Raw genomic sequence first — 57671 nt, 5'->3', positions numbered from 1 at the left:
CTGGCGCCGGTGATCAGCGCGACCCGGCCGGAGAGCGGCGGGAGTTCCGTCATGTCCGTGTCCTTTCCTGTCCTGTCCTGTCCTGTCCTTCCAGAGTCCCGGGGGGCCGCCGGGGTCTCAGTCGAGGGGTCCGCCCGCCACGTACAGGACCTGGCCGGAGACGAAGCCGGCGGCGTCGCCGGTGAAGAAGGCGATGGCGTTGGCGATGTCGTCGGGCTCGCCCACGCGCTGGACCGGGATCATGGTGGCGGCGGCGGCCTTGAAGTCCTCGAAGCCCATGCCGACGCGCTCGGCGGTGGCGGCGGTCATGTCGGTGGCGATGAAGCCGGGGGCGACCGCGTTGGCGGTGATGCCGAACTTGCCCAGTTCCTTGGCGAGCGTCTTGGTGAGGCCCTGGAGACCGGCCTTGGCGGCGGAGTAGTTGACCTGGCCGCGGTTGCCGAGCGCGGAGGACGAGGAGAGGTTGACGATCCGGCCGAACCCGGCGTCGACCATGTGCTTCTGGCAGGCGCGGGACATCAGGAAGGCACCGCGCAGATGGACGTTCATGACGGTGTCCCAGTCGGAGACGCTCATCTTGAACAGCAGGTTGTCGCGGAGCACCCCCGCGTTGTTCACCAGGACCGTGGGCGCGCCCAGTTCTCCGGCGATCCGCGCGACCGCCGCCTCGACCCGTTCCTCGTCGGCGACATCGCAGCCGACCGCGAGCGCGGTGCCGCCCGCCGCGGTGATGCTCTCCACGGTGTCCGCGCAGGCGGCCTCGTCGAGATCGAGCACGGCGACGGCCCGGCCCTCGGCGGCCAGCCGTACGGCGGTGGCGGCACCGATGCCGCGGGCCCCTCCGGTGACGATCGCGACGCGCTGCTCGGTGGTGGACATGGCGGCTACTCCTCGCCCTCGGGGATGCGGCTCCCGCGACCGACCCGACCCTAGAGGTGAGCGACCGCTTAGTACCTTCGGCAGAACGTGACGCTAGAAGCCCGGGCACCTGGTGTCAACGGGGCGCGGGGTGGATGTGATCGACGTGATCCATGTGATCCCTCACCGGGCCGGGGCTGCCCTCCGGGCCGGGGCGCCGGGCCGGGGTGCGCGGGGCCGGGGTGCGCGGGGCCGGGGTGCGCGGGGCCGGGGTGCGCGGGGCCGGGGTGCGCGGACCCTGGGGCTTCCGGACCCGGGGTGCGCGGGACCAGGGGCTTCCGGACCTGAGGTGCGCGGGCCCAAGGGCGGGCCCGGGGTGCGCGGACAGGGGGTGGCCCGGCCCCAGAGGTGCGCGGACCCGGATTCCCGGACACGGGGCTTCCGCACCTGGGCTTCCCAGACCTGGGGTGGCCGCACCCGGGGCGCCCGGACCCAGGGTTGCGCGGACCGGGCTTTCCGGGACACGGGGTGCCTGCACCTGGGTTTCCCGGACCCGGGGTGCGCGGACCCGGGTTTACCGGACCTGGGGGCTCCCGAACCCAGGGCTCCCGAACCTGAAGTGCCCGGCCCCGGGTTTCCCGCACCCGGGTTTCCCGCACCGGATTCCCGGACCCCGGGGTGCCCGGCCCCGGATTCCCGCACCCGGGATGCCCGCACCCCCGCGCCCCTCACTGCACCAGCAGATCCAGCAGCCGCCGTGTCTCCCCCTCCGGGTCCCGGGTCAGGCCCGTGTGCACCGGCCCCGGCTGCACCACCGTCGAACGCGGCGCGACCAGCCAGCGGAAACGGCGGCCGGCGTCGTCGTGGCCCGCCTGGCCCGCGGCCCCGCCGCCCGCGCACACCCCCTCCACCGCGCGGAGCGCGGCCCGCACGCCGGGTACGTCGGCCGCCGGGTCGAGGGCGAGGAGGCGGGCCTCGTCGAGGTGGGTGAGCGCCCCCAGGTACCCCCGCGCCCGGCAGTAGAGCAGGACACCCGCGTTGACGCACTCGCCGCGTTCCAGGCGCGGGACGACCCGCAGCAGGGCGTACTCGTAGACGTCCCGGTCGCCGCCCTGGCCCGCGCGGGTGATGTGACGCTCGGTCATGGCACCGGCCACATTGATCAACTGCCCGCTCACCGCGTGCCCTCCAGTCCGCCGATGCGCTCATGGACGGTCGCGGCGCGGGCCAGCAGAGGCCGGGCGTAGGCGCGGCGCAGGTCGTCCGGGGTGTCGAAGCCGGGTTCGCCGGTCAGCCAGGCGTCCGGGACGGCGGCGGTGACCTCGGAGAGCAGTTCCTCGGTGACGAGCGGCGCGAGCCGCTCCGCGGCGGCCCCGACGTCGGGGGCGAAGGACCGCAGGGCGTGGTCGGCGGCGTCGTAGGGGCGGGCGGCGGAGGCTTCGGCGCCGGGCCAGTTGTGGTGCCAGATCATCGTGGCGCCGTGATCGATGAGCCACAGGTCGCCGCGCCACATCAGGAGGTTGGGGTTGCGCCAGGAGCGGTCGACGTTGTTGACGAGCGCGTCGAACCAGACGACCCGGCCCGCCTCGGCGGCGCTCACCTCGAAGGCGAGCGGATCGAAGCCGACGGCACCGGAGAGGAAGTCCATGCCGAGGTTGGTGCCACCACTGCCCTTGAGCAGTTCCTGCACTTCGGGGTCCGGCTCGCCGAGCCCGAGTACGGCGTCCAGCGCCACGGTCACCAGCCGGGGCACCCGGAGCCCGAGCCTGCGGGCCAGTTCACCGCAGACCACCTCGGCGACCAGCGTCTTGCGGCCCTGCCCGGCGCCGCGGAACTTCAGGACGTAGGTCCCGAAGTCGTCGGCCTCGACCAGACCGGGCAGGGAGCCGCCCTCACGCAGGGGCGTGATGTAGCGGGTGGCGGTGACGTCCTTGAGCATCGCCCCAGGTTACTGGGGCGTTCACGGCCACCCCGGGCCGCCCCGGACCGTCCGCGTCTCGATCGGGTGAAGATCCGTGGGCCGGTGAACTCGTCCCGCGTGCCGTTCGTACTGAGGATTGAGATCGCGGAAACCTCGCGGACCCGGGAAGATCCGAATAGGCCCGAATAGATCCGAATACATCTCCATAGATCCGCATGCGTCTCCACAGAATCAAGTAGATCTGCGCAGATCCGGAAGATCACACAACGCCCCTGGAAAGGAACGTCAGGATGCCCAGCGAATCCCTGCACCGCACCGCACACCGCACCGCCCCTCCCCTCCGGCCCGCCCGCCGTACGGTCATGGCCGCGGCCGGGGCGACCGGGCTCGCCGTGGCGCTGACCGCGTGCGGCTCCGGGGACGACTCCGGGTCGGCGTCCGGCGCGGCGACCGAGGACGCGGCGTCACCGGGCGGCAGCGCCCCGGCCGAGAGCGGCGGCGGGGGCGGTACCCCGCTGGGCCTGACGTCGGAGATCCCCGAGGGCGGCGGCAAGGTCTTCGCCGACCAGGGCGTGGTGGTGACCCAGCCGGCGGCGGGGGAGTTCAAGGCGTTCTCGTCCAAGTGCACCCATCAGGGCTGCGCGGTGAAGGACGTGACGGACGGGGTGATCGTCTGCCCCTGTCATCAGAGCCATTTCTCGGCCGCCGACGGCAGTGTGCGGCAGGGCCCGGCGACCCAGCCGCTGCCGGAGACGCGGATCAGCGTGGAGGGCGACGAGATCCGGCTGGTCTGACACGGGACGGCCCCGGTCAGCGGCGGTGCCCGAGGCGGCTCAGGATCTCGTCGGTGGTCGTGACCGTGGCGACCAGGGCGAGGGTGTGCCGGATCATCGCGGGCACGTAGTCGGCGGGCACCCCGGCGACGGCGTCCGCCGGGGCGACGACGCGATGGCCCCGGTTCACCGCGTCGAACACGGCGTTGGGGATCGCCACATTGGCGGACACCCTGGTGACGATCAGTGTCCGGCAGCCCAGATTCCGCAGCAGCGCGTCCAGTCCGGTGCCCATGGACGGGTGACAGCCCGTGCAGTAGCCGTCGTACGACGATGTCCTCCTCGGTGACCTCGATCGGCGGGGCCTTGCGGTTGGCGGCGGCACGGCCGTCGGGGCGGCGTTCGGCGAGGGCGTGCACGACCTCTGGACGCCGGTCGCGTGCGCGGCGGCGACCAGCCGGGCGATCCGGGTGAGGGCGCCGGAGGCGCGGGCCTGCGCGGCGAGTTCGGGCAGGGCGCTGTCCGGCCCGACCACGGCCCGCTGGCACTCGACGGTGAGGAGCACGGTGGCCGCCGGGTCGGGCGGTTCCGCGCGCCGGTTCCGGTCCTGCGCCTGCGCCGCCATGGCTGCCCCTCTTGGCCGCGTGCCGGGGCGGTGGACTCCGGGCACGGGTACGGGGAGCTGAGCGGGCGGGCGGAGTTCGTGGGCGAGGCGCCCCGGACGGGTGGACCGGCGGGGGCGGAACTCGTCGGCGTGGAGCGGATGTTCGCGGCGGAGCACTTCGGCGGGGACGAGCTGCCGCACGACGGCCGGCACGCGTGGGCGCGTCCGGCGCCGGACGCGATCCGCTCGTGGGACTTCCGGAAACTGGGGCTATGGGGCAGGCGGGGTGCGGGTGGCGCCGGGGGCGGGTGGTGGGGTGACGGACGCGCCGATCTTCTCGCCCGCCGCGCGCAGCGCCCGCACGGCCGCCCGGATCGAGGGACGGCGGTCGGCGTCGGCGCGCCAGACGACGTAGACATGGCGGGTGATCCGCTGTCTGAGCGGGACGGTGACGACGCCGTGCGGCATCGGGTCGCGGCCGAGCAGCGGGGCGATGCAGACGCCGAGGCCGGCGGAGACCAGGCCGAGCTGGGTATGGGTCTCGGCGGCGCGATGGCCGAGGATCGGCTCGACCCCGCGTGAGCGCAGGGTGAAGACCAGCCACTCATGGCAGAACTCTCCCTCCCCCCAGGTGATCCACTCGTCGTCGGGGAACTCGGCGAGGTCCACCTCGTCCCGGTCGGCCAGCGGATGGTCCGCCGGGAGCGCCACGTCCGCCGGGTCGTCCAGGATGGGCGCCTTGACCAGTCCGTCGGGCAGCGGCAGCGGCTTGTTGTACCAGTCGAGGACCACCGCGAGATCGAGGTCACCGCGGACCACAGCGCGGATCCCGCCCTCGGGCTCCAGTTCGCAGGAGCGCAGCCGCAGTCCGGGGTGCTCGGCGCGCAGCGCGGACAGGGCGAGCGGGAACAGCCCGCGCGCGGCGGTCGGGAACGCGGACAGCCGCAGCTCCCCCACCACCTGCCCCCGCTGGGCCTCCAGATCGGACTGGGCGAGCTGCACCTGGGACAGGATGCGGGCCGCGTGCTCGGCGAGCAGCCGCCCGGCGTCCGTGAGCCGGACCCCCCGGCCGTGCTTGGCGAGAAGCTGCTGCCCGACCTCCCGCTCCAGCTTGGCCATCTGCTGGGAGACGGCCGAGGTCGTGATGTGCAACGCTTCGGCGGCGCCGCTGACGGAGCCGTGCCGGGCGAGCGCGTCGAGGGTCCGCAGCCGTTCGAGATTCAGCATGCCTCCAGCCTACGCACAATTAAGCACTGCTACGAGATACAGAGCATGAGATTTCGATTGTGCTACGAGGTTGTCCGGAGCCATCGTGGTCACCATGACCACCGCCGCCCGCACCACCGCCATCCCTGCCGCGAAGGTTCACCCGACCCCGATCTCGACCCCGATCCCGACCCCGACCCCGGCCCGCCGCCGACTGGACTGGCGGCTGCGTTTCGCCGCGCTGTCCCTGGTCTGGGGCTTCAGCTTTCTGCTGATCAAGGTGGGGACGGAGGGCTACGCCCCGTTCCAGGTCACCCTCGGCCGACTGGTGTTCGGTACGGCGGTGCTGGCGGTGGCGATGGCCGTGAAGCGGGAGCGGCTGCCGCGCGGGGCCCGCACCTGGGCGCATCTGACGGTCGCCGCCCTGCTGCTGAACGCCCTGCCGTTCTCGCTCTTCGCGTACGCCGAGCTGACCATCCCGTCCACCCTGGCCGGTATCTGCAACGCCACCTCGCCGCTGTGGGGCATGGCGTTGTCGTTGGTGGCGCTCTCCGAGGACCGGCCGACGCGGGTCCGGGTCGCCGGGCTCGGCATCGGCTTCCTCGGGGTGCTGACCGTGCTCGGGGCGTGGCAGGGCTTCAGCGGGCTGGACGTCACGGGGACGGCGCTGGCGCTGCTGGCCTCGCTGAGCTACGCGGTCGGCTGGATCTACGTCCGGCGCACGCTGGCCGGGTCCGGCGCGTCGCATCTCTCGCTCACCGGGGCCCAGTTGGCGGTGGCGACCGCGCAACTGGCGTTGGTGACGCCGCTGTTCACCTCGGCGCCGGACGGGTTCCATCCGGTGCCGGTGCTGGCGATCGTGGTGCTGGGGGCGATCGGTACGGGGTTCGCGGTGCTGGTGCAGTACGGGCTGGTGGCGGAGGTCGGGCCGACGACGGGTCAGTTGGTCACGTACTTCATCCCGGTCGTCGCGACCGGGGCGGGCGTGCTGGTGCTCGGCGAGTCATTGAGCTGGTCGACGCCGGTGGGGGCGGTGATCGTGATGGCGGGGGCGGCACTGACGCAGATGCGCCCCCGATCCGAACGCCGGGCCGGGACACGCCCCCCGTCCGAGCACTGAGCCGAGACCCGCCCCGCACCCCGACCCCGGCCCCGCACCCCCATCCGAACGCCGGACCGGGACACGCCCCTCAGGGGCGCGGGGAACTGCGCGACCAGCCACAACACACCCGCAGCCGCAATCACTCCCGCATCCCCACCCCCACCCCCATCACACACCCCCCGCCCTACCCCGAATGGCGCCCCACCCCGGGCCTGACCGCAAGGGCGATCACCTCCGCCAGCCCAGGCGCCTCCCCCGGCATCAACGCCGCGACCGTGACCCGCACCCCCGGCGGAGCCGACATCCGGAACCGGGCCCCGGGAGCCACCGCCCACCCCGCGTGCAGCAGCCGCGCCACCACCCCGGTCTCATCGGGCACCGGCACCCAGACATTGAGCCCGCTGCGCCCGTACGCCGGGACGCCGCGCTCGGCGAGAGCGCTGATCAGCGCGTCGCGGCGCTCGGCGTAGACCGCCGCGACCGCCCGGGTGTCCACCGCGCCGCTGCTCCACAGCCGCGCCACCGCCCGCTGGGTGAGCCGGCTGACCCAGCCGGGACCGAGGCGCTGGCGTCCGCGCACCCGGTCGAGGGTGACGGCGTCGCCGGTGAGGACGGCGAGGCGCAGATCGGGGCCGTACGCCTTGGCGGCCGAGCGGACGAACGCCCAGGAGCGGGTGGTCCCGGCCAGCGGGTGGAGCGGCAGGTCGACGATGCGGTGGCCGTGGTCGTCCTCGATCAGCAGGGTCCCGGGGTGGGCCGCGAGGATCTCGCGCAGGGCGCGGGCGCGGTCGGCGGCGAGGGCCGCGCCGGTCGGGTTCTGGGCGCGGTCGGTGACGATCAGGGCGTGGGCCCCGGCGCCGAGGGCGGCGCGTACGTCGTCGGGCAGGGGTCCGTCGTCGTCGACGCCGACCGGGACCGTGCGCAGGCCCAGGGCCGGGATCAGATCGAGGAGGCTGCCCCAGCCGGGGTCCTCGACGGCGACCGTGTCGCCGGGTTTCAGATGGGCGGCGAGGACGCGCTCGATGGCGTCCAGTGAGCCGGAGGCGACGGCGACGGGCCCGGCGGGAACGCCGTCGGCGTCCAGGTCGGCGCGGGCCCGGCGGACCAGGTCGGGTTCCTCGGGGTCGGCGCCGTACAGCACCGGGTCGCGGTCGGCCTGGGCGGCGGCCTCGGCGAAGACCCCGGCGAGGGCGGGCAGCAGGGCGGGGTCGGGGTTGCCCGCGGCCATGTCCCGCACGCCGTCCGGGACGTCCACCCGGATCTGCTCGCGCCCGGTCGTGGCCGGTTTCGCCCGGACCCGGCTGCCGCGCCGCCCGGCGGTCTCGATGACCCCGCGCTCGCGCAGGACCCGGTAGGCGGCGGCGACGGTGTTGGGGTTCACCCCCAGGAGCCCGGCCAGCTCCCGCATCGGCGGCAGCGACTGCCCCGGCCGCAGTTCGCCCGCCGCCACCGCGCGCTCCACGCTCGCGGAAATCTCCGCTGCGCCCCGTCCACTGATCGGATATTCTGCGTACTCTACTAGCACAAACCCTATTATGCACTAGTGCAATGAGGAGCGCCATGTCAGCCGCCATGCCGGCCACGCCGGGAACGAGCACGCAGGGAACGAGCACGCCGGGGACGGCCCCGACCACGCCGGGCACCGCCACCGGCTACACCCCCACCGACCGCACGGTCCCCACCCGCTCCGCCGACCGCGCCCGGTACGACAAGGAGATGGTCCACGCGATCCTCGACGAGGGGTATGTCTGCCATCTCGGCTTCGTCCGCGACGGCGCCCCGGTCGTGCTGCCCACGCTCTACGGCCGGGTCGGCGAGCGGCTCTACGTCCACGGCTCGACCGGTTCGCGTCCGCTGCGCATGACCGGCAAGGCCGACCCGGGGCTCCCGGTCTGTCTCACGGTCACGCATGTCGACGGCCTGGTCCTGGCCCGCTCCGCCTTCCACCACTCCATCAACTACCGCTCGGTGGTGGTGCACGGCATCGCCCATGACGTCACCGACCCCGACGAGAAGCGCGCGGCCCTGGACGCCCTGGTGGACCATGTCGTACCGGGCCGCGCCGCCGACTCCCGGCCCGCCAACCGCAAGGAACTGGCCGCGACCGCCGTCATCCGCCTCGACCTCGACCAGGTCTCCGCCAAGCTCCGCACGGGCGGGGTGAACGACGACCCCGAGGACCTCGACCTCCCCCACTGGGCCGGGGTGGTCCCGGTGCACAAGGGCTACGGCGCCCCGCTCCCGGACGCCGACCTCGCCCCCGGCACGGCCCTGCCGGACTATCTGGCGGCCCCTCGGTGAGACGGGCCCGCCGCCCCGAGCACACCACCCACGCCGCCCCACCCCGTCCGGGGACACCACCCACCCGGGGACACGGCCCACCCTGCCCCGCCCCCGGGTGCGACACCACCGCCCACCCACCCGGGGCACCCCACGCGGCCCCACCCAGGCGCACCGCACACCCCACCCGGGGCACCCCCACTCCGCCCCGCCCAGGCACACCGCCCGCACCACCCGCGCCACCCCCGGGTGCCACACCGTCCACCCCACCCCAGGAGCACCCCGGGACCGCGCCCCCTGCCCGTTCACCCCCTGACCACGGCCCCGCTCCCCCGCGTCTCCGCCCACGCCAGGCCCGCCACCGAGCCCAGCATCAGCAGGGTGCCGGCGACGGTCGCCGCCGTGAGGTGCTCGCCGAGCAGGACGACCGCGAGGAACGCCGCGCTGACCGGCTCCAGCAGCATGACCACCGACACCGTGGCGGACCGGACGACGGCCGCTCCGGCGAAGTACAGCGCGTAGGCGAGGGCGGTCGGGACGGCCGCGATGTAGACGATCAGCCAGACCAGCCGGACCGGGTCGGCGGTCTGCGGGACCAGCCCCTCGACGAGCGCGAACGGCAGCAGCAGCACGGTCGTCACCCCGAACGCCCGGACCGTCGTACGGGAGGAGTCGGTGTCGCCGTGGCGGCCCCACCAGCGGGTGAGCAGGGTCATCGCGCTGTATCCGGCCGCCGACACCAGCGCGAGCGCCACACCCGGGGGCCGTACGGAGGTGTCCCCGCCGCCGAGGACCAGCACCGCGAGTCCGGCGAGCGCCCCGGCGACCGCGACCGCGCCGCCGCGCCCCAGCCGTTCGCCCATGGTCAGCCGGGCCCCGAGCGCCATCAGGACGGGCCCGGCGCCGAGGGTGACGACGGTCGCGACGGCGAGCCCGGTGGCGGATACGGCGGCGAAGTAGGCGGTCTGGAACACCGCGAGGGCGAGGCCGACGGCTCCGGCGCGCAGCACCGCGCGGCGCGGCGGTTCGGGCACGGCGGGCGCCGCCGTCGGCCTGCGGCGAGGGCGCAGCACGCGCACGGCCAGCAGCAGGACCAGTCCGGCGGCACAGCGCCAGAAGGACAGGGCGACGGAGCCCATGTCGCTGGTCCGGTAGATGAGGGAGGCGGCGGCACCGGCGGTGCCCCAGGCCACTCCGGCGACCATCAGCCGGAGCAGCCCGCGCCCGACGGACGGCCGCCCGCCCCGGTGCTCGACGGAACCCGCCGGGGAAACTGAATCGAACCCGGAACCGGACCCGGACCCGGAACCGGAATCAGACCCGGAATGGAATCGGGAGGTGAACCCGGAACGGGAACGGGAAGGGGAACGGGAATCCCCGGCAGGGGAAGGGTGCATGGACACGCGTTCTCTCCGCAGTCGCGCCCGAGGCGCGGAAGTTCGGGAAGGGACCACCGCTGGGGCGGGGTCCGCGGACTTCGTCTGCGGGCAGCACCGTCACGCCCGGCGCATCACGCGGGGCGAGGGTTCCGGAGGGCCCGCCTCAGGCGGCCGGCGGCGGAAGGACGAGTGCGTTCGCATGCATGATCGACACCCTACGTCGCGGTTCCACGGGCCGACAACTCCCGTTCCACGCCCGCACCGGCCACGGGCCGCGCCCCGGACCCCTTGGCCGGAGTGGCGGACTGGGCGATGAACGCGCCGGTCAGCACGATCGCGCCGCCGATGATCTGCGGGGCGGAGAGATGCTCGCCGAGCAGCACCCAGGCCAGTCCGGTGGCGATGACCGCCTCCAGACACGCCACCACCCCGGCGACCTGCGGGGAGAGCCGCCGTACCGAGACCACCCCGGTGATGTACGCGATCACCGTGGCGACCAGCACGATCCAGCCGAGCAGGGCGAGGGCGGGGACGGCGGCGCCGTCCATGGCGGCGGTGCCGGTGAGAACGCCCCAGTCCATGCCCCAGGGGCGGGCGACGACGGTGAGCACGGCGGCGCCGATCAGCAGTCCGTAGGCGATCACCCCGAGCGGGTCGGGGGCGTCGGCGCCGGAATCGCTGCCCTGGTCGGCGAGGACGAAGTAGCCGACCTGGCAGCAGGCGGCGCCGAGCGCGAGCAGCAGCCCCACGGCGTCGAAGCTCAGCCCGGCCCAGACCTCCACCACACAGGCCAGACCGCCGACCGCGAGCACCACCCCGACCGCCGCGGCCCGGGTCACCGCCCGGCCCTGCACGAACCGCACCCAGCCGAGCACCAGCGCGGGCGCGAGGTACTCCACGAGCAGGGCGACGCCGACCGGGATCCGCGAGATGGAGGCGAAGTAGAACGCCTGGACCCCGGCCACGGCGAGCAGTCCGAACCCGGCGAGCAGCGCGGGGCGGCGGCGCAGCAGGGCCCGGTGGCGCACGGCGAGCGGCAGCATCACCAGGGCGGCCCCGGCGACCCGCAGCCACACCACGTGCAGCGGGTCGAGGCCCGCCTCGATCAGCGGCTTGGCCGCGACGCCGGATCCGCCGAAGGCGACGGCGGAACCGAGGGCGAGGCCCAGTCCGACGCCCTTGCCACGGCTGCCGTGGCTGCTCTGTGTCGTGCGCACCGGCACATGATGACAGGGCAGTACATGAGCGTCACCCCCGATGACACCTGTCTCAGCGCGTGGACGGACACCGGGTGCGCACCGGGGGCGGCGAAGTGGGGGAGCCGGGCAGGAACTCCCCCAACGGGACGCCCGGTACGCGCCGGGGAGCGGCTCAGCCGCCCTGGACGGATTCCAGCCGCTGGACGAGCTGGTGATGGTCGATACCCGCGCGGCTGAGGACCTCGACGGCGCGGGCCTCCGGGTCGGCGGTGAGCCCGGCGAGCAGATCGAGCCCGCGGGGCCGGTCCAGACCCCGGCGGGCGGCGCGGTCCCCAGCGTGTTCCAGCGCGGCGGCGGCGAGCGGGGAGTAGCCGTCGGCCACGGTCACCACGGGGAGGGCGCCGGAGTCCTCGACGGTGCCCTGCCAGCGCAGTCCGTAGCCGATGCTCCGCTGCACGAGATAGCCGAACAGCCGGGCGAGCCGGGGGCCGTCGTCGTCGCAGGCCGCGCGGACCTCGGGGTCGGCCTCCAGCAGGGAGTGCAGCAGATGGGCGGTGTCGATCTGGCGGTCCCCGTCGCGGACCGCCCGTCGCCGGGCCCCCGCGAGCACCGCCGTCAACTCCGCGCCGGGCCCGGCCCCATGGACCGCGCGCGGGGCCGCGGCTGAGGCACTGTCCAGGTCGGAGGCGGGTTGACGGGGGATTCGGTGGTGCACATCCCCTACCCCATCAGCCCCTTTGGCGTAAGTCATCCCCGGCGGGAAGCATCTTCGCGTCCCACGCAGAGGGGACATCACCGGGCGGAATCTCCTCCTTACGGATGAGATCACGCCGAATCCGGCACAGGGGCGCACGCACGTGCGTGGTACGCCCCGCCCGCAACCATCACCCGGTGTCGCTCGTCCGACACAGACATGGACGACGATTGCTGGCTGGTGGCGCTGCCGGCGGTCGACGGCAGGGACTATGTCTACCGGGTGTACGCCCCGGTGGACGCCCTGCTGGCCGACCTGTTCTGGGAAGCCTGGCACTGCCACGACGAAGGACCGCACCCGCGCGCGTGGGACCTGTTCGACGCGGCGGAGATCCGCAGGGTGGGCTGATCCCCGCCGTGGCCACGGCGGTGGCCGTGGCCGAAGCCATGACCCAGGCCCAGGCTGAGGCCCAGGCCGAGGCCGACTGCCGGTCCTCCCGCCAGTCCCCCTGTCAGTCCTCGTCGGCGAGGATCAGATACAGCTTCTTGCGCGCGTCGTTGACGATGGCGAGCGCCTTGTCCCGCTGCTCCTTGTTGCCGGTCTTCCAGACCTGGCCGAACGCCTCCAGCAGACCGAACCCGGCCGACCGGATCTCGTTCAGCGTGTCCCAGTCGACCCCGCGCGAGGCCTCCTCCCACGGGGCGTCCGGCCCCTCGTCGGCGGCCTGCCGCCCGGCGTCGGTGAGCGAGAACAGCTTCTTGCCGCCCTCACTGGCGCTGGCGATCAGCCCCTCGTCCTCCAGCAGTTGAAGGGTGGGGTACACCGAACCCGGGCTGGGCTTCCACGCCCCGCCGCTGCGCTCGGCGATCTCCTGGATCATCTCGTAGCCGTGCATCGGCCGGTCCTTCAGCAGGGCCAGGATCGAGGCCCGGACATCGCCGCGCCGCGCCCTTCCCCTGGGGCCGCCGCGACCGCGGCCTCCCCAGGCTCCGGGACCGAAGCCCTGCCCTCCGAAACCCTGTCCGCCGAAGCCATGACCGCCCCCGGGGCCGAAGGGCCCGAAAGCGGCACGCCGGCCGTCGAATCCGCCCTTGCCGCGGCGGCGTCCGTGCTCGTGCTCATATCCATGCGTGTGCATTGCGATCACTCCGTTTTCGTGTGTCGTACATGTCTTCTTCATCGCGGTTGTCGTTACCTCACTGGTCACATCACTGACTCAGTCGCGATGCGTCAACGATATATCGGAAGAGAGGCTATGGCAAGGCCGGTCCTGACAGTCCTGACAGCCGACCCCGCCCGGCACAAATCCGCACAGCCGAGCGAAACACCACTCGTTGGTGATTTCCCCCCGCCCTCCCGACCTCCCCGCCGCGATCCTCGGAGCGGGGCGGCGCACGACCGGTGCCGCCCGGACGCGTACCCGTGGGGGGACGACATGACGGACCGCACCACCTCGCGGCGGCCGGCACTGGACCAGCAGGCGGTTCTGCTGGCCGCCGGGCTCGCCGACCTCGCGCTCAGCACGGCCGGCACGGCCCTCGGCACGTTACGGGGCCTGCTGCGCCGCTCGGACGGAGCGGAACTCGCGGAGCAGGCCGAGCAGGACCTCGTGGCCCGTGGACGGCTGGTCCTGGACCGGTACGCCACCGCACCCCCGGCCCACCTGGAGATCCTCGCCCAGCACTCCCGCCACACCACCGGCACCGCACCCGCACCCGCACCCGCACCCGCACCCGCACCACCGTCGCCGACCGCCTCCGCCACCCCCACCACCCCCACCGTCCCCGCCACCCCCACCACCACCCCCACCGTCCCCGCGTCCCGGCGGCCGGGTGCCCATGCCTGACCGCTGGGACCCCACCGCCTTCCGCGCCCGCGTCGACACGGTGCTGCACGCCTTCACCGCCAAGGAGGCCGACCGGTTCGCCGAGATCGATCCCCTGCTGGCACCGGTCGCCGCCCAGGTCGAGGCGGCCGTCGCGCACGGCAAGCGGCTGCGCGCGGCGTTCTGCTACTGGGGCTGGCGCGCGGTCGGGCAGCCGGACAGCGAGGCACTGCTGCGGGCCGCCGCCGCCATGGAACTCGTACACGCCGCCGCCGTCGTGCACGACGACCTGATCGACGACAGCCCCCTGCGCCGCGGCCTGCCCACCGCCCATCGCGCCCTGCGCGGCGCGGTACGGCGGCGTCCGCGCGCCGACGCCGCCGCCCGTTCGCTGGCGATGCTGGTGGGCGATCTGCTGATGGCGCTGGCCGGGCAGTTGTTCACGGCCAGCGGACTGCCCGCCGCCTATCTGGCGCGGGCCCGCCCGCTGTGGACGGTGATGGCGCGGGAGCTGATCGCGGGCGAGTGCCTGGAGATCCTGCGCACCGGGACCGGCGCGGACACCGAGGCGTCCCTGAAGGTGATCCGGTACAAGACCGCCAAGTACACCGTCGAGCAGCCCCTGCTGATCGGCGGCACGCTGGCCGGGGCGGGCCCCGGGCTCCGCGAGGGCTACTCGGCGTACGCGCTGCCGCTCGGCGAGGCGTTCCAGCTCCGTGACGATCTGCTGGGCCTGTTCGGCGACCCGGCGCACACCGGCAAGGCCAACGCCGACGATCTCTCCGGTCACCGCCCGACCGCCCTGCTCGCCGAGACCCGCCGCCTGGCCGACGCCGCCGAACGCGAGGAACTGGACGCCCTGCTGGGCCGCCGCACCCTGGACGCCGGGGCGCTGGACACCGTCCGCGCGCTGATGGTCCGGCTGGGGGCGCCCGACCGGATCGAGGACATGATCGCCGTCCGCGTCGAGCAGTCGCTGGGCGCCCTGCACGACCTGGACGTCCCGGCGCCCGCCACCGCCGCCCTGACCTCCCTCGCCCGCTCGGCGACGTCCCGCACGTCCTGACCAGCCCCCGACTCCCCCCACCGCCACCGCCCAGGACAAGGAGCCGCCCGATGACCCCGGACTCCCCCGCATCCCCCGGCCCCCGCTACACCGACGCCGCCCTCGACGCCCTGCGCCACCCCGGCGACGAACTCGCCGACGCCACCGTCGCCACCCTCTTCGAACGCGGCGAGGTCGGCACGTTCAACACCCTCATGCGGTACGTCTCCACCACCGGCTCCCCTCTGCCCGACGGGCTGCCGGACGTCGCCCGGGAGTACCTCGCCGCGACCGCCGCCCCGCCGTCCTGGGTGGACTGGGCGGAGATGGAGAAGGCCCGGCTCTTCTTCCTCGACAACAACGTCCACATCTCCACCGCGCTGTCCTTCGCCTCCATGCCCGCCTGTTATGTCGTCCCGCATGTGGCGAAGCTGCTGTCGGCGACGCACGGGCTGAAGTACCCGTCGAAGCGGATGGCGGAGACGGGCCAGTTCACCGTCTATCTGATGCAGCCCGGCGCGTTCGAGGCGGGCAGCCGGTTCATCCCGGCCGCGCAGAAGGTACGGCTGCTGCACGCCTCCATCCGGCACCATCTGCGCCGCGAGGGCGTCTGGGACACCGCCGCGCTCGGCACGCCGATCTGCCAGGAGGACATGATCGGCGGCCAGATGTTCTTCTCGATGCTGGTGCTGGACAGCCTGCACCGGCTCGGCATCCATATGTCCCAGAGCGGCGCGGAGGCGTACTACTACGCCTGGCGGGTCGTCGGCGCGATGCTCGGCGTCGACCAGGACGCGGTCCCCCGGACCCTGGACGAGGCCCGCCAGTTCCTCGACCTCTACATGATCCGCCACATGGGCCCCTCACCCGAGGGCGCCCATCTCACCCGCCAGCTCATCGACCTCTACGAGGAGGTCGTGCCCGGCACCTTCTTCGACCCGATCGTCTCCGCGCTGATCCGCCATCTGGTCGGCGACACCAGCGCCGACTGGCTGGAGGTGCCGCGCACCGCGTGGGACACGGTCGTCAGGGCCGTTCCGCATCTGCTGGGCGTACTGGAGACCATCGAGGACCACTCCCCGTTCGGCGCCTGGGCACTGGACCGGCTCGGCCATCTCACCACGGTGTTCGAACTCTCCTCGCTGACCCGGGGCCGGGTCATGCACTACGCCATCCCGGAACAGCTCCGCAAGGACTACGGCGTCTCGGACGCCCTGCCACCCCACCGCCGCTGGACACCTCCGGCACCGACCGTCACCTGACCACCACCGGCAAGGGGATCAGGTCACCGGCGAGGGGACCACCGGCGAGAGCCCTCCCTCTCTCCAATACTCCATGGATATATGGATAATGGGCTGCGACACCACCCCGGCACGACCCCGACACCACCCAGTCGCACCCCTGGAGGCCGACATCCCCACCCCCGGCACCCCACCCGAGCCCGAGCCCACCGTCGCCCCCACCCCCACCTCCACTCCCCCCGACGGCAAAGCCCGCCTCTACGACGCCTTCGCCGCCGGGGGCAAGGCGCTGGCCAGCGGAAAACGGCTGGAGCTGCTCGATCTGCTGGCCCAGGGCGAGCGGACCGTCGACGCCCTGGCGAAGGCGGCCGGGCTGAACCTCACCACCGCCTCGGCCCATCTCCAGACCCTCAAGCAGGCCGGGTTCGTGGCCACCCGCCGCGAGGGCGTCCGGGTCCACTACCGGCTCGCGGGCGAGGACGTGGCCAGGCTGTTCGCGCTGCTGCGCAAGGTCACCGAGGCACATCAGCCAGCGGTACCGGCGGCGCGGGACGCGTATCTCGGCGCGCACGACCCCGCCGAGATGGGCCATGCGGAGCTGGCGGCGCGGGTGGCGGCCGGGGAGGTGGTGCTGCTGGACGTCCGCCCGGTGGAGGAGTACCGGGCCGGGCACATCCCCGGCGCCCGTTCCCTGCCGGTCGGCCAACTGGCGGAGCGGATCGCCGAACTGCCCGAGGAGACGGAGATCGTCGTGTACTGCCGGGGCGCCTACTGCGTCCTCGCGTACGACGCCGTACGGCTGCTGACCGAGCGGGGGCGGCGGGCGGTGCGGCTGCACGACGGGATGCTGGAATGGCGGCTCGCCGCCCGGCCCGTGGCCGCCGGGGACCCGGCGTGAGCCGGCTGGCCGGGGCCGCGGACAACCCCCTCATACCCGGCACCCCTCTCCTGCCCGACGCCGCCCAGGCCCAGCGGCGCATCCTGCGGGCCCTCGTCGTCTCCCAGATCCTGAGCGGCGCCGGACTCGCCGCGGGCGTCACGGTCGGCGCGCTGCTCGCCCAGGACATGCTGGGCGGTACGAGCCTGGCGGGACTGCCGAGCGCGCTGTTCACCGCCGGTTCGGCGCTCGCGGCCGTGGTCGTCGGCCGGATCTCGCAGGCCCGGGGCCGCCGCCCCGGCCTCACCGCCGGCTATCTCACCGGCGCGCTCGGCAGCGCGGGCGTGATCACCGCCGCCGTCCTCGACCACCCGGTACTGCTGTTCCTGTCGCTGTTCGTGTACGGCGCGGGGACGGCGACCAACCTCCAGGCGCGGTACGCGGGCGCGGATCTCGCGGAGCCGGACCACCGGGCGCGGGCCGTGTCCCGGGTGCTGGTGGCCACCACGCTCGGCGGGGTCGCGGGCCCCAATCTGGCGGCGCCGATGGCGGATCTCGCCGAGGGCCTCGGGGTGCCGGGCCTCGCGGGACCGTTCCTGCTGTCGGGGACGGCGTACGCGCTGGCCGCGCTGGTGCTGGCGGTCCGGCTGCGCCCGGACCCGCTCCTGACCGCCCGCGCGCTGGCGGACGCCGAGCAGCGGACCGCGGCGGCCGGGGGCACGGGCACGGGGCGGGAACCGGAGGGGCGGCGCCCCGGGGTCATGCTCGGCGCCCTGGTCATGATCGTCACGCAGTTGGTGATGGTCGCGGTGATGACGATGACGCCGGTCCACATGGTCGGCCACGGCCATGGCACCGCCGCCTCCGGGCTGGTCATCGCGCTGCACATCGCGGCGATGTATCTGCCGTCGCCGCTCACCGGCTGGCTGGTGGACCGGTACGGACGGATCCGGATCGCCGGGGCGTCCGGGGTCACCCTGCTGGCCGCGGGCGTCCTGGCCGCCGTCGTGCCCGGCGACTCGGTGGCGCTGCTGGCCCTGGCGCTGATCCTGCTCGGCCTCGGCTGGAACCTCGGTCTGATCTCCGGCACGGCGATCATCACGGACGCCCTGCCGCTCGCCACCCGGGCGAGGACCCAGGGCCTGGTGGACGTCGCCATCGCCATCGCCGGGACCACGGGCGGTCTCGCCTCCGGACTGATCATGGCCGCGACCAGCTATCCGATCCTCGCGCTGACCGGCGGGGTGCTGTCCCTGGCGATCCTCCCGGCCATCGCGGCGACGGCGAGCAGGACCGGAGGCCGGGGCGGAGGCCGGGGCGGAGGCCGGGGCGGAGGCCGGGAGGGAGGCCGGGAGGGAGGCCGGGACGGGGGTCGGGGCGAAGGTCGGGGCGAAGGTCAGGGCAGGGGCCGGGACGGAGGCCGGGACAAGGGCTTTGCATGACCATGCGAGATGCTGCATACTCTTCCCATGTCCAAGGTCCTCACCTCCCTCCCCTCCGGCGAGCGCGTCGGCATCGCCTTCTCCGGCGGTCTCGACACCTCGGTCGCCGTCGCCTGGATGCGCGACAAGGGCGCCGTCCCGTGCACCTACACCGCCGACATCGGCCAGTACGACGAGCCCGACATCGCCTCGGTGCCCACCCGCGCGAAGACCTACGGCGCCGAGGTGGCCCGGCTCGTCGACTGCCGGGCGGCGCTGGTGGAGGAGGGCCTCGCGGCGCTCACCTGCGGCGCGTTCCACATCCGCTCGGGCGGGCGGGCGTACTTCAACACCACCCCGCTCGGCCGCGCCGTGACGGGGACGCTGCTGGTCCGGGCGATGCTGGAGGACGACGTCCAGATCTGGGGCGACGGCTCGACCTTCAAGGGCAACGACATCGAGCGGTTCTACCGCTACGGTCTGCTCGCCAACCCCAACCTCCGGATCTACAAGCCGTGGCTGGACGCCGACTTCGTGACCGAGCTGGGCGGTCGCAAGGAGATGTCCGAGTGGCTGGTCGCGCACGCGCTGCCGTACCGGGACAGCACGGAGAAGGCGTACTCCACGGACGCCAACATCTGGGGCGCCACCCATGAGGCGAAGACCCTGGAGCACCTGGACACCGGGGTGGAGACCGTGGAGCCCATCATGGGCGTCCGCTTCTGGGACCCGTCGGTGGAGATCGCCGCCGAGGATGTGACGATCGGCTTCGACCAGGGGCGCCCGGTCACCGTCAACGGCAAGGAGTTCGCCACCGCCGTCGACCTGGTGATGGAGGCCAACGCCATCGGCGGGCGGCACGGCCTCGGGATGTCCGACCAGATCGAGAACCGCATCATCGAGGCCAAGAGCCGCGGCATCTACGAGGCCCCGGGCATGGCCCTGCTGCACGCGGCCTACGAGCGGCTGATCAACGCCATCCACAACGAGGACACCCTCGCCCAGTACCACAACGAGGGCCGCCGCCTGGGTCGGCTGATGTACGAGGGCCGCTGGCTGGACCCGCAGGCGCTGATGATCCGTGAGTCGCTCCAGCGCTGGGTCGGCGCGGCCGTCACCGGTGAGGTGACCCTGCGGCTGCGGCGCGGCGAGGACTACTCGCTCCTCGACACCACCGGCCCGGCGTTCAGCTACCACCCCGACAAGCTCTCCATGGAGCGCACCGAGGACTCGGCGTTCGGCCCCTCGGACCGCATCGGCCAGCTCACCATGCGCAACCTGGACATCGCCGACTCCCGCGCCAAGCTGGAGCAGTACGCCGGGATGGGTCTGATCGGCACGGCCCACCCGGCGATCGGTGCCGCGCAGGCCGCCGCGACCGGTCTCATCGGCGCCATGCCGGAGGGCGGCGCCGAGGCCATCGCCTCACGCGGCGAGGTCTCGGAGGAGGACGAGCTGCTGGACCGCGCGGCGATGGAGTCGGGCACGGACTGACTCCACCGTCCACCCGTCCACCCGCACATCCGTACATCCGCACGAAGGCCGGCCCGGCGCCGAGGACCCCCGGGCCGGCCTTCGGCGTACCCGCCCGCGCCCCCTCCACGCCGTTCAGGTCCAGATCCCCGCGATTGGCCTTTTCCCGCCCCGCCCCCCGCGCCCTACCGTCGGGGCCATGCGGATTCGAATCGTCGACGCCTTCACCGACCGCCCCTTCGCGGGGAACCCCGCCGGGGTGATGCTGCTGGACGCGTTCCCCGAGGACGCCCGGCTCCAGAGTGTGGCGCTGGAGGTGAACCACGCCGAGACGGCGTTCGCGCATCCGCTGCCGCCGGGCGGGGACGCGGACTGGGCGCTGCGCTGGTTCACCCCGGTGACGGAGGTCGCCCTGTGCGGCCACGCCACCCTGGCCACCGCGCATGTGCTGCACAGCACCGGCGTCCACGAGGGCCCGGTGCGCTTCGCGACCCGCAGCGGCACCCTGACCGCCACACCCCGGCCGGACGGCTCCCTCACCCTCGACTTCCCCACCGCCCCGCTGACCCCCGTCGACCTGCCGGACGGGGTCGCCGAAGCGCTGGGCGCGAAACCGCTGGCCGCGGTCGACACCGGCCCGAACCTGGGCGACCTGGTCCTCGAACTCGCCGACGAGCGGACCGTCCGCGCCCTGGCCCCGGACCACCGGGCACTCGCCCGCCACTCCACCCGGGGCATCATCGCCACCGCCCGCGCCGAGGACCCGTCCCACGGCTACGACTACGTCTCGCGCTGCTTCTTCCCCAATGTCGGGATCGACGAGGACCCGGTCACCGGCAGCGCGCACACCGCCCTCGCCCCGTACTGGTCGCCGCGGCTGGGCAGCCCGGACCTCACCGGCCTCCAGGCGTCCCGCCGCACGGGCCTGGTCCGCACCGGGCTGCGCGGCGCGCGCACCCTGCTGACCGGCCACGCGGTGACCGTCATCGACGGGGAACTGCTCACCCCCTGACCACCGCCCCGCCCCTCCGTCAAGCCGTCGGCAGCCAGCTCACCCGGCCCGCCAGCAGCGCGTACCCGACGAACGCGCCGATGTCGAGCAGGGTGTGCGCCACCACCAGCGGCCCCACCCGCCCCCAGCGGCGGTACAGGTACACGAAGACCACCCCCATCACCATGTTGCCGATGAACCCGCCGATGCCCTGATAGAGGTGGTACGAGCCGCGCAGTACCGAACTCGCGGCCATCGAGGCCCCGGGCGACCAGCCGAGCTGATCGAGCCGCCGCAGCAGATAGCCGACGACGATGACCTCTTCGACGATGGAGTTCTGCGCGGCGGACAGGATCAGCACCGGGAACTTCCACCACACGTCCGGCAGGGCCTCCGGCACCACGGTGAGGTTGAAGCCGAGGCCCCGTGCGGCGAGGTAGAAGGCGATGCCGGTGCTGCCGATCCCGGCGGCGATCACCGCGCCGCGCCCGAGATCGGGCCAGGGACGGGTGCGGTCGAAGCCGATGGTGCGCAGGCTCGCGCCCTCACGGATCAGCAGATGCGCGACCAGCGCGACCGGCACCAGCGCGGTGGTGATGCCGAACAACTGCCAGGCCAGGTCAAGCCAGGGGCGGCCGGGGGCGGCGGAGGCGTTGAGGGTGGCCGCCTGGTCGCTGAGACCGCCGGGCCGGGTGGCCGAGCCGATGAAGCTGATCAGCGCGGAGACCCCGCTCGCGCCCAGGGACAGGGCGAGGACGAGCAGCGTCTCGTCGCGCAGGGTCCGCCGCGAGAGCCGTTCCAGCGGCTGTGCCCGAGCCGCCGCGCTGTCCTCCGCCTGCACAGGTGCCTCCCGTGGGTGTCCAGTGGGTAGAGCCGTGAAGGATCACAGCTTGCCCCATGAACCTGGGAGCACGAATCCCCGGGTACCCGGGGGCCCGGCACGACAGGTACCTGACCGGGGGTGGGTGCGGGAGGGGGGGAGCGGGTGGGATCGGCCGCCCGGCGGGGCCAGAGAGCGGGCCGGGCCGGTCGGGAAGGGACCACCCGGGGGCCGCCGACCCGCCCGGCAACCCCATCCGGCACCGGCCCGTGAGGGCGGGCCCGGCAGCCGGCCGGGCAACGGCAGTCGCAAAGGGTCCCGGTAAAAGAGAAAGCCCCCTCAGCGCCGCACCGCCTCCGGCACCCCCACCGGCCAGGTGTGGACCGGTTCGCCCAGCCGGGTCAGTTCGCAGTAGCGGCGGGTGGTGGCGGCCAGCGCCCGGTCGCGGTTCAGGCCGCTCTCCAGGGCCCGGTGAAACGTGGCGACCTGCCAGGACGCCCCGTTGAACCGGCGCCGGCAGCGTTCCTCGACCACCCCGAGATAGAAGTCGCGGTCGGCGGGTTCGATGCCCCAGGCGTCCAGTCCGGCGGCGGCCAGCGGCAGCAGTTCGTCCCGGACCAGGGTGACCGCGTCCACCTCGGCCGTACCGCCGTACCGCCCGCGGCGCGGCCAGCGGAAGCGGGCCTCGATGCCATGGCGGCAGGCGGCGTCGAAGTTCTCCGCCGCCTGCTCGAAGGGCAGCCGGGTCCAGACCGGCCGGGACTCGTCGGCGAGGGCGCGGACCAGGCCGTAGTAGAAGGCCGCGTTGGCGAGGACGTCGGTGACGGTGGGCCCGGCGGGCAGCACCCGGTTCTCCACCCGCAGATGCGGGACGCCGTCGGCGATGCCGTAGACGGGCCGGTTCCAGCGGTAGACCGTGCCGTTGTGCAGGACGAGTTCGGCGAGCGTGGGGACGCCGCCCGCGTCCAGGGTCTCCAGCGGCTCCTCGTCGTCGACGATGGGCAGCAGGGCCGGGAAGTAGCGCAGATTCTCCTCGAAGAGGTCGTGGGCCGACGAGATCCAGCGCTCCCCGAACCAGGTGCGCGGGCGGACGCCCTGCGCCTGGAGTTCGGGCGGCCGGGTGTCGGTGGACTGCTGGAACAGCGGCGGCCTGGACTCCCGCCACAGCTCCCGCCCGAACAGGAACGGCGAGTTGGCGCCGACCGCGATCTGCGCCGCGGAGGCGACCTGCGCCGCGTTCCACACATCGGCGAACCGCGCCGGAGTGACCTGGAGATGCAGTTGTACGGAGGTGCAGGCGGCCTCGGGGGCGATGGAGCGGGAGGTGCAGACCAGGTGTTCCACCCCGTCGATGTCGAGGGTGAAGTCCTCGCCGCGGGCGGCCACTATCTGATCGTTGAGCAGGGTGTAGCGGTCCACCTCGGAGAGATTGGACGAGACCAGATGGTCCCGGTCCAGGGTCGGCAGAATCCCGATCATCACGATTCCGGCATCGACCTCGACCGCTTTCCGGTGGGCGTAGCCGAGAGAGGTGCGGACTTCCTCGGCGAGCCGGTCGAATACCCGGCCGCTCAACCGGTGGGGGGCAATGTTCACTTCCAGATTGAACATGGCGAGTTCTGTTTGGAAATCCCGGCTGGCGATGCGTTCCAGGACTTGCCCGTTCAACATTCTCGGCAGTCCGTCGGCACCGACCAGATTCAATTCGATCTCCAGGCCCATCAGGTTCTTGGGCCGGTCGAACCGCTGCTCCGCGAGCAGTCGCTCCAGGCCGGTCAGACAGCGCCGGAGCTTGTCCCGGTAGCTGTGCCGATCGGACAGGTCGATACCGCCTGCCACGACCTTCTCCCCCATCGAAGCGTCCCTCCTCGGATGGGCGGGCCCGGACCCGGGCCCGCCGGGGTGCGCGGACCGGGTACGGGCCCGGCTGGATGTCAGGGTGAATGTCCGTATGGATGTCCGTGGTGGATGTCCGTATGGATGTCCGTGGTGATGTCCGTGGTGATGTCCGTGGTGGATGTCAGGGTGGATGATGCCCAGCCCGGACGATCCATAACGCCACACGGCGGCCCGCCCGCCCGCTAATCTGGTCCCTGCCGGGCACTTATGTCCGGGGGCACATACCCCTGGCATACGGCATTCGGGTTGCACCGCCTCCGCGTTACTCGTGAAAAACGCCGACGACAATTGGCCCACCACATGACGCACACAACCCGAGGTCAGCGCAGCCGCGGCAACGGGAAATCGGGATGTTTCACCCTGAATCCATGACTGGAATCGGCCTTGTCCGGGTGCCCCGGAACGGCTAGCCGAAACACCGCTCGAACAGCGGTCGTATAAACTCCGCGAACGAGGCAGAAGGCCGACACCGGCCCCCGGGACATCCGCCGTCACGTTCCTCCGCGCGGGATATGTCCCGTCGCGCCCCGGCACCCCGGCCGGTCTTCCCTCGACCGTGAGCAGACAGCGCCGTCCGCCCCCGCCCTCACGCACCCCTGCCTGTCCAATGAGAGGCGACCCACCATGCCGCTGCATGTCCCGCCGGCTCCCGCGCCCGCTCTTCGCACCGTCCTCACGGCCCTCGGTTCCCCCACCGCGGTCCGTGAGGCCCGAACGCCCTCCCTGCGCACCGCCGACGGACCCGTCACCCCCGAACTCCCCCTGCCCGTGCACGTCCTGGACCCGGTGACGGGCGGCGGAGTCTTCGCCACCCGGCTGGCCGGCTGGCGCTTCCTGATCCACAGCGGGGGCCGTGCCGTGGCCGCCGCGGAGACCCGGCTCACCGCCGACGGCTGGGCCTTCTCGCACTTCTTCGAGGGCCCGTACATCGCCTCCACCGAACTCGCCCTGCGCCAGGCCGAAACGCTCCCCGGCCGGTACCAGCCGCGTCTGCTCTCCGTACCCAGCCTCTACATGCTCACCCTGTGGCTGCACGGCGATCCCGGCGCGGACGCGGCGGCCGGTCTTCCCGCGGCGGCCGATCTGCTGGTGCCGCTGGCCCCGGCCCCGCCCGGCATCCCGGCCCACCGTCCGCACCGGGCGGGCGAGTTGCTGCCGGTCCTCACCCAGCGGGTGCCCCCGGCCCCGCTGCTGGGCTCACCCGCCTGAGCCGCCCCCGCCCCTCCCGGTCACCCCCACCCCGCCACGCCCCTCGTACCCCGCCGCCGCACCACCGGCCGCGGGGTACGGCGTTTTCCCCCGACGCTTCCCCCCGACACTTCCTCCCGACGCCGCCTCCCGACGCCGCCTCCCGGCACTTCCTCCCGACGCCTTCTCCAGGCACCGTCACCCGACGCCATCCCCCTCCCCTCCCCCCCGGAGCGACAGCTCTCTTGTGCCATTTCCCGCTCATACGAGCCTCACCCCCGGTGAACCCGAGCGGACTAGCCCCATCCGGTCACCGTGAATCACCCGAAAGGGCAGCACAGTTGAACTGAACCGTCCGGCCGGGTGATGCGTCATGAACCTGTGAGAAGCGGTGCTCCGAAATCCCTGCGGATCGACGCCCGTGGGGCAACACTGGTTCAGGACCCGACTCATCACAACGGGGGGCGGCCATGAAAGACGCTTCGAGCCGCGGAACAGACACGCCGATCAGTACGCACACCCCATCCAGAGCGCATACCCCATCCGTCACGACAGAGCGAAAGATCCCATCCATGTGCCAGCACACGCCTCCGTGCCCCACAGCCGACTCCGCCGACCGGGACTCCGCCCGCCTCGTGGCGCACCACCCGGAACAGGGCTGGAGCCTGCTGTGCAACGGGGTGCTGCTCTTCGAGGACACCGGCGAACTGCTGCCGGACGGCCAGATCATCGCCCCGCACCGCCCCCAGGTGGTGACGGCGGCCTGAGCCGTACCGGGCGGCCGGACGACAGCACCGCCCGGGGACAACAGGGGCCGGACCGCGGGCACACCGCGAACCGGCCCCGACGCGTCTCCGGACACCGTCACGGCCTGTAATCGACCGTGTCGACGGCGGCACCGCGCGTCAGGGACGCGCAAGGTTCCGACTGTCGCGCGCCAAGAAGCCGCAACCGGCCTTCACCGCGCACCCGCGTGCGGGTGGGATGGGACCGGCCCCGTGCCGGGGCCCGGCGCTGGACAAGCGGTCCACCGCCATGGGCGACGAACGGTGGAGCGATGTCCGGCAGCGGCGACGCAGGTACCCCTCGGGTCGTGGTGGGGGTCAGTGGCTCCCTCGGCAGCGTCACCGCGCTGTGCCGGGCGGCCGAGGAGTCCCGCCGCCGGGGCGCGGCGCTGTGGCCGGTACTGGCCTGGGAACCGCCGGGCGGCGAACTGGGCGTGGGCCGCAATCCGGCCCCGTGCGTGCTGCTGGACGAATGGCGCCGCCTGGCCGGACAGCGGCTGCTGGGCGTGCTCGCCGACGCGTTCGGCGCCGACGGCCCCGGCGTCCCGGTGCGGGCCACGGTGGCCCGGGGCGCCCCCGGTGTCGCCCTGGTGCGGGCGGCCGACCGCGAGGACGACATCCTGGTCGTCGGGGCGGGCCGGCGCAGCCCCTGGCATCGCGCCTTCTCCCGCTCGGTCAGCCGCTACTGCCTGACCCATGCCGTCTGCCCGGTCCTCGCGATCCCGCCCTCGCCCCTGGAGGCGGAACTGACGGCCGTCCACCGCCGGAACACCTGGCGCCTGCGACTGGACACCGACGGACTCACGGACGAACGCCAGCCCTCCTGACAACGGCCCCCGCCCCAACGCCACCCACCCCACCCCCGCCGACCCGGGCAGCACCCCGCCCGCCCCCCTCTCCTCCCCCTACGAAACCCCGGCGACCCGCTCCTCCGCCTCCCCCGGCCCCTCCGGCTCCCCAGCCACCACCCCCCGCGACGACACCCCTCGCTCCCCCACCCCCACCACCGAAACACCCACACTCCCCTCATCCCCCGCATCCCCCACGCCCCCCGCACTTCCCCCACCCCTCCCCACCGCCCGCCGCAGACTCAGCACCATCGTCAGCCCACCCCCCGGCGTGTCCTCCGCCGTCAGCGTGCCGCCCATCGCGTCGGCGAAGCCGCGCGCCACCGCGAGCCCGAGCCCCACCCCGGTACCGCGCGGAGCGTCCCCATGGCGCTGGAACGGCTCGAAGATCCGTTCCTTCGCCTCGTCCGGCACCCCCGGCCCCCGGTCCACCACCCGCACCTCCACCCGCTCCCCCAGCGCGCTGGCCGACACCATCACCGTCTCGCGGGTGCTGTACTTCACGGCGTTCTCGACCACGTTGGCCACCACCCGCTCCAGCAGCCCCTTGTCCACGACGACCATCGGCAGGGTCTCCGGGATGTCCAGCTCGACGCTGTCCTCGGGCACCCCGCCGAGCGCCATCGGCACCACCTCGTCGAGGTCGATCTCGCGCACGATCGGGGTGACGGTCCCGGTCTGGAGGCGGGACATGTCGAGCAGATTGCCGACGAGATGGTCGAGCCGGTCGGCGCCCTCCTCGATGGCCGCCAGCAGTTCCGCCTGGTCCTCCTCCGACCAGGCCACGTCGTCCGACCGCAGCGAGGAGACGGCGGCCTTGATCCCGGCGAGCGGGGTGCGCAGATCATGGCTGACGGCGGCCAGCAGCGCGGTGCGGATGCGGTTCCCCTCGGCCAGCGCACGCGCCCGGTGGGCCTCCTCGCGCAACCGGCGCCGGTCGAGCACCACCGCCGCCTGCGCGGCGAACGCCGCCAGCACCCGGCGGTCCTCGGCGGGCAGCACCCGCCCCGAGAGCGCGAGCGCCATGTGGTCGCCGACGGGGACGTCCACATCGGCGTCCTCCGGGCACCGGCAGGGCTGCGCGCCGACGCTGCCCGCGCAGGTCCAGGGCTCGACCTCGCTCTCCCGCTCCAGCAGCGCCACCGACTCAATCGCGAAGGTCTCCCGGACCCGCTCCAGGAGCGCCTCCAGGCTGGTCTCCCCGCGCAGCACGTCCCCGGCGAGGAACGAGAGTATCTCCGACTCGGCCCGCAGCCGGGCCGCCTGATGGGTGCGCCGGGCGGCGAGGTCGACCACCGAGGCCACCGACACGGCGACCCCGATGAAGATCGCGATGGCGACGATGTTCTGGGGGTCGGCGATGGTGAGGGTGTGCACGGGCGGGGTGAAGAACCAGTTCAGCAGCAGCGAACCGGCCACCGCCGAGGCCAGCGCGGGCACCAGTCCGCCGAGCAGGGCCGCCGCCACCGTGAAGGTGAGGAAGAGCAGCATGTCGTTGGCGAGGCCGACGTCCGGGGCGAAGCCGTCGAGCAGCGCGGTGAGCAGCACCGGGCCGAGGACCCCGACGATCCAGCCCCACAGGATCCGCCCCCGCCCGAGCCGGGCGCCCCGGGCGACGGGCAGTCCGCGCCCCTTGCCGGCCTCGTCATGGGTGATCAGATGGACGTCGAGATCGGGTCCGGACTCCCGAGCGACGGTCGCCCCGACACCCGGTCCGAACGCGTACTGCCAGCTCTTGCGGCGGGAGACGCCCAGCACGATCTGTGTGGCGTTCACACCCCGCGCGAAGTCCAGGAGGGCGGCGGGAATGTCGTCTCCCACCACATGGTGGAAGGTGCCGCCGAGATCCTCGACCAGCGTGCGCTGGACGGCCAGTTCCTTCGGGGAGCCCCCGGTGAGGCCGTCGCTGCGCGAGATGTAGACGGCGAGGACCTCCCCGCCCGCTCCCTTCTCGGCCAGTCTCGCCGCCCGCCGCAGCAGCGTCCGCCCCTCCGGTCCACCGGTCAGACCGACCACGATCCGCTCCCGCGAGCCCCAGATCTTCGACACCCGGTGCTCGCTGCGGTACTCCGTCAGATACTCGTCCACCCGGTCCGCGACCCAGAGCAGGGCCAGTTCCCGCAGGGCGGTGAGATTCCCGGGCCGGAAGTAGTTCGAGAGCGCCGCGTCGACCTTGTCCGGCTTGTAGACGTTCCCGTGCGCCATACGCCGCCGCAGCGCCTCCGGCGACATGTCGACCAGCTCTATCTGGTCGGCCCGCCGCACCACCTCGTCCGGCACCGTCTCCTGCTGCCGCACCCCGGTGATCGACTCCACCACATCGCCCAGCGACTCCAGATGCTGGATGTTCACCGTCGAGACGACATCGATCCCGGCGGCCAGCAGCTCCCCCACGTCCTGCCAGCGCTTCGCGTTGCGCGACCCCGGGACATTGGTGTGCGCCAGCTCGTCCACCAGCGCCACCCTGGGCCGGCGCGCGAGCACCGCGTCCACGTCCATCTCCGTGAACGTCGTGTCCCGGTACTCCAGCTCCCGGCGCGGGATCTGCTCCAGGCCGTGCAGCATCACCTCCGTCCGGGGCCGGGCGTGATGCTCCACGAACGCAACCACGCAGTCCGTGCCCCGCTCGATGCGCCGATGGGCCTCCGACAGCATCGCGTACGTCTTGCCGACGCCCGGAGCGGCGCCGAGGTAGATCCGCAGCTTGCCGCGTGCCATGTTCATCCTTCGAAGCGGTAACCCATGCCGGGTTCGGTGACGAGATAGCGGGGATGGGAGGGATCGCTCTCCAGTTTGCGCCGCAACTGGGCCATGTAGACCCGCAGATAGTTGCTCTTGTTGCGCTGGGACATCCCCCAGACCTCCTGGAGCAGGAACGTCTGGCTGACCAGCCGCCCGGGACGGGTCACCAGCAGCTCCAGCAGATGCCATTCGGTCGGGGTGAGCCGGATGTCCCGGCCGTCGCGCACCGCCCGTTTGGCGAGCAGGTCGATGGTGAAGTCGGCGGTGGTGACCACGGTGGCACCGGGCGCGGGCACGGTGTCGTCGGTACGGCGGACGGCGGCGCGGAGCCGGGCCATCAGCTCGTCCATGCTGAACGGCTTGGTGACGTAGTCGTCCGCCCCGGCGTCGAGGGCGGCCACCTTCTCGTCGGACGCCTGCCGGGCCGACAGCACCAGGATCGGCACCCGGCTCCAGCCGCGCAGCGCCCGGATCACCTCGACGCCGTCCATGTCGGGCAGTCCGAGGTCGAGCATCACCACATCGGGCTGACGGGCCGCCGCCAGCCGCAGCGCGGTCGCGCCGTCGGTGGCGGAGTCCACCCCGTACCGGCGTGCCCGCATATTGATCACGAGGGCCCGGACGAGCTGTGGATCGTCCTCGACCACCAGCACACGAGTCATGGGCGTGCGCCTTTCCTGTCGTACGGGAGGGGGATCGTACGTTCCGGCGACGGCGGGAGGGGTCCCACCGGAGAGGGGCCCACGGGGGGAGCGCGGGCAGGGGTCCGGGATGGGGGGCGGGGACGGAGATCCGGGGACGGAGATCCGGGACGGCGGCGGGAGCCGGCGGGGCCGGGGTGTCCCGGGCCCCGCCGGCTCCCGTACCGGCCGGAGCGCGTCACGCGCACGCCGTTCCCCGATCAGTCGCACTGGTCAGTCGCCCTGATCAGTCGCCCCGGACGAGTTCCCTGAGCGCGATGTTGAGTTCGAGGACATTGACCCGCGGCTCGCCGATGAAGCCGAGGGTGCGGCCCTCGGTGTGCTCATCGACCAGTCCCTGCACCTCGTCCACCGGCAGCCCGTTCCGCTCGGCGACCCGGTGGACCTGGAGGTCCGCGTAGGCGGGGGAGATGTCCGGATCGAGACCGGAGCCGGAGGAGGTCACCGCGTCGGCGGGCACCTCGTCGGGGTCGACGGTGTAACCGGGCACGGAGTTGTCCTCGACGACGGCGGCCTTGGCGTCGGTCACCCACTGGATCAGCTCGGGGTTGTCCCCGGAGCGGTTGGTGGCCCCGGAGAGGATGAGCTGGTACTGGGTGTTGACGCTGTTGCTGCCGAGCCCGTTCTGCGGACGGCCCTGGAACCACTTGAGGTCCGGCTCCGGGGTCTCCTGCCCCTCCCCCAGCGGCAGGTTGTACGCCTGCCCGATGAGGGAGGAGCCGACGACCTCGCCGTCCGCCGTGATCTCCGAGCCGTTGGCCGAGTCGCGGAACAGGCCCTGGGCGATCCCGGTGACGACGAGGGGGTAGAGCACGCCGGTCACCAGGGTCAGCACGAGGAGGGCGCGCAGGCCCGCGCCGAGCAGCCGGGCGGTGTTGGTTACGGAGTTGTTCATGCCGATCAGCCGATTCCGGGGATGAGGGAGATGAGCAGGTCGATGAGCTTGATGCCGATGAAGGGCGCGATCAGCCCGCCGAGGCCGTAGATCCCGAGGTTGCGGCGGAGCATCTTGTCGGCGCTGACCGGCCGGTACTGCACGCCCCGCAGGGACAGCGGCACCAGGGCGATGATGATCAGCGCGTTGAAGACGACGGCCGACAGGATCGCCGAGTCCGGCGAGGACAACTGCATGATGTTCAGCTTGTCCAGGCCCGGGTAGACGGCCGCGAACAGCGCCGGGATGATCGCGAAGTACTTCGCGACGTCGTTGGCGATGGAGAAGGTGGTCAGCGCGCCCCGGGTGATCAGGAGCTGCTTGCCGATCTCCACGATCTCGATGAGCTTGGTCGGGTTGGAGTCGAGGTCGACCATGTTGCCGGCCTCCTTGGCGGCCGACGTCCCGGTGTTCATGGCGACACCGACGTCCGCCTGGGCCAGCGCCGGGGCGTCGTTGGTGCCGTCACCGGTCATCGCGACCAGCTTGCCGCCCGCCTGCTCCCGCTTGATGAGGGCCATCTTGTCCTCGGGGGTGGCCTCGGCGAGGAAGTCGTCCACGCCCGCCTCCTGGGCGATGGCCTTGGCGGTGAGCGGGTTGTCGCCGGTGATCATGACGGTCTTGATGCCCATCTGGCGCAGTTCCTCGAACCGCTCCCGCATCCCCTCCTTCACCACGTCCTTGAGGTGGATGACCCCGAGGACCCGGGCGCCGCCCGCGTCCTCCACGGCGACCAGCAGCGGGGTGCCCCCGGCCGCCGAGATCTCGTCGACGATCCGGCCGGCGTCCTCGGCGGTCTCGCCGCCGCGCTCCCCGACCCAGGCGGTCACCGAACCGGCGGCCCCCTTGCGGACCTTGCGGCCGTCGACGTCGACGCCGGACATCCGGGTCTGCGCGGTGAACGCGATCCACTCGGCCTGGGTCAGCTCGCCCTGGTGGCGCTCGCGCAGCCCGTACTTCTCCTTGGCGAGGACGACGATCGAGCGGCCCTCGGGGGTCTCGTCGGCCAGCGAGGAGAGCTGGGCGGCGTCCGCGAGTTCGGGCGCGGTGGTGCCCCGGACCGGGACGAACTCGGCGGCCTGGCGATTGCCGAGGGTGATGGTGCCGGTCTTGTCGAGGAGCAGGGTGGAGACGTCCCCGGCCGCCTCGACCGCGCGGCCCGACATGGCGAGCACATTGCGCTGCACCAGCCGGTCCATCCCGGCGATGCCGATCGCGGAGAGCAGGGCACCGATGGTGGTCGGGATGAGGCAGACCAGCAGGGCGACCAGGACGACCATGGAGAGGTCGGTGCCCGCGTAGTCGGCGAGCGGCGGGAGGGTGGCGACGGCCAGCAGGAAGACGATGGTCAGCGAGGCCAGCAGGATGTTCAGCGCGATCTCGTTGGGCGTCTTCTGCCGGGCGGCGCCCTCGACCAGGCTGATCATCCGGTCGATGAAGGTCTCCCCCGGCTTGGTGGTGATCTTGACGACGATCCGGTCGGAGAGCACCTTGGTGCCGCCGGTGACCGCGCTGCGGTCGCCGCCCGACTCCCGGATGACCGGGGCGGACTCGCCGGTGATGGCGGACTCGTCGACCGAGGCGACGCCCTTGATGACATCGCCGTCGCCGGGGATGATGTCCCCGGCCTCGCACACCACGTGGTCGCCGATCCTCAGCTCGGTGCCGGGCACCTGCTCCTCGCGCTCACCGGTCAGCCGGCGGGCGACGGTGTCGGTCTTGGCCTTGCGCAGCGTGTCGGCCTGCGCCTTGCCCCGGCCCTCGGCGACCGCCTCCGCCAGATTGGCGAAGATGACGGTCAGCCAGAGCCAGGCGCTGATCGCCCAGCCGAACCAGTCTCCGGGGTCGGTGAAGGTGAACACGGTGGTGAGGACCGAGCCGACCCACACCACGAACATGACCGGCGACTTGACCATGACCCGCGGGTCGAGCTTGCGCAGCGCGTCCGGCAGCGACCTGACGAGCTGGCCGGGGTCGAAGAGGCCCGCGCCGACACGGCCCTCGGCGGACTTGCGCCCGGTGGGTACGTCGCTGTGCGGCGCCCGGGTCGGGGTGGGTGTGGACATCGATGCCCCTTGCTGCTGCTTCTGCTCGGAAATCGCGGGATCCGCTGCTCGGTCTGGGCGGTGTATGGGCGCGGACATCACGCCAGCCCTTCGGCCAGCGGGCCCAGCGCGAGCGCCGGGAAGTACGTCAGACCGGTGACGATGATGATCGTGCCGACCAGCAGCCCGGAGTACATCGGCTTGTCGGTGCGCAGGGTGCCGGCGGTCTCCGGGACCGGTTTCTGCTCGGCGAGCGACCCGGCCAGCGCCAGCACGAACACCATCGGCAGGAAGCGGCCCAGCAGCATGGCGACACCGAGGGTGCTGTTGAACCACTGGGTGTCCGCGTTGAGCCCGGCGAAGGCCGAGCCGTTGTTGTTGGACGCGGAGGTGTAGGCGTACAGGATCTCGGAGAAGCCGTGGGCGCCGGAGTTGGTCATGGAGTTGCCCGGGGTGGGCAGGGCCATGGCGAAGGCGGTGAAGACCAGGACCAGGGCCGGGGTGATCAGGATGTAGCAGGCGGCGAGCTTGATCTCGCGGGCGCCGATCTTCTTGCCCAGGTACTCGGGGGTGCGGCCGACCATCAGACCGGCGAGGAACACCGCGATGATCGCCATGATCAGCATGCCGTAGAGGCCGGAGCCGACACCGCCGGGCGCGATCTCGCCGAGCATCATGCCCAGCATGGCGATGCCGCCGCCGAGTCCGGTGAAGGAGGAGAGGAAGGCGTTCACCGCGCCGGTGGAGGTGAGGGTGGTCGCCACGCCGAAGATCGAGGAGGCGCCGACGCCGAAGCGGACCTCCTTGCCCTCATAGGCACCCCGGGCGATCTCGAACGCCTCGCCGCTGTGGTGGAACTCGGTCCACATCATCAGGACGGTGAAGCCGAGCCAGATGGTGGCCATGGTGGCGAGGATCGCGTAGCCCTGCTTGACCGAGCCGACCATCAGCCCGAAGGCGCGGGTCATGGCGAACGGGATGACCAGGATCAGGAAGATTTCGAACAGGTTGGAGAACGGTGTGGGGTTCTCGAAGGGGTGGGCGCTGTTGGCGTTGAAGTAGCCGCCGCCGTTGGTGCCCAGCTCCTTGATGGCCTCCTGGGAGGCGACCGCGCCGCCGTTCCACTCCTGCGAGCCGCCCATGAACTGGCCGACCTCGTGGATCCCGGCGAAGTTCTGGATCGCCCCGCAGGCCACCAGCACCACGGCCCCGACGAACGCCAGCGGCACCAGGATGCGGACGACACCGCGCACCAGGTCGGCCCAGAAGTTCCCCAGCTCACCGGTGCGCGACCGGGCGAAGCCGCGCACCAGGGCGACGGCGACGGCCATGCCGACGGCGGCGGAGACGAAGTTCTGCACCGCGAGCCCGCCGGTCTGCACGACCGGGCCCATGGCCTGTTCGCCGTAGTACGACTGCCAGTTGGTGTTGGTGACGAAGGAGACGGCGGTGTTGAACGCCTGGTCCGGGTCGATGGAGGCGAAGCCCAGCGAGCCGGGCAGCACGCCCTGGAGCCGCTGGAGCAGATAGAGGAAGAGGACACCGACGGCGGAGAAGGCGAGCACCCCGCGCAGATAGGCGGGCCAGCGCATCTCGGCGTCGGGGTTGGCGCCGATGCCCTGGTAGATCCACTTCTCCACCCGCAGATGCCGGTCGGAGGAGTAGACCCTGGCGATGTGGTTGCCGAGCGGTACATAGACCACCGCGAGCGCGCCGATCAGCGCGACGAGCTGAAGAACGCCGGCGAGTACGGGACCCATGTGCGGCTCAGAACCTCTCCGGGAAGATCAGCGCGAGGACGAGATAGCCCAGCAGGGCGACGGCCACGATGAGGCCGACGATGTTTTCGACGCTCACAGCTTCGTCACCCCCTTGGCGACGAGAGCCACCAGCGCGAACAGCGCGAGCGTGGCGACGACGAAGGCCACATCGGCCATCGTGAACTCCTGGAGTCGAGGTACGAGCGGGACAGAAACGGCGTGAACGGTGGGACGGGAACCGGCAGAACAGGTGGACGGGAACGACGGGACAGTGGGACGGGAACGACGGGACCGGACACGAACCGCCGGACGGGAACGGTTAGAGGAAACCGCCTGTTTGGCCGGTTCCGACCGCCGTTGACGGGTCCCATACGGTGCCCTGCACCCCTTTGACGGGACCCATACGGCGGACGGTCGCAGGCACCGGCCGGCCCTGACCCCGCGCTGCGGCTCCACCACCAGAGCCCCCCACGGAGTGCTATCTCAGCGTTACGTTACGCAACCACTCCTCACCCGAGCCGGAACCGCAACCGGCAGATCACCGCGTCGGTGTCGCGGCGCACGGCATGGGCGACGACCGCGCCCCGCTGGTTCTGGAGCAGCCGCTGCCACAGCCGTTCCGGCTCGGTCTCCGCGACCAGCACGGTGACCCGGGTGCCCGGCACGGCCGACAGCTCCCGCACATAGGCGGCGATCGGGCGTCCCAGCGCGCGCCGCTCGCTGTGCAGCCGGACCAGGGGCACCCCGGGGTCCCAGTCGGCCCAGGCGCGCTCCAGGGCGTGGCTGTGGGCCCGGTCCTCGGGGTCCGGGTAGCAGACGGTCACCGCGCGGACCTCGTCGCCGAGGGAGCGGGCCGCGGTGAGCGCCTCGGAGGTGAGCCGGGACAGCGTGGACACCGGTACGACCACGAGGGACCGGTCCCGGTGCGGCGGCTCGGGGACCCGGCCGAGCCCGAGCCGTTCCCCTATGCGGGCGTACGCCCGGTGCACGGTCCGGAAGGCCACCACCAGCACCGGCAGCGCCACCACCACGAGCCAGGCGCCCTCGTCGAACTTGGTGGCGGTGACGACGATCGCGGCGACCCCGGTGAGAGTGCCGCCGAACCCGTTCAGCAGCGCCTTGCCCCGCCATCGCGGCCCCCGCTCCAGCCGCCAGTGCCGGACCATGCCGATCTGGGCGATGGTGAACCCGATGAACACCCCGATGGCGAACAGCGGCACCAGGGTGTTGGTGTCGCCGCCGGAGAACAGCAGCAGCGCGGCCGAGACCAGCGCCAGCGCCAGCACCCCGTGCCGGTGGACCTGGCGGTCGGCCTTCAGCGCGAAGACATGCGGGAGGTAGTTGTCCCGGGCGAGCAGCTTCAGCAGCACCGGCAGCCCGCCGAAGGAGGTGTTGGCGGACAGCGCCAGCAGCACCATCGTCGCGAACTGGACCACATAGAAGGCCGCGTTGTGGCCGAGGGAGGCGTCGGCGAGCTGGGCGAGGACGGTGACGCCCTCGACCGGCTGGAGGCCGAACCGCGAGATCAGCACCGACAGCCCGATCAGCATCACGCCGAGCACCGCGCCGAGGGCGACCTCCGCGTGCTGCGCCCGCTTGGCGCGCGGCGCCCGGAAGGAGGGCACGGCGTTGGCGATGGCCTCGACGCCGGTGAGCGCGGAGCAGCCGGAGGCGAACGCCTTGAGCAGCAGCAGCGCGCCGACGGTGGTCGCGTTGTCGGAGAGCACCGAGGCATGCCCGGCCGCCGCCTCGGTGCTGACCGGCGCCGACCGGAAGAGACCGACCCCGATCAGCACCAGGATCGACCCGACGAAGACGACCGTCGGCACGATGAACGCCCGCGCCGAGTCCACGATCCCGCGCAGATTCACCGCCGTGATCAGCACCAGCACGGCCAGGCACAGCCACAGCCGGTCGGCGTAGAGGGAGGGGAAGGCGGAGGTCAGCGCGGCCACCCCGGCGGTGACGGCGACGGCCACATTGAGCACATAGTCCAGCACCAGCGACCCGGCGGCGACGAGACTCGTCCGCACCCCCAGATGCCGCCGCGCCACCGCGTACGAGCCTCCGCCGTCCGGAAAGGCCGCGATGACCTGCCGGTACGAGGCGACGAGCACGGCCAGCAGCCCGGCGATGGCGAGGGTGACCGGCAGCGTGAACCCGAGGCCGTGCGCCCCGGCGGCGGCCAGCACCAGCACGATCGCCTCGGGCCCGTACGCCACCGACGCCATGGCGTCCAGCGACAGCGCGGCAAGGCCCGTGACGGCGGTGAGGCGGTGCCGCTCACCGGTATCGGGCGGTTCCTCCCCGACGGGGGCGGCGCCCGGTGCGGCGGTCAGTACGGACATGGCGTGGGTGCTCCTTGTGGTGTGAGGTCTGTGAGGTGCCCTCAGAGTGGGACCGGTTCCGGCCACCGCCGAGTGGCCCTTGCGCGTTCTTCGCGCGGAGGGACCGGACCCTGACGGGCTCTTGACGGGGCCGGACCCGTGTGCGCGGCGTCAAGAAGGCACAGGGCCTCGTCAAAGTGCCGTCAAGCCACCCGGCAACCGGCCCCGGAATCCCTAACGTCGGTCATATGGGACACCGAGGCGACCCACGTCGTGAACGGCCCGGCACACCCGCCCCACCCTCCGGCCCGGTGGTGCACGACCGCTGCCGGCCCCGCGCGTCCCACGGCGCCGGGCGCTGCGCGGCCACCCTTCTCGCCCTGATGCTGGCCGTCGACGAACTGGCCGGCACACTGGACGCCGACCGGGCCCTGCTCTGGACCGGCCTCGCGGCCCTGCTCTGGGTGATCCTGCTCCCGGCCCAACTGACGGCGGGCGACGGCTGGCTGGCCTCCCGCACCCTCCTGCGCACCCACCGGGTCCGCACGGACCTGCTGGTCTCGGCCCACGCCCCGGACGGCGTCTCCCAGCGCCTCGTCCTGCGCGACGCCCTCGGCAACCGCGTGGAGATCGACCCCCGCGCCCTGATCGCCGACCCGGCCCTGTGGCACCGCGTCGACACGGGGGTACGCCGCTCCCTGACCAACGGCACCCTCCGCTCCGGCACCCAGGACCTGCGACGCCTGTCGGCCCGGATCGACGGGGAGACCGCACGGGAGGTGTTCAGGGCCTCGGGACTGAACTGAACGGCACGCATCCGCGAGCCCCTTCCCGCCCCCTCAGCCCACTCGGCCTCTCCCCCCTCCCTCTTCTCCCTCCCCTCCCTCCCCTTCCTTCTCCCCCGCCCTCACCGGTACCGGCACCGCCAACGGCAACGACACCACCATCGTCAACCCGCCTCCCGGCGTGTCCTCCGGCGTCACCGTGCCGTTCATCGCCTCCGTGAGCCCCCGGGCGAGAGCCAGCCCCAGCCCGAGGCCGGTCGTGTTGTCCGTGTCGCCGAACCGCTGGAACGGCTCGAACAGCCGCTCCCGTCCGGCCACCGGCAGTCCCGGCCCCCGGTCCACCACCCGCACCTCCACCCGCCCCGCCAGCACACTCGCCGTCACCAGCACCGCCGCGCCCCCGGGACTGTGCCGGACGGCATTCGCCGCGAGGTTGGCGAGAACCCGCTCCAGCAGCGGCGGATCGACCAGCACCTGCGGCACCCGCTCCACCTCCCGCACTTCGACGGACGGCAGATCCGCGAGCGCCGCCGGCAGCACCTCCTCCAGCGCGGTCGGCCGCAGATTCAGGGTCAGCACCCCCGCCTCCAGCCGGCTGAGATCGAGCAGGTTCTCCACCAGCCGGCTCAGCTTGGCCATGGACTCGTCGGCGGTCGCAAGCAGCTCGTCCCGGTCCTCCTCGCTCCACCGCACCTCCCGGCTGCGCAGCGAGGTGACCGCCGCCCAGCCCGCCGCGAGCGGGGTCCGCAGATCGTGTCCGACGGCCCGCAGCAGCGCCGTGCGCATCCGGTCGGCCGCCCGCACCGGCTCCACCTCGGCCGCGGCCTCCGCCAGCCGCGCCCGCTCCACCGCCGATCCGACATGCGCGGCGAACGCGGCCAGCACCCGCCGCTCCGACGACGACCGCGTTCCCCCACGCAGCACCAGGAACCCCCCGGGCCCGGCCGGTACGACGCTCGCCCCGCCGGTGTCCACCGGGTCCTCGACCAGCTCCACCGAGTCCGCCCCGAAGGTCTCCCGGGTCCGTTCCAGCAGCGCGGGTATCGTCTGCCCGCCCCGGACGATGCTGCCGGCCAGCGACGACATCGTCTCCGCCTCGGCGGTCGCCCGCGCGGCCCGCCGCGACAGCCGCAGCGACCGGTCGACGACCGCCGCCACGACCGCCGCCACCAGCACGAACACACCCAGTGCGAGCAGCGCGTCGGGGTCGCCGAGGGTGAAGTGCCCGATGGGCGGGATGAACCAGTAGTTGAGCAGCAGGGACGCGGTGACGGACGCGATCACCGCCGAGACCACACCCCCTATGCAGGCCACCCCCACCACCGCCAGCAGAAACAGCAGCGCCTCGCTGGTCAGACTCACCGAGCCGCGGAACTGCGCCAGCACCAGCGTCAGCAGCACCGGCAGCACCAGCCCCGCCACCGGCCCGGCGATCATCCGGGCCCGCGAGAGGGTGCGCCGCCGCGACGGCAGCAGCGTGCCGCGCCCGGCCCGCTCATGGGTGACCTGGTGGACGTCGATGTCCCCGGACAGCGCCACCACCCGCTCCCCGGTGCCGAGCCCGGTCAGGAACCGTTCCAGCCGCCCCCGCCTGCTCGACCCGAGGACGAGCTGTGTGGCGTTCTCGGCCCGCGCGAACTCCACCAGCGCCGCCGCCACATCGTGCCCGACCACCGAGTGGTAGCTGCCGCCGAGGTCCTCGACCAGCCGCCGCTGCCGGGCGAGCGAGGCGTGCGACACCCCCGCCGCGAGCCCGTCGCTGCGCGCCACATGGACGGCGAGCAGCGCCCCGCCGCCCGACCGGGCCGCGATCCGGGCCGCCCGCCGCACCAGGGTGTCCCCCTCGGGCCCGCCGGTCAGCGCGACCACCACCCGCTCCCGGGTCTCCCACACCCCGCCGATGGCGTGCTCGGCCCGGTAGCGCTGGAGGGCCTCGTCCACCCGGTCGGCGGTCCACAGCAGCGCGAGCTGCCGCAGCGCGGCCAGATTGCCGGGCCGGAAGTAGCTGGCGAGCGCCGCGTCGACCCGCTCCGGCGGCCAGAGGTCCCCGTGCGCCATCCGCCGCCGCAACCGCTCCGGCGGCACATCCACCAGCTCCACCTCCACCGCCCGCCGTACGACGTCATCGGGGACCGTCTCGTGCTGCGGCACCCCGGTGATCTTCTCCACCACGTCCTTGAGCGATTCGAGCTGGTGCACATCGACCGCCGTGATCACATCGATCCCGGCGTCGAGCAGCGCCTCGACGTCCTGCCACCGCCTGCCGTGCGCCGCGCCCCGCCCGTTGCCGCGGGCCAGTTCGTCCACCACCACGACCCCGGGCGCCCGCGCCAGCACACCGGCGAGATCCAGCTCCGCGTCCCTCACCCCACCCCCACTTCCCACACTTCCCAGCACCTCCAGCCCATCGAGCATCCTTTCCACCGCCGCCCGCCCATGGCACGCGGCGGCCCCCACCACCACATCCGCACCCCGCGCCGCCCGTCGCCCGGCCTCGTCGAGCATGCGAGTGGTCTTGCCCACCCCGGGAGCAGCCCCGAGATACACCTTCAGTCGTCCACGCCGTACGTCGTCCATCACTCCTCAATGAACCGCCGCCCGGACCACCCGGCCCCCCTCTTGACGCGATACTGGCGCCACCTCCGATGACGTTGACATCGTCTTGACGACCACTCCACCGCCCTCTGCTCCCCCCATCCGGCCCAACCCCCATCCACGGACTCACGGCACCACCCCCACCCGCCCCCACCTCCCACCCTCCGCACCTCCCCCTCCCCGCTCCCTCCCTCACCCAAGGCCGATTCGTCCCCTTCCTCCTACCCTGAACCCACCGCCCGCGTGATGGCCGAATCCCCTCGACGCCCCACCCCAGGAGCACGCCGATGGCCGCCCAGCCCCCACCGCCCGGTCGTTTGCGCCGGTGGCTGCTGGAGGGCCTGTCCGACATCAGCAAGACACACGCCCCCCAGGCCGGAAGCAACGGCGACACAACCGACGAACCCAACGGACCCGAGCGAGCCAACCGAACCGACCGAGCCAACCGGCCCGAAGGACCCAACCGGCCCGACGGCGCCGACGGCGCCGACAGACCCGGGGAAACCGACGGCACCGCCCCACCCACCCCCTCCGCCCAGGACCACCGCCGCCCCTGGTACCGCGTGATGTGCCTGACCGGCGTCGACTACTTCTCGACCCTCGGCTACCAGCCCGGCATCGCCGCCCTAGCCGCCGGCCTGCTGTCGCCGGTCGCCACCGTCGTGCTGGTGCTGGTCACCCTCGCGGGCGCGCTGCCGGTCTACCGCCGGGTCGCCGAGGAGAGCCCGCACGGCCAGGGTTCGATCGCGATGCTGGAACGTCTGCTGTCCTTCTGGAAGGGCAAGCTGTTCGTCCTCACCCTGCTGGGCTTCGCCGCCACGGACTTCCTGATCACCATCACCCTCTCCGCCGCCGACGCCTCCACCCATCTGATCGAGAACCCGCACCTGAACAGCGCCCTGCACAACCAGCGGCTGCTGATCACCCTGATCCTGATCGCCCTGCTCGGCGCGGTGTTCCTGAAGGGCTTCCTGGAGGCGATCGGCGTGGCCGTCGCCCTCGTCGGCATCTATCTGACCCTGAACGCCATCGTCGTCGTCAGCGGTCTGTGGCATGTCCTCACCGAGGGCCATGTGGTGACCGACTGGGCGACCGCCCTCACCGCCGAGCACGGCAATGTTCTGGCGATGATCGGCGTCGCCCTGATCGTCTTCCCCAAACTGGCCCTCGGCCTCTCCGGCTTCGAGACCGGCGTCGCGGTGATGCCCCATGTGCGGGGCGACCCCGGCGAAACCGAGGAGAACCCCCGGGGCCGTATCCGCGACACCAAGAAACTGCTCACCACCGCCGCCGTGATCATGAGCTGCTTCCTGATCACCACCAGTTTCATCACCACCCTCCTGATCCCCGCCCCGGAGTTCGAGCCAGGCGGCGCCGCGAACGGCCGCGCCCTCGCCTATCTGGCCCACGCCTACCTCGGCAGCGCCTTCGGCACGGTCTACGACATCTCCACCATCGCCATCCTCTGGTTCGCCGGCGCCTCCGCCATGGCCGGTCTGCTCAACCTCATGCCCCGCTACCTCCCCCGCTACGGCATGGCCCCGCACTGGGCGGGCGCGGTCCGCCCGATGGTCATCGTCTTCACCCTGGTCGCCTTCCTGGTGACCTGGATCTTCGATGCCAGCGTCGACGCCCAGGGCGGCGCCTACGCCACCGGGGTCCTGGTGCTGATCAGCTCGGCCGCCATCGCCGTCACCATCGCCGCCCACCGGGCCGGCCAGCGCAGATGGTTCCTGAGCTTCGCCCTGATCGCGGCCGTCTTCCTCTACACGACCGTGCTGAACGTCATCGAACGCCCGGACGGTGTGAAGATCGGCGCCTGCTTCATCGCCGGGATCATGATCCTCTCGTTCGCCTCCCGGCTGACCCGGGCTTTCGAGCTACGGGTGACCGGCGTGACCCTGGATCCGCTGGCGGCACGCTTCGTACGGGACGTCGCCAGCCGCAAGATCCGGCTGATCGCCAATGAGCCCGACCGGCGCGATCTCGCCGAGTACCGCGACAAGATCGAGCAGATCCGCCAGGACAACGAGGTGACGGGCCCGGAGGACTTCGTCTTCGTCGAGGTGACCGTCACCGACCCCTCCGAGTTCGAGACGGTCCTGACCGTCCACGGCGAGGTCCTGCACCACCGCTACCGCGTACTGACCCTGGACTCCTCGTCCGTCCCCAACGCGCTGGCCGCCCTGCTGCTGCACATCCGCGACACCACCGGCCGGACCCCGCACATCTACTTCGAATGGACCGAGGGCGCCCCCTTCGCCAACTTCCTCCGCTTCTTCCTCTTCGGCCAGGGCGAGGTGGCCCCCGTCACCCGAGAGGTCCTCCGCGAGGCGGAACCCGACCGCACCCGCCGCCCGAAGGTCCACGCGAGCTGACCCGCCGTCTCCTCCCCGCCACGACCAACGCTATGGCGCGTCACACCGCGCGGGAAGACTTTCCTGCTCATCACCCCCGAACGAGTGAACGAGCAAAGAACAGGTGACCGATCAAGAAGGAAAGGGCTCCGCGCCACCCGACGCAGGACCCTCCCCCACACAACACCACTCCCACACGAGCAGCCGCGCCCGGCGCCACCTGCCACCTGCCACCTGCCACCTGCCACCTGCCACCTGCCACCTGCCACCAGGCACCCGCGTATCAGTCCTCGTACGCGTCCAGCGGCGGGCAGGAGCACACCAGGTTCCGGTCACCGAAGGCCTGGTCGATCCGGCGGACCGGCGGCCAGTACTTGTCGGCGGCCGACACCCCGGCCGGGAACACCGCGTCCTCCCGCGTGTACGTGTGCGCCCACTCCCCGCCCAGCGCGGCGGCGGTGTGCGGCGCGTTGCGCAGCGGATTGTCCTCGGCGGGCCACTCGCCCGCACCGACCTTCTCGATCTCGGCGCGGATGGCGATCATCGCCTCGCAGAACCGGTCGATCTCGGGCAGGTCCTCGGACTCGGTGGGCTCGATCATCAGCGTCCCGGCGACCGGGAACGACATCGTCGGCGCGTGGAACCCGTAGTCGATGAGCCGCTTGGCCACATCGTCCACGCTCACGCCGGTCGCCTTGGTCAGCGGGCGGAGATCGATGATGCACTCGTGCGCGACCAGCCCGCCGGGGCCGGTGTAGAGCACCGGGTAGTGCGGTTCCAGCCGCTTGGCGATGTAGTTCGCGGACAGCACGGCCACCTGGGTGGCCCGCTTCAGCCCCTCGCCACCCATCAGCCGGACATACGCCCAGGAGATCGGCAGGATGCCCGCCGAACCCCACGGGGCGGCCGAGATCGGGCCCACCCCGGTCTCCGGACCGGCCTGCGGCTGGAGCGGGTGGTTCGGCAGGTGCGGCGCGAGATGCGAGCGCACCGCCACCGGGCCGACGCCGGGACCGCCGCCGCCGTGCGGGATGCAGAAGGTCTTGTGCAGGTTCAGATGCGAGACATCGCCCCCGAAGTGCCCCGGCTTGGCCAGCCCCACCAGCGCGTTCAGATTGGCCCCGTCGACATACACCTGCCCGCCCGCCTCGTGCACCCGGGCGCAGATGTCGGCCACATGCTCCTCGAACACCCCGTGCGTCGAGGGGTACGTGATCATCAGCACGGCGAGCCGGTCGCGGTGCTGCTCGATCTTTGCCCGCAGATCGGCGACGTCGATCTCGCCGTCCTCGGCGGTCTTGACGACGACGACCGTCATCCCGGCCATCACCGCGCTCGCGGCGTTGGTGCCGTGCGCGGAGGACGGGATCAGGCACACCGTCCGCTGCTCGTCCCCGTTGGCCCGGTGGTACCCGCGCACGGCGAGCAGCCCGGCCAGTTCCCCCTGCGACCCGGCGTTGGGCTGCAAGGACACCTTGTCGTAGCCGGTGACCTCGGCGAGCCGCTCCTCCAACTCCCGGATCAGCGTCAGATAGCCCTCCGCCTGCCCGGCGGGCGCGAACGGGTGGAGCTGCCCGAACTCGGGCCAGGTCACCGGCTCCATCTCGGTGGTGGCGTTGAGCTTCATGGTGCAGGACCCGAGCGGGATCATGCCCCGGTCCAGCGCGTAGTCGCGGTCGGCCAGCCGGCGCAGATAGCGCAGCATCGCGGTCTCGGAACGGTGCTGGTGGAACACCGGGTGGGCGAGGATCTCGTCGCTGCGCAGCGCCCCCTCCGTCAGCCCCTCCTCCGCCCCGGCGTCCAGCGCCTCGGCATCGGCCTCGATCCCGAACGCGTTCCACACCGCGCCGAGCTGCGCCCTGGTGGTCGTCTCGTCGCAGGCGAGGGAGAGGTGGTCGGCGTCCACGACCCGCAGATTGACCCCGTTGTCCCGGGCGGCGGCGGCGATCAGCTCGGCCCGGCCCTGGGCGCGGACGGTCAGCGTGTCGAAGTAGGACCCGTGCACGACCTCGACGCCCCCGGCGCGGAGCCCGGCGGCCAGGACCGTGGCGTACCGATGGGTCCGCCGGGCGATCGTCCGCAGCCCATCGGGCCCGTGGTAGACGGCGTACATCCCGGCCATCACGGCGAGCAGCACCTGCGCGGTACAGATGTTGCTGGTCGCCTTCTCCCGTCGGATGTGCTGTTCCCGCGTCTGGAGCGCGAGCCGGTACGCCTTGTTGCCGTCGGCGTCCACCGAGACTCCGACGAGCCGCCCCGGCAGACTGCGCGCGAAGCGCTCGCCCACCGCCATGTATCCGGCGTGCGGCCCGCCGAAGCCCATCGGCACCCCGAACCGCTGCGTGGTGCCGACCGCGATGTCCGCGCCCAGCTCCCCCGGCGACTTCAGCAGCGTCAGCGCCAGCAGATCGGCGGCGACGGTGACCAGCGCCCCCCGCGCGTGCGCCTGCTCCACGACCGCCGTGATGTCCCGTACGGCCCCCGAGGCGCCGGGGTACTGCACCAGCACCCCGTTGATCTCCCGCCCGTCCAGCTCGGCCGGGATCCCCTCGCTCAGATCGGCGACGACGATCTCGACCCCGGTCGGCTCGGCCCGCGTCCGGATGACGGCGATGGTCTGCGGCAGCGCGTCCGCGTCGACCAGGAACAGCCCCTTCTTGTTCTTCCCCATCCGCCGGGACAGCGCCATCGCCTCGGCGGCGGCCGTCCCCTCGTCCAGCAGCGAGGCACCGGAGGTGGGCAGCCCGGTGAGGTCGGCGACCATGGTCTGGAAGTTCAGCAGCGCCTCCAGCCGGCCCTGCGAGATCTCCGGCTGATAGGGCGTGTAGGCCGTGTACCAGGCCGGATTCTCCATGACATTGCGCAGGATCACCGGCGGGGTGAACGTTCCGTAGTACCCGAGCCCGATCATCGAGCCGAGCACCTGGTTGCGGTCGGCCAGCGCGCGCAGTTCGGCCAGGACCTCGGCCTCGGTGCGCGCCCCCGGCAGTTCCAGCGCCTCGGCGTTCTTGATCACATCGGGGACGGCGGCGGCGGTCAGCTCGTCCAGCGAGCCGTACCCGACCTGGGCGAGCATCTTGGCCCGCGCTTCCTGGTCGGGGCCGATGTGCCGCTGCTCGAAGGGGATCCCCTGCTCAAGCTCGGAGAGCGGAATGCGATGGGCGGTCATTGCGGAGGGCCTCCTGGTCTGACACGACCTTCGGGGGGCACCCCGGCGCGGGTACCCCGACGGCCTCCCCCTCTGTCATCACAACCTGAGAGCTTCACCGGGCGCCGGCCCGGCTTTCACCGTCGGTGAGAGCGAACGCCGTCGGCGCCGCCCTGCTTTCCAGAGTGACCTCGTCCGTGCGGTACGGGGGCCTGAGAGATTCCGGGGAGGATTTGCTCCTTCGGCGCCTCCGGATCTTCCCGGAGGACTCTCCCGCACGGGGTCAGCAGCCGCTGTCAGCCTACCAGCGCGGTCCACGAACGGACCTTCGAGTGGCCGCCTGCCCCAATGTGCTCTTTCGTAGTGCTTACGGATGAGTTGCGACCATGTGGAGGGACCGTGCAGACCGATATCGATCCGCGCAACCTGATCGGCCGCAAGGCGTTCGACCGCAACGGCATGAAGATCGGCACGATCGACGAGGTCTATCTCGACGACGCGACCGGCGTCCCGGAGTGGGCGGCCATAAGGACGGGCCTCTTCAGCCGGGACGCGTTCGTCCCCCTGGAGCCCAGCGAACTGATCGAGGGCACCCTGCACGTCCCCTTCGACCGCGCCCTGATCAAGGACGCCCCCGACTTCGGCGTGGGCCGCCATCTCTCCCCCGAACAGGAACTCCAGCTCTACCACCACTACGGCCTGGACGTCACCGCCCCGCCCCCACCGGACCACGACTTCGGCAAAATGGCGGGCCAGGAAGACAGCTAGCCCACCCGGAACAGCAGCCCCACGCGCCCCCGGAGATCCAGCCCACCCCTCCCGCCGCCCTCAAACCGCCACCGCCCCCTCCGGGCACCCGTGCCCGTCCCCCGGCACCCCCACGGCGTGCAGCACCGGCTCGGCCCCGGCTCCTGGCACCTGGCTCCTGGCACCTGGCACCTGGCACCTGGCACCTGGCACCTGGAACACAAACGCGGTCCCGGTACCCCTGGCCTTGAGGGTCACCTGATCCCCGAAGCTCCCCGCCCCGTAGGGCTCCCACCCGCACCCCACCCGCTCCAGCGCGTCCAGGACCTCCGCGTACCCCGGCCCGGCCTGAAAGGGCGTGCTCCCCCCACCGAGCACCCCCGGAAGCTCCACCCCGTCCGGCGACCAGGTCTCGACCCCGAACAGCAGCACCCGCCCGCACCGGCACACGAAGACCTCCAGATGCCTGCGGAAGAACAGCCCTCGGCCATTTCCTCCGCCGACTCGCTGCCCCCGAATCCCCGGCCTCCCCGAGCACCGCCGTGACATCGCCCCAGTCCCCGCCCACCCGTACCGGCCCGATCCGCCCGCTCAGGGCCACGCGCGCGAGGTTGTCGACCAGACTCATCCGCGCAGCGCGCCCGGCGCCCCGTCTAGGCGTCCACCGCTCTCCCCGCCACCGGGTCTTCGCTCCTCCCCCACCCCCGGCGCACCCCCCGCCCCTGCCCCGGTCAGCGGCAGCGGTTCCACCGGCTCCAGCTCCGGATCCTCGGTACGGAACGTCCGCACCCGCCCCGCCGCCTCCGACCACGGTGTCTCGAACCGCACGGTCACCCGCCCCACCCCGCTCCCCTGCACCCACCCGTGCCCGTACCGGGCGTGCCGCACATCGTGCCCCGCCGGCCAGCGCCGCTCGCCGTGCCCCTCGGTGTCCTCGCGATCCCCCTCCTCGGGATGCTCCTCGGGAATCTCGTCCCGCAGCTCCCCGGCAGCCTGGGCGAACAGATCCTCCTGGGTGTAGTCGGCGAGCCCGCTGACTCCGACCCCCAGCAGCCGCACCCCGCCCGTGGTGTCCACGGAGTCCAGCAGCCGGGCAGCCGCCTCCCGCACCACCGCGGGATCGTCGGTCGGTCCCCGCAGGGTCTCGGACCGGGTCAGCGTGGAGAAGTCGTACCGCCGCACCTTCAGCACGATCGTCCGCCCCGACAGCCCTGCCCCGCGCAGCCGCCGCACACACCGGTCCGCCAGTCGCTGCACCTCCAGCTCCACCCGCACCCGGTCGTGGATGTCCACGTCGTAGGTGTCCTCCACCGACACCGACTTCGTCTCCCGCTCGGCGACCACGGGCCGGTCGTCGTGCGCGAGCGCCATCGCGTACAGCGCATGCCCATGCGCCTTGCCCAGCAGCCGGACGAGTTCGTCCTCACCGGCCTCCGCCAGCTCCTCCACCGTGGTGATCCCGGCCCGCCGCAGATGGTCGCCGGTCGCCGGCCCCACCCCCGGCAGGGTCCGCACCGGCATCGGCGCGAGCAGCGCCCGCTCGGTCCCCGGCTCGATCAGCACCAGTCCGTCCGGCTTGGCCTGCTCGGAGGCGATCTTGGCGAGCATCTTGGACGCGGCCAGCCCCACGGATCCGGTCAGCCCGGTGACCTCCCGTATGTCCGCGCGCAGCTTGATCCCCGCCAGCCGCGCCGATTCCGGGTCCCAGGCCGCTCCCCCGGCCTCCAGATCCACGAACGCCTCGTCCAGGCTCAGCGGCTCCACCAGGGGCGACAGCGCCCGCAGCAGCGCCATCACCTGCTCGCTGATCGACCGGTACAGCCCGAACCGCGGCACGAGATACGCGGCGTTCGGCGCCAGCCGCCGCGCCTGCGCCATGGGCATCGCCGAGTGCACCCCGAACACCCTGGCCTCGTAGGAGCAGGTCGCCACGACTCCGCGGGGGCCCAGCCCGCCCACGATCACCGCTTTCCCGCGCAGGCTCGGCTTGGACGCCTGCTCCACCGAGGCGAAGAAGGCATCCATGTCGAGATGCAGGATCGTGGGCGTTCTCCTCACACCTACGATGCTGCACCACGGCACTGACAATGCCCCTCGGGACACCGCCGGGCCCGGCCCGCTCCCCGAGGGGACCGCCAGGGAACCACCCTGGAGAACGGCCCTTCAGATCCCTCTCAGATCCCCCTGGGAAGGCTTTCAGAAAGCCCTCAGACGGCCCGGTTGCGCCGCCGCGCCAGCTCATCGGCCGGATTGTGGCCGACGAGCGTCTCCCCGGTGTCGATCCGCTCCCCGTGCAGTTGCGACAGCGCGCTCTCCACGTCCCGCCACACCACGCCCACGGCGATCCCGAAGATCCCCTGACCGCCCTGGAGCAGCGCGTGCACCTCGTCCGGCGAGGTGCACTCGTAGACCGTGGCACCGTCGCTCATCAGCGTCATCCGCTCCAGATCGCGGAAACCCCGCTCGCGCAGATGCTGCACGGTGGTCCGGATGTTCTGGAGCGACACCCCGGTGTCCAGGAACCGCTTGACGATCTTCAGGACGACGACGTCCCGGAAGCTGTAGAGCCGCTGCGTCCCCGACCCGTGGGCGGGCCGCACGCTGGGCTCGACCAGCCCGGTGCGGGCCCAGTAGTCCAGTTGCCGGTAGGTGATGCCGGCGGCTGCGCAGGCCGTCGGCCCGCGGTAGCCGATCTGCTCGGACGTCATCGACGTCGCCCCTCCGCTGCTGGGCACGGCCGTCGGTCGCTGCGGAGCGTGACCGGTCGTGCTCCCGTGAAGCGGGTACGGACCGCTCTCCCCGAGACTGCGCCCGGGGGCACCCCCAGCCGTACCGTCGCCGCTGCTTCTCACGCCGACCTCCGTCCTTGACCTGCCTTCTCGACGGTAGGCAGTCACCGAGGGTGCGTCAACGATCGCCACACTCGGCACGCCGAGTGATAATCACCCTGGGAGTGGTTTCCCGCGCCCCACCGCGGGGAAAGGCTAGCCGAATGCGCCGACGGGGAGCCGCAGGACGCTCTCACGCGCCCCTGGCAATTGCCGCACCGAGGCGATACGGACGGATACGTACCGACACCCAGCGGTGCGGCCCGGCACACACCCTGTGTCCGCCGGGCCGCACCCCGTCTCACCGGTTCACTGGCTGCTGGTACCGAAGTCCTCGGGCGAGATCTGGTCGAGGAACTCGCGGAACTTCTCCACCTCGTCCTCCTGCTCGTCGGGGATGGCGATACCGGCGTCGTCGAGCACCCCGTCACTGCCGTAGATCGGCGTTCCGGTGCGCAGGGCCAGCGCTATGGCGTCGGACGGCCGGGCGCTGACCTCCACCCCGCTGGCGAAGACCAGCTCGGCGTAGAAGACGCCCTCGCGCAGATCCGTGATGCGTACTTCGGTCAGCTCCTGGCCGACGGCCTCCAGCACGTCCTTGAACAGGTCGTGGGTCAGCGGTCGGGCGGGCGCCATGCCCTGCTGGGCGAAGGCGATGGCCGTCGCCTCCCCCGGCCCGATCCAGATGGGGAGGTAGCGGTCGCCTCCCACTTCGCGCAGGAGCACGATCGGTTGGTTGGAGGGCATTTCGACCCGGACACCTACGACATCGAGCTCGTTCACACAGCAACCCTAGGCCGTGCCCGGGATGTTTGGGTAGTCGGGACGACCACAGGTCCGGATCCGGACCTGCCCCGGCGGCAGGTCTGCCCCTCAGGGCAACCGCACCCCGAGCGCGGACTGCACCAGCGCCGCGTGCAGCCGCACGGCGAGCCCCGCCAGCTCTTTCGTCCGGGCCTCCGCATGGGCCCTGGTCTGCGGATTGCGGTGCCGGCGCAGCGGTGCCACCACCTGGTCGACCAGCCCGGCCTCGCGGTCGGCGGCGGCCTTCATCACCCGCAGATGCCGCGGCTCGATCCCCGACCGCCCCAGCTCCACCACCAGCGAGGCCACCGTGGCCGCCTCCGCGTCGTACACCCCGTCCTCGACCGGCGTGATCAGCCCGTACGACTCCCACTCCGCGAGTTCCTCCGCCCCGATCCCGGCGGCGGCCAGCAGCTCGGCACGGCCGATCCGGGCGACCGTGGGCACCCCGGGCGGCTCGGAGGCACCCTCACCGTCCCGGGACCTCCCCAGCACCGGCAGCCGTACGTCCTCACCGCGCTCGACGGCCGCCAGGTGCTCGCGGATGACCTTGAGGGGCAGATAGTGGTCACGCTGCATCCGCAGCACCAGGCCGAGACGCTCGACGTCGTCCACGGTGAATTTCCGGTACCCCGAGGGGGTGCGCTGCGGCTCGATCAGCCCTTCCGCCTCCAGGAACCGGATCTTGGAGATGGTGACCTCGGGGAATTCCTCGCGCAGCACGTTCAGCACCGTGCCGATGCTCATCAGCCCGCTGTCCGTGGCGGCGGCGCCGTGCCCGGCACCGCCGCTCGGTGTATGCAGCATGGACCTTCCCTGGGATCCCCGGACCGTGTCCGGTGAGGTCAGACGACCTGCCTGCTCGCGTAGAAGACCAGCCGGTACTTGCCGATCTGGACCTCGTCACCGTTGTGCAGCGCGACCTGGTCGATCCGCTCCCGGTTGACATAGGTGCCGTTCAGGCTGCCGACATCGGCGACCGTGAACGATCCGTCGGGCGCGCGCCGGAACTCCACATGGCGGCGCGACACCGTCACGTCGTCCAGGAAGATGTCGCTCTGCGGGTGACGCCCGGCCGTGGTCAGATCACTGTCCAGCAGGAAGCGGCTGCCGGAGTTCGGCCCGCGGCGCACCACCAGCAGGGCGGAGCCCAGCGGCAGCGCGTCCACCGCGGCCTGCGCCTCGGGCGACAGGGCCGGGAGCTGGGTCTGACCGGTGACCTCGGCGTCGTACGCCTCCAGGCCGCTGATCGAGATCGTGGACGTCGTCTCGGACGCCCGCTCCGGGACCACCCCGGGACGCAGCGGGGCACCACAGTTGGAACAGAAGCGGCTGTTCTCCGCGTTGCGGTTGCCGCACCTCGAACACACCAGGGCCGACATCGACGGATCCTCCTGCCGCGGCTGCCCCGCCGGGGCATGGGACGCGTACGGATCGGGGGAAAACCCTCCACCCGTACTTGAGGTTGACGGTTGCCCGAAACCTATGCCTCCGGCCTGGGCAGGGTCAACCGACGGCGCGCCCGGACCACCCACCTGGTCCCGGAACAGCGGGCGCTGCCCCTCCGCGTCTGGCTGTGCGCGATGACGGGCGGTCGCGTTGGCGCCGCCCTCTCGCGAGCTCTTGCCGAACAACTTCGCAAACAACTTCACGGGCGATTCCCCTTGACCGAAACAGACCCGCCCGTGGGGCAGGACGAACCCTGATTGCACAATCCGGCTGACCCGGACACCCTCACAACGTCCGTAGCCACCGGACAGTTTCCACCACGCACCACCCGTTCGGTGCGCCGACCCCCCGCAACCTCATGCCCTGGTCGGACGTCCCCCATGCACCCCCGGTTCACGGGGAGGACGACCGAGCGTAGTCAGGCTCCTCCGCGGCCCGCAAGGCGTCCACGATGATCTTGTCCGACCGCTCGACACTCACCGTGGCGTGCTCCTTCTCCAGCGTCTGCACCACACCCCCCGGGATGTTGAGCGCCGGTTCGAGGTCCTGCGGCTTGCCGATGACCTTGAAACGATAGGGGGCGTTGATCTTGTTCCCGTCCACGGCCACTCCGTTCCCGGAATCCGTCAGATAGGTGCTCGCCACCACGCGCACGCCGTTCACCTGGATCGCCTCCGCGCCCGCGGCACGCAGTTCCTGGATGGCGTCGAGCAGCATGTCCGCCTCGACCGTTCCCTTCGAGTCCTCGATCGTCATGGTGATCCCGGGCCCCTGGGCGGCCACCGTGCCCGCCAGGATGCCGAGTTGCCGCTCCTTCTCCACCGTCTGCCTACGGGCCTCCTCCGCCTGGTTCGAGCTGTTCTCCAGCTCGTCCCGCTGCTTCTCCAGACCCTGCTTCTCGTCCTCAAGACGCTCGGTACGGTCATCCAGTTCATCGAGAATCCGGACAAGATCCTCCTGCCGCGCGCCACGCAGCGCACTGTCCCCGTCACTGTGCGAAGCGACCTGGACGGCGAGCCCGAATCCGAGCCCGAACAGCAGCAGCGCCACGATCAGTTGCGCCCGCGACACGCGCGGCGGCCACAGCCCCTGCGCCAGCCGCTGCCGCCCGGTCAGCTCCGGCCGCCCCGGCCCCGCGGGCACCTCGGCGGGCCCCGGCTGCGCGGGCACCTCCTGCGGCAGTTCCTTGCGCAGCGGACTGCGGTGCGCCCCGTGATGGTTGCTCATCGGCCTCACGCCCGGAACACATGCCGGCGGATCGCCGCGGCATTGGAGAAGATCCGGATACCGAGCACGACCACCACACCCGTCGACAACTGGGCGCCCACGCCCAGCTTGTCGCCCAGGAACACGATCAGCGCGGCCACCACCACGTTCGACAGGAACGACACCACGAAGACCTTGTCGTCGAAGATGCCGTCGAGCATGGCCCGCAGTCCGCCGAAGACGGCGTCCAGCGCCGCCACCACGGCGATCGGCAGATAAGGCTCGACGACGGCCGGAACCTCGGGACGGACCAACAGCCCCGCCACGACTCCGACGACGAGGCCCAGTACGGCGATCACGATGTGCCTTTCTCAGTCTCTGTATTCGGCTGCCCGGTCCCGGTACCCGGCCGCGCGGTCCGCACCATCACACTCGGCGCGGCCGGCAGCCGGAGATCCTCCTGAACGGAAATCGCCGTCCGGACCCCGAAGTTCTCCTGGAGGGCATGCAGATACAGCCCGTCCGCACTGTTCTGGAAACGGGTGCTCATCCGCTCCCCGTCCCCCACCGCCAGCACCGTGTACGGCGGTACGAGTGGCCGATTGTCGACCAGTATGGCGTCACCGGCGGCCCGGATCGCGGACAGCGCCGTCAGCCGCTGCCCGTTGATCGACACGGCCTCCGCGCCCGACTCCCACAGCCCGTTGACCACCCGCTGCATGTCCCGGTCGCGCACCCGGCCCGTATCGGAGAACCCCGACGTCCCGCGCGGATTCGCGTCCCCTTCGCCGGACGCCTCCTTGGCGTCGTTCACGACCAGTTTCACCCCTGGCCCGCGCACCTCCACGGCACCGGCCAGCACACCCACCAGGTCACCGCCGTCATCGCCACCGCTGTCCCGGAGCGCCTCGCGCTGCCGCGCCTCCACATCGTCCCGGAGCCCGTCGACGGCCCGCTCCAGATCGTCGGCCGCAGCGGTCTCCCGGTCGATCCGGTCGATCAGTTCCTCGCGCTCCTTGGCCACCACCGGAGCGGAGACCCGCGCCTGCGCCGCCCCCACGGTCACCACCAGCGCGGCCAGGACCAGCCCCGCCGCGAGGCCCAGCCTGGCCCGCAGCGTCTTCGGCCTGCCCCGCTCCCCCGCAGCCGCCCGACGCGCCGCAGCCTCCGCGTACCCGTCGTCCAGGCTGTGGTCCATCACATTGGTGAGCAGCGACATGGACGCGTCCGGACGGGACGCACGGGCACGCGCGGGAGTGCTCCGAACGGGGGGCTGCTGCGGCATGGGGCACATCGTCGCACGTCGTGACCGCTACCTCCGAATGGCCCCACACACGTGCCGGACAGGCCCCCTTGGGGGCACTTGTCCGGCACGCGCGCGTGTCCCGGACTACCGTCCGGCGCTGTCCACCACGGTGGCCCACTCGTCCAGCAGGGCCTGCGCGGAGGCGTCGTCCGGCCCCTCCGCCCACAGATGCGTGACGGCCTCCGCCGGGTCCGGCAGCACCATCACCCAGCGCCCGTCGGTCTCCACCACCCGCACCCCGTCGGTGGTGTCCACGAAGCGCTCTCCGGCCGCCTCGACGACCCGGCGCATCACGAGCCCCTTGACCGCCCACGGAGTCGCCAGATCCCGCTTCAGGACATGCGCCCGCGGAATCCGCGCGTCGATCTGGCTCAGCGTGAGCTGCGTCCGCGCCACCAGCCCGATCAGCCGCACGAACGCCGCCGTACCGTCGAAGACACTGCTGAACTCCGGGACGATGAACCCACCCCGGCCGTCCCCGCCGAAGATCGTGGACTCGTCCCGCCCTACTCTCGTCAGGTCATCGGGCGAGGTGGTCGTCCACTCCACCTGCGTCCCGTGGTACGCCGCCACCTGCTCGGCGATCCGGGTCGTCGTCACCGGCAGTGCCACCCGCCCGCTGCGCCGCTCCGCGGCCACCAGGTCGAGCATCACCAGGAGCGCGCGATCGTCCTCGACGATCCGCCCCTTCTCGTCCACCAGCGACAACCGCTCGCCGACCGGATCGAACCGCACCCCGAACGCCGCACGGGCCGAGGCCACGATCTCCCCGAGCCGCACCAGCCCCGACCGCCGGGTGTCCGCCGATTCCGTCGGCCGCGACTCGTCCAGCCCCGGATTGATCGTCAGCGAGTCGACCCCGAGCTTCCCGAGCAGACTCGGCAGCACCAGGCCCGCACTGCCGTTCGACGCATCAACCACGACCTTCAGCCCGGACTCCGAGATCCCGCTCGTATCCACATTCCGCAGCAGCGACCCCGTATACGAATCGAAGACACTGGCCGGAAAATGCAGATCCCCGATCTCCCCGGGGAACGCCCGCCGGTACTCCTGCCGAGCGAACACCCGGTCCAGCTTCCGCTGACTCCCCTGCGACAGATCGGCCCCCTGCCCGTCGAAGAACATGATGTCCACGGAATCCGGTACCCCGGGCGTGGTCCGAATCATGATCCCCCCGGCACTCCCCCGCCCCGTCTGCTGCCGAGCCACCGGCAGCGGCACGTTCTCCAGATCCCGTACGTCGATGGCACTGGCCTGCAACGCCGAGATCACCGCCCGCTTCAACGCCCGCGCACCTCGCGAGTGATCCCGCGCGGTCGTGACCGTCGACCCCTTCTTCAAGGTCGTCGCATAGGCGCCGGCGAGACGCACGGCCAGCTCGGGCGTGATCTCCACATTCAGAATCCCGGACACACCCCGGGCCCCGAACAGATGCGCCTGGCCCCGCGACTCCCAGATCACCGAGGTGTTGACGAAGGCGCCGGCCTCGATGGTCTTGAAGGGATAGACCCGCACATTCCCTTGAACGATCGATTCTTCACCGATCAGGCACTCATCCCCGATGACCGCCCCGTCCTCGATCCGGGCCGCCCGCATGATGTCGGTGTTCTTCCCGACGACACAGCCCCGAAGATTGCTGTGCTGCCCCACATACACGTTGTCGTGCACCACGGCCTTGTGCAGAAAGGCCCCGGACTTCACAACGACGTTCGATCCCACGACGGTGTGCTCACGGATCTCGGCCCCGGCTTCGACCTTCGCATAGTCCCCGATGTAGAGCGGCCCGCGGAGCACGGCGTCCGGATGCACTTCCGCACCCTCGGCGACCCAGACTCCGGGCGAGATCTCGAACCCGTCGATCTCGACGTCGACCTTGCCCTCCAGGACATCGGCCTGCGCCTTCACATAGCTCTCGTGCGTGCCGACATCCTCCCAGTAGCCCTCCGCGACAAACCCGTAGATGGGCTTGCCCTCCTTCATCAACTGCGGAAAGACATCGCCCGACCAGTCGACGGGGACATCGGCCTCGACATAGTCGAAGACCTCGGGCTCCATCACGTAGATGCCGGTGTTCACGGTGTCCGAGAAGACCTGCCCCCAGGTCGGCTTCTCCAGGAACCGCTCGACCTGGCCCTGCTCGTCCACGATGGTGATACCGAATTCCAGCGGATTGGGCACACGCGTCAGACAGACGGTGACGAGCGCGCCCTTCTCCTTGTGGAAATTGATCAGCTCCGTCAGATCGAAGTCGGTCAGTGCATCGCCGGAAATGACGAGGAAGGTGTCATCCTTCAACGCCTCCTCGGCGTTCTTGACACTTCCGGCGGTACCGAGTGGCTTCTCCTCATTGGCATAGGTGAGCTCCATTCCGAGCTCTTCACCGTCACCGAAGTAGTTCTTGACCAGCGATGCCAGGAACTGGACGGTTACTACAGTCTCATTGAGCCCATGCCTTTTGAGCAGCCGCAGAACATGCTCCATGATCGGCCGGTTGGCAACCGGCAGGAGCGGTTTGGGCATGCTTGAGGTCATGGGGCGAAGGCGTGTGCCCTCGCCACCGGCCATCACGACGGCCTTCATGTCGGAAGCGTCCTCCTCGAAGAGACGACGGTCTAGCCGACTTCACCCGTCCGAATTGTCCCGCACTTTTCCTCTGCGGGCCATCGCGCCGTTGTGGCCGCACCTATCGGCGAGCTCCATCGGCCGTGGCGTCCGCACGAACCAGGCGGCGGACCTGCACCACATAGAGCACTCCTGCCCACCAGTACAGCGTTGTACCCCAACCAGCGAACGCCCATCCGAAAATAGCAGCCAGTGACGAGATCCATCCGCTTCCGTCACTGAGCAGCAGGAGGGGGAACGCGTACATCAAGTTGAAGGTAGCCGCCTTCCCGAGGAAGTTCACCTGGGGCGGCGGATAGCCGTGCCGCCGGAGGATCCCCACCATCACCAGCAGAACCAGCTCCCGCGCCAGCAGTACAGCGGTCAACCAGAGGGGCAGGATCTCACGCCATGTCAGCCCGACCAGGGTCGACAGAATGTAGAGCCGGTCAGCCGCGGGGTCGAGAAGCCGGCCAAGGCTGCTGACCTGATTCCAGCGCCGCGCCAGTTTGCCGTCCAGGTAGTCACTGATACCACTCAGGGCCAGCACCAACAGCGCCCAGCCATCGCTCTTGGGACCGCCGAACTCGGGCCGCAGAATCAGCCACAGGAAGAGCGGCACACCGACGAGCCGCGCCATGCTGAGGATGTTGGGGATGGTGAGCACCCGGTCCGTCTGGACACGAGTCTCCTGGACCTCCACCCGGGGGCCTCCTGTGGGAAATGAGCCAATGATGCCCCCCGACCCTACCTCAACACAAAAAAGCGCTGGCTCCTGGGCTGTATGCCCAAGAGCCAGCGCTCTAAAAGAAGTTCGGCGGCGTCCTACTCTCCCACCGGGTCCCCCCAGCAGTACCATCGGCGCTGTAAGGCTTAGCTTCCGGGTTCGGAATGTAACCGGGCGTTT

At 71.9% G+C, this 57671-nt stretch carries 48 protein-coding genes, 1 rRNA gene, 2 pseudogenes and 1 riboswitch (1 of these 52 running past the window's edge); of the genes and pseudogenes, 18 read left to right on the top strand and 33 right to left on the bottom strand.

Annotation, left to right across the window (positions count from 1 at the left end):
• From AB0O01_RS28420 to AB0O01_RS28405, 4 genes are all read right to left on the bottom strand, one after another.
• Positions 1-53: the start of an SDR family oxidoreductase gene (locus AB0O01_RS28420; RefSeq protein WP_365317711.1), read on the bottom strand. Its footprint begins 709 nt before the window's first position; 53 of the gene's 762 nt are visible here — the first part of the coding sequence; its start codon is at positions 51-53; the stop codon falls past the left edge of the window.
• Positions 54-117: 64 nt separating this feature from the next.
• Positions 118-879, bottom strand: a complete 762-nt coding sequence (fabG, locus tag AB0O01_RS28415) for a 3-oxoacyl-ACP reductase FabG (RefSeq protein ID WP_365317708.1) — start codon at positions 877-879, stop codon at positions 118-120.
• 707 nt (positions 880-1586) lie between these two features.
• Positions 1587-2003 (bottom strand): DUF3037 domain-containing protein, encoded by a 417-nt coding sequence (locus tag AB0O01_RS28410; RefSeq protein WP_365318011.1) that lies wholly within the window; start codon positions 2001-2003, stop codon positions 1587-1589.
• Between the two features lie 29 nt (positions 2004-2032).
• The gene (locus AB0O01_RS28405; RefSeq protein WP_365317706.1) at positions 2033-2797 is read right to left on the bottom strand and encodes a HipA family kinase; all 765 of its coding nucleotides are present in this window, start codon (positions 2795-2797) and stop codon (positions 2033-2035) included.
• Between the two features lie 272 nt (positions 2798-3069).
• Here AB0O01_RS28405 and AB0O01_RS28400 point away from each other — a divergent pair, with 272 nt between their 5' ends.
• Entirely contained in the window at positions 3070-3573 is a 504-nt protein-coding gene (locus AB0O01_RS28400) for a Rieske 2Fe-2S domain-containing protein (protein ID WP_365317704.1), read from the top strand.
• 16 nt (positions 3574-3589) lie between these two features.
• Here AB0O01_RS28400 and AB0O01_RS28395 read toward each other — a convergent pair whose 3' ends face one another.
• Complete coding sequence (locus tag AB0O01_RS28395) at positions 3590-4177, bottom strand: isochorismatase family protein (protein WP_365317703.1); 588 nt, start codon at positions 4175-4177, stop codon at positions 3590-3592.
• A 15-nt stretch (positions 4178-4192) separates the two neighbouring features.
• On the opposite strand from AB0O01_RS28395, the pseudogene AB0O01_RS28390 reads away from it, so the two are divergent.
• Positions 4193-4423 (top strand): annotated as a pseudogene (locus AB0O01_RS28390) (pyridoxamine 5'-phosphate oxidase family protein); the annotation flags it as partial.
• Between the two features lie 3 nt (positions 4424-4426).
• On the opposite strand, the gene AB0O01_RS28385 reads toward AB0O01_RS28390, so the two are convergent.
• On the bottom strand, positions 4427-5383 hold the full coding sequence (locus AB0O01_RS28385) for a LysR family transcriptional regulator (protein ID WP_365317701.1): 957 nt from the start codon (positions 5381-5383) through the stop codon (positions 4427-4429).
• A gap of 94 nt (positions 5384-5477) precedes the next feature.
• Between AB0O01_RS28385 and AB0O01_RS28380 the strand changes: the two genes are divergently transcribed.
• A complete protein-coding gene (locus tag AB0O01_RS28380; protein ID WP_365317699.1) occupies positions 5478-6482 on the top strand; it encodes a DMT family transporter in 1005 nt (334 codons plus the stop codon).
• Positions 6483-6648: 166 nt separating this feature from the next.
• Here AB0O01_RS28380 and AB0O01_RS28375 read toward each other — a convergent pair whose 3' ends face one another.
• Positions 6649-7989: an aminotransferase class I/II-fold pyridoxal phosphate-dependent enzyme gene (locus AB0O01_RS28375; RefSeq protein WP_365317697.1), complete on the bottom strand. Its 1341-nt coding sequence runs from the start codon at positions 7987-7989 to the stop codon at positions 6649-6651.
• Between the two features lie 47 nt (positions 7990-8036).
• On the opposite strand from AB0O01_RS28375, the gene AB0O01_RS28370 reads away from it, so the two are divergent.
• Positions 8037-8765: a pyridoxamine 5'-phosphate oxidase family protein gene (locus AB0O01_RS28370; protein WP_365318010.1), complete on the top strand. Its 729-nt coding sequence runs from the start codon at positions 8037-8039 to the stop codon at positions 8763-8765.
• A 284-nt stretch (positions 8766-9049) separates the two neighbouring features.
• Here the strand turns inward: AB0O01_RS28370 and AB0O01_RS28365 are convergent, their stop codons facing one another.
• From AB0O01_RS28365 to AB0O01_RS28355, 3 genes are all read right to left on the bottom strand, one after another.
• A complete protein-coding gene (locus AB0O01_RS28365; RefSeq protein WP_365318008.1) occupies positions 9050-9961 on the bottom strand; it encodes an EamA family transporter in 912 nt (303 codons plus the stop codon).
• A 377-nt stretch (positions 9962-10338) separates the two neighbouring features.
• Positions 10339-11346 carry an EamA family transporter gene (locus AB0O01_RS28360; protein WP_365317695.1) on the bottom strand — a complete coding sequence of 336 codons (1008 nt, stop codon included), beginning with the start codon at positions 11344-11346 and terminating at the stop codon, positions 10339-10341.
• Between the two features lie 148 nt (positions 11347-11494).
• The gene (locus AB0O01_RS28355; protein WP_365317694.1) at positions 11495-12073 is read right to left on the bottom strand and encodes a Clp protease N-terminal domain-containing protein; all 579 of its coding nucleotides are present in this window, start codon (positions 12071-12073) and stop codon (positions 11495-11497) included.
• A 162-nt stretch (positions 12074-12235) separates the two neighbouring features.
• Here AB0O01_RS28355 and AB0O01_RS28350 point away from each other — a divergent pair, with 162 nt between their 5' ends.
• Complete coding sequence (locus AB0O01_RS28350) at positions 12236-12424, top strand: hypothetical protein (protein WP_365317692.1); 189 nt, start codon at positions 12236-12238, stop codon at positions 12422-12424.
• A 103-nt stretch (positions 12425-12527) separates the two neighbouring features.
• On the opposite strand, the gene AB0O01_RS28345 is transcribed toward AB0O01_RS28350, so the two are convergent.
• Positions 12528-13154, bottom strand: coding sequence for a PadR family transcriptional regulator (locus AB0O01_RS28345; protein WP_365317690.1), 627 nt, complete (start codon positions 13152-13154; stop codon positions 12528-12530).
• 297 nt (positions 13155-13451) lie between these two features.
• Between AB0O01_RS28345 and AB0O01_RS28340 the strand changes: the two are divergent.
• The 7 genes and pseudogenes from AB0O01_RS28340 to AB0O01_RS28310 all read left to right on the top strand — a co-directional run.
• Positions 13452-13700: pseudogene (locus AB0O01_RS28340) on the top strand (polyprenyl synthetase); the annotation flags it as partial.
• A 154-nt stretch (positions 13701-13854) separates the two neighbouring features.
• Positions 13855-14907 carry a polyprenyl synthetase family protein gene (locus tag AB0O01_RS28335; RefSeq protein WP_365317688.1) on the top strand — a complete coding sequence of 351 codons (1053 nt, stop codon included), beginning with the start codon at positions 13855-13857 and terminating at the stop codon, positions 14905-14907.
• Between the two features lie 50 nt (positions 14908-14957).
• Positions 14958-16148 (top strand): oxygenase MpaB family protein, encoded by a 1191-nt coding sequence (locus AB0O01_RS28330; RefSeq protein WP_365317686.1) that lies wholly within the window; start codon positions 14958-14960, stop codon positions 16146-16148.
• A gap of 73 nt (positions 16149-16221) precedes the next feature.
• Positions 16222-17025 (top strand): metalloregulator ArsR/SmtB family transcription factor, encoded by an 804-nt coding sequence (locus AB0O01_RS28325; protein WP_365317685.1) that lies wholly within the window; start codon positions 16222-16224, stop codon positions 17023-17025.
• Between the two features lie 5 nt (positions 17026-17030).
• Positions 17031-18446, top strand: a complete 1416-nt coding sequence (locus AB0O01_RS28320) for an MFS transporter (protein ID WP_365318006.1) — start codon at positions 17031-17033, stop codon at positions 18444-18446.
• Positions 18447-18473: 27 nt separating this feature from the next.
• A complete protein-coding gene (gene argG, locus AB0O01_RS28315) occupies positions 18474-19919 on the top strand; it encodes an argininosuccinate synthase (RefSeq protein ID WP_365317683.1) in 1446 nt (481 codons plus the stop codon).
• A gap of 178 nt (positions 19920-20097) precedes the next feature.
• The gene (locus tag AB0O01_RS28310; protein ID WP_365317681.1) at positions 20098-20910 is read left to right on the top strand and encodes a PhzF family phenazine biosynthesis protein; all 813 of its coding nucleotides are present in this window, start codon (positions 20098-20100) and stop codon (positions 20908-20910) included.
• 19 nt (positions 20911-20929) lie between these two features.
• Here the strand turns inward: AB0O01_RS28310 and AB0O01_RS28305 are convergent, their stop codons facing one another.
• Both AB0O01_RS28305 and AB0O01_RS28300 read right to left on the bottom strand, forming a co-directional pair.
• On the bottom strand, positions 20930-21730 hold the full coding sequence (locus AB0O01_RS28305) for a type II CAAX endopeptidase family protein (protein ID WP_365317679.1): 801 nt from the start codon (positions 21728-21730) through the stop codon (positions 20930-20932).
• A 318-nt stretch (positions 21731-22048) separates the two neighbouring features.
• The gene (locus AB0O01_RS28300; RefSeq protein ID WP_365317677.1) at positions 22049-23563 is read right to left on the bottom strand and encodes a glutamate--cysteine ligase; all 1515 of its coding nucleotides are present in this window, start codon (positions 23561-23563) and stop codon (positions 22049-22051) included.
• Between the two features lie 669 nt (positions 23564-24232).
• Between AB0O01_RS28300 and AB0O01_RS28295 the strand changes: the two genes are divergently transcribed.
• From AB0O01_RS28295 to AB0O01_RS28285, 3 genes are all read left to right on the top strand, one after another.
• Positions 24233-24817, top strand: a complete 585-nt coding sequence (locus tag AB0O01_RS28295; protein ID WP_365317675.1) for a hypothetical protein — start codon at positions 24233-24235, stop codon at positions 24815-24817.
• 551 nt (positions 24818-25368) lie between these two features.
• Entirely contained in the window at positions 25369-25563 is a 195-nt protein-coding gene (locus tag AB0O01_RS28290) for a DUF5999 family protein (protein WP_365317673.1), read from the top strand.
• 290 nt (positions 25564-25853) lie between these two features.
• The gene (locus AB0O01_RS28285) at positions 25854-26408 is read left to right on the top strand and encodes a universal stress protein (RefSeq protein ID WP_365317672.1); all 555 of its coding nucleotides are present in this window, start codon (positions 25854-25856) and stop codon (positions 26406-26408) included.
• 78 nt (positions 26409-26486) lie between these two features.
• On the opposite strand, the gene AB0O01_RS28280 is transcribed toward AB0O01_RS28285, so the two are convergent.
• The 7 genes from AB0O01_RS28280 to AB0O01_RS28250 form a co-directional block, all read right to left on the bottom strand.
• The gene (locus AB0O01_RS28280) at positions 26487-29147 is read right to left on the bottom strand and encodes a sensor histidine kinase KdpD (protein WP_365317670.1); all 2661 of its coding nucleotides are present in this window, start codon (positions 29145-29147) and stop codon (positions 26487-26489) included.
• 2 nt (positions 29148-29149) lie between these two features.
• Positions 29150-29833: a response regulator transcription factor gene (locus tag AB0O01_RS28275; protein ID WP_365317668.1), complete on the bottom strand. Its 684-nt coding sequence runs from the start codon at positions 29831-29833 to the stop codon at positions 29150-29152.
• A gap of 265 nt (positions 29834-30098) precedes the next feature.
• A complete protein-coding gene (locus AB0O01_RS28270; protein ID WP_365317667.1) occupies positions 30099-30767 on the bottom strand; it encodes a potassium-transporting ATPase subunit C in 669 nt (222 codons plus the stop codon).
• A 5-nt stretch (positions 30768-30772) separates the two neighbouring features.
• Positions 30773-32872 carry a potassium-transporting ATPase subunit KdpB gene (gene kdpB, locus AB0O01_RS28265; protein ID WP_365317665.1) on the bottom strand — a complete coding sequence of 700 codons (2100 nt, stop codon included), beginning with the start codon at positions 32870-32872 and terminating at the stop codon, positions 30773-30775.
• Positions 32873-32949: 77 nt separating this feature from the next.
• Positions 32950-34611 carry a potassium-transporting ATPase subunit KdpA gene (gene kdpA / locus AB0O01_RS28260; protein WP_365317663.1) on the bottom strand — a complete coding sequence of 554 codons (1662 nt, stop codon included), beginning with the start codon at positions 34609-34611 and terminating at the stop codon, positions 32950-32952.
• Positions 34612-34618: 7 nt separating this feature from the next.
• Entirely contained in the window at positions 34619-34708 is a 90-nt protein-coding gene (gene kdpF / locus AB0O01_RS28255) for a K(+)-transporting ATPase subunit F (protein ID WP_171151403.1), read from the bottom strand.
• Between the two features lie 412 nt (positions 34709-35120).
• Positions 35121-36959: an APC family permease gene (locus AB0O01_RS28250; protein ID WP_365317661.1), complete on the bottom strand. Its 1839-nt coding sequence runs from the start codon at positions 36957-36959 to the stop codon at positions 35121-35123.
• A 290-nt stretch (positions 36960-37249) separates the two neighbouring features.
• Here AB0O01_RS28250 and AB0O01_RS28245 point away from each other — a divergent pair, with 290 nt between their 5' ends.
• Complete coding sequence (locus AB0O01_RS28245; protein ID WP_365317659.1) at positions 37250-37744, top strand: hypothetical protein; 495 nt, start codon at positions 37250-37252, stop codon at positions 37742-37744.
• Positions 37745-37777: 33 nt separating this feature from the next.
• Here the strand turns inward: AB0O01_RS28245 and AB0O01_RS28240 are convergent, their stop codons facing one another.
• Entirely contained in the window at positions 37778-40300 is a 2523-nt protein-coding gene (locus AB0O01_RS28240) for an ATP-binding protein (RefSeq protein ID WP_365317657.1), read from the bottom strand.
• A gap of 305 nt (positions 40301-40605) precedes the next feature.
• Between AB0O01_RS28240 and AB0O01_RS28235 the strand changes: the two genes are divergently transcribed.
• Positions 40606-42696 (top strand): amino acid transporter, encoded by a 2091-nt coding sequence (locus tag AB0O01_RS28235; protein WP_365317655.1) that lies wholly within the window; start codon positions 40606-40608, stop codon positions 42694-42696.
• 262 nt (positions 42697-42958) lie between these two features.
• Here AB0O01_RS28235 and gcvP read toward each other — a convergent pair whose 3' ends face one another.
• Entirely contained in the window at positions 42959-45844 is a 2886-nt protein-coding gene (gene gcvP, locus AB0O01_RS28230) for an aminomethyl-transferring glycine dehydrogenase (protein WP_365317653.1), read from the bottom strand.
• Positions 45845-46013: 169 nt separating this feature from the next.
• Positions 46014-46109, bottom strand: a riboswitch (glycine riboswitch).
• A 113-nt stretch (positions 46110-46222) separates the two neighbouring features.
• Between gcvP and AB0O01_RS28225 the strand changes: the two genes are divergently transcribed.
• Positions 46223-46591: a PRC-barrel domain-containing protein gene (locus AB0O01_RS28225; protein ID WP_365317651.1), complete on the top strand. Its 369-nt coding sequence runs from the start codon at positions 46223-46225 to the stop codon at positions 46589-46591.
• Between the two features lie 603 nt (positions 46592-47194).
• Here the strand turns inward: AB0O01_RS28225 and AB0O01_RS28220 are convergent.
• The 11 genes from AB0O01_RS28220 to rrf all read right to left on the bottom strand — a co-directional run.
• Positions 47195-48628 (bottom strand): DNA polymerase IV, encoded by a 1434-nt coding sequence (locus AB0O01_RS28220; protein WP_365317649.1) that lies wholly within the window; start codon positions 48626-48628, stop codon positions 47195-47197.
• A 149-nt stretch (positions 48629-48777) separates the two neighbouring features.
• Positions 48778-49422 (bottom strand): MerR family transcriptional regulator, encoded by a 645-nt coding sequence (locus AB0O01_RS28215; RefSeq protein WP_365317647.1) that lies wholly within the window; start codon positions 49420-49422, stop codon positions 48778-48780.
• A gap of 285 nt (positions 49423-49707) precedes the next feature.
• Positions 49708-50181: a bifunctional nuclease family protein gene (locus AB0O01_RS28210; protein WP_004002801.1), complete on the bottom strand. Its 474-nt coding sequence runs from the start codon at positions 50179-50181 to the stop codon at positions 49708-49710.
• 90 nt (positions 50182-50271) lie between these two features.
• Positions 50272-51009, bottom strand: coding sequence for a MerR family transcriptional regulator (locus tag AB0O01_RS28205; RefSeq protein WP_365317645.1), 738 nt, complete (start codon positions 51007-51009; stop codon positions 50272-50274).
• Between the two features lie 38 nt (positions 51010-51047).
• On the bottom strand, positions 51048-51854 hold the full coding sequence (locus AB0O01_RS28200) for an FHA domain-containing protein (RefSeq protein ID WP_365317643.1): 807 nt from the start codon (positions 51852-51854) through the stop codon (positions 51048-51050).
• Between the two features lie 190 nt (positions 51855-52044).
• Entirely contained in the window at positions 52045-52878 is an 834-nt protein-coding gene (locus tag AB0O01_RS28195; protein ID WP_365317641.1) for a DUF881 domain-containing protein, read from the bottom strand.
• 5 nt (positions 52879-52883) lie between these two features.
• The gene (locus AB0O01_RS28190) at positions 52884-53216 is read right to left on the bottom strand and encodes a small basic family protein (RefSeq protein ID WP_003988855.1); all 333 of its coding nucleotides are present in this window, start codon (positions 53214-53216) and stop codon (positions 52884-52886) included.
• Entirely contained in the window at positions 53213-54151 is a 939-nt protein-coding gene (locus tag AB0O01_RS28185; RefSeq protein ID WP_365317639.1) for a DUF881 domain-containing protein, read from the bottom strand. The genes AB0O01_RS28190 and AB0O01_RS28185 overlap by 4 nt, the downstream gene beginning before the upstream one ends.
• Before the next feature lie 96 nt (positions 54152-54247).
• A complete protein-coding gene (locus AB0O01_RS28180) occupies positions 54248-56743 on the bottom strand; it encodes a mannose-1-phosphate guanyltransferase (protein ID WP_365317637.1) in 2496 nt (831 codons plus the stop codon).
• Positions 56744-56846: 103 nt separating this feature from the next.
• Positions 56847-57467 carry a CDP-alcohol phosphatidyltransferase family protein gene (locus AB0O01_RS28175; RefSeq protein WP_365317634.1) on the bottom strand — a complete coding sequence of 207 codons (621 nt, stop codon included), beginning with the start codon at positions 57465-57467 and terminating at the stop codon, positions 56847-56849.
• Positions 57468-57576: 109 nt separating this feature from the next.
• Positions 57577-57671 (bottom strand): 5S ribosomal RNA (rrf, locus tag AB0O01_RS28170); the annotation flags it as partial.

This window comes from Streptomyces sp. NPDC093252 (genome assembly GCF_040683675.1).
Lineage (GTDB): Bacteria > Actinomycetota > Actinomycetes > Streptomycetales > Streptomycetaceae > Streptomyces.
The sequence above is the reverse complement of the archived record's forward strand: the minus strand, read 5'-3'. Positions and strand labels throughout refer to the sequence as shown.

What these genes read in the sequence shown, in the direction of transcription:
- AB0O01_RS28290 (WP_365317673.1), top strand. Translation starts at nt 25,369, where the DNA reads ATGTGCCAGCACACGCCTCCGTGCCCCACAGCCGACTCCGCCGACCGG.
- argG (WP_365317683.1), top strand. Translation starts at nt 18,474, where the DNA reads ATGTCCAAGGTCCTCACCTCCCTCCCCTCCGGCGAGCGCGTCGGCATC.
- AB0O01_RS28345 (WP_365317690.1), bottom strand. Translation starts at nt 13,154, where the DNA reads ATGCACACGCATGGATATGAGCACGAGCACGGACGCCGCCGCGGCAAG.
- AB0O01_RS28330 (WP_365317686.1), top strand. Translation starts at nt 14,958, where the DNA reads ATGACCCCGGACTCCCCCGCATCCCCCGGCCCCCGCTACACCGACGCC.
- AB0O01_RS28350 (WP_365317692.1), top strand. Translation starts at nt 12,236, where the DNA reads ATGGACGACGATTGCTGGCTGGTGGCGCTGCCGGCGGTCGACGGCAGG.
- AB0O01_RS28285 (WP_365317672.1), top strand. Translation starts at nt 25,854, where the DNA reads ATGTCCGGCAGCGGCGACGCAGGTACCCCTCGGGTCGTGGTGGGGGTC.
- AB0O01_RS28380 (WP_365317699.1), top strand. Translation starts at nt 5,478, where the DNA reads ATGACCACCGCCGCCCGCACCACCGCCATCCCTGCCGCGAAGGTTCAC.
- AB0O01_RS28180 (WP_365317637.1), bottom strand. Translation starts at nt 56,743, where the DNA reads ATGAAGGCCGTCGTGATGGCCGGTGGCGAGGGCACACGCCTTCGCCCC.
- AB0O01_RS28310 (WP_365317681.1), top strand. Translation starts at nt 20,098, where the DNA reads ATGCGGATTCGAATCGTCGACGCCTTCACCGACCGCCCCTTCGCGGGG.
- AB0O01_RS28410 (WP_365318011.1), bottom strand. Translation starts at nt 2,003, where the DNA reads ATGACCGAGCGTCACATCACCCGCGCGGGCCAGGGCGGCGACCGGGAC.
- fabG (WP_365317708.1), bottom strand. Translation starts at nt 879, where the DNA reads ATGTCCACCACCGAGCAGCGCGTCGCGATCGTCACCGGAGGGGCCCGC.
- AB0O01_RS28300 (WP_365317677.1), bottom strand. Translation starts at nt 23,563, where the DNA reads ATGGGGGAGAAGGTCGTGGCAGGCGGTATCGACCTGTCCGATCGGCAC.
- AB0O01_RS28355 (WP_365317694.1), bottom strand. Translation starts at nt 12,073, where the DNA reads ATGACTTACGCCAAAGGGGCTGATGGGGTAGGGGATGTGCACCACCGA.
- kdpA (WP_365317663.1), bottom strand. Translation starts at nt 34,611, where the DNA reads ATGGGTCCCGTACTCGCCGGCGTTCTTCAGCTCGTCGCGCTGATCGGC.
- AB0O01_RS28270 (WP_365317667.1), bottom strand. Translation starts at nt 30,767, where the DNA reads ATGAACAACTCCGTAACCAACACCGCCCGGCTGCTCGGCGCGGGCCTG.
- gcvP (WP_365317653.1), bottom strand. Translation starts at nt 45,844, where the DNA reads ATGACCGCCCATCGCATTCCGCTCTCCGAGCTTGAGCAGGGGATCCCC.
- AB0O01_RS28280 (WP_365317670.1), bottom strand. Translation starts at nt 29,147, where the DNA reads ATGGCACGCGGCAAGCTGCGGATCTACCTCGGCGCCGCTCCGGGCGTC.
- AB0O01_RS28240 (WP_365317657.1), bottom strand. Translation starts at nt 40,300, where the DNA reads ATGGACGACGTACGGCGTGGACGACTGAAGGTGTATCTCGGGGCTGCT.
- AB0O01_RS28370 (WP_365318010.1), top strand. Translation starts at nt 8,037, where the DNA reads ATGCCGGCCACGCCGGGAACGAGCACGCAGGGAACGAGCACGCCGGGG.
- AB0O01_RS28335 (WP_365317688.1), top strand. Translation starts at nt 13,855, where the DNA reads ATGCCTGACCGCTGGGACCCCACCGCCTTCCGCGCCCGCGTCGACACG.
- AB0O01_RS28205 (WP_365317645.1), bottom strand. Translation starts at nt 51,009, where the DNA reads ATGCTGCATACACCGAGCGGCGGTGCCGGGCACGGCGCCGCCGCCACG.
- AB0O01_RS28400 (WP_365317704.1), top strand. Translation starts at nt 3,070, where the DNA reads ATGCCCAGCGAATCCCTGCACCGCACCGCACACCGCACCGCCCCTCCC.
- AB0O01_RS28235 (WP_365317655.1), top strand. Translation starts at nt 40,606, where the DNA reads ATGGCCGCCCAGCCCCCACCGCCCGGTCGTTTGCGCCGGTGGCTGCTG.
- AB0O01_RS28275 (WP_365317668.1), bottom strand. Translation starts at nt 29,833, where the DNA reads ATGACTCGTGTGCTGGTGGTCGAGGACGATCCACAGCTCGTCCGGGCC.
- AB0O01_RS28395 (WP_365317703.1), bottom strand. Translation starts at nt 4,177, where the DNA reads ATGGCGGCGCAGGCGCAGGACCGGAACCGGCGCGCGGAACCGCCCGAC.
- AB0O01_RS28250 (WP_365317661.1), bottom strand. Translation starts at nt 36,959, where the DNA reads ATGTCCGTACTGACCGCCGCACCGGGCGCCGCCCCCGTCGGGGAGGAA.
- AB0O01_RS28385 (WP_365317701.1), bottom strand. Translation starts at nt 5,383, where the DNA reads ATGCTGAATCTCGAACGGCTGCGGACCCTCGACGCGCTCGCCCGGCAC.
- AB0O01_RS28405 (WP_365317706.1), bottom strand. Translation starts at nt 2,797, where the DNA reads ATGCTCAAGGACGTCACCGCCACCCGCTACATCACGCCCCTGCGTGAG.
- AB0O01_RS28195 (WP_365317641.1), bottom strand. Translation starts at nt 52,878, where the DNA reads ATGAGCAACCATCACGGGGCGCACCGCAGTCCGCTGCGCAAGGAACTG.
- kdpB (WP_365317665.1), bottom strand. Translation starts at nt 32,872, where the DNA reads ATGTCCACACCCACCCCGACCCGGGCGCCGCACAGCGACGTACCCACC.
- AB0O01_RS28185 (WP_365317639.1), bottom strand. Translation starts at nt 54,151, where the DNA reads ATGTGCCCCATGCCGCAGCAGCCCCCCGTTCGGAGCACTCCCGCGCGT.
- AB0O01_RS28295 (WP_365317675.1), top strand. Translation starts at nt 24,233, where the DNA reads ATGCCGCTGCATGTCCCGCCGGCTCCCGCGCCCGCTCTTCGCACCGTC.
- AB0O01_RS28325 (WP_365317685.1), top strand. Translation starts at nt 16,222, where the DNA reads ATGGATATATGGATAATGGGCTGCGACACCACCCCGGCACGACCCCGA.